Source organism: Streptomyces sp. NPDC044921 (assembly GCF_056432865.1).
On record NZ_JBWKIF010000007.1, the window covers coordinates 172499 to 228815 of the forward strand.

Genomic DNA, 56317 nt, shown 5'->3' on the forward strand with positions numbered 1-56317 from the left:
CCGGGACGGGGCCTGGTCGACCACCGCCCCCTGCGCGGGGTCGCTGCCGGTCACCGCGGCGTGCGCGGAGACCGGGCCGGCCCCGGCGAGCAGGGCGCAGACCGCGGCCAGGAGCAGCAGCACCAGGGTCCGGACGCGGGGGGCGATGGTCGGGGTCACAGGGGTCCCTCCGTCAGTGTCCGGTCGTCGGGGTGTAGGTCGCGGCCTTCACCGGCATCTTCACCTCGACGGGGTCGGAGTGGGCGAAGCGCAGCTCGACGGAGACGGTCTGGCCTTCCCTCGGCTTGCGCTTGAGCTGCTCGAACATCAGGTGGTCGCCGCCGGTCCTGAGCACCAGGCGCCCGTGGGCGGGGATCTTCAGGCCCTCGACCTCCCGCATGGCTCCGCCGGTGGTCTCGTGCACGGAGACCCGGCCGGCGATGTCGCTGCTGACCGAGGTCAGCTCGTCGGCGGCACCGCCCTTGTTGGTGATGGTGAGGAAGCCGGCCGCCATCTCCTCGGAGACCGGCTGCGGCATGTACGCGGAGCCGACCGAGAGATCCGCCCCCTCGTCCGGGCCGCCGTCGCTGTCCGAGCAGCCCGCGAGGGCCAGCGCCCCCGCTATGACGAGGGCCGCCGGGCCGAGCCGCCGCCTCACGGGTTCTCCCCCTTGACGATCTTGGGCAGGTCCTTGGTGTAGTCCTGGACGGTGGCGTCCTCGCCGTAGAGCACGTAACCGCCGTCGGTCTTCGGTGAGAAGGCGATGACCTGGGTGCCGTGCTCGGAGACGACCTTGCCGTTCTTGTCCTTGCGCGGCGGGTCGATGGAGATGCCGAGGGTGCGGGCGCCGGCCTGGACGGTGGCGAAGTCGCCGGTGAGGCCCACGAACCGGGAGTCGATGCCCTTGAGCCACTTGCCGAGCTCGGCCGGGGTGTCGCGTTCGGGGTCGGTGGTGACGAACACCACGCGCAGGTCGTCCTGTGCGGCCTTGGGCAGCTGCTTGGCGGCGACGGCGATGTTGTTCATCGTCAGCGGGCAGACGTCGGGGCAGTGCGTGTAGCCGAAGTAGATCAGCGTCGGCTTGCCCGCGGTCTGCTCGCGGAGGTCGTACGTCTTGCCCTGCGTGTCGGTGAGGACCAGGTCGGGCTTCTCGAAGGGCTTGTCGAGGACCGTGGCGGCCTGGTCGGAGCCGGACTCCTCCGACACCACGGCGACGGGCTTGTCGCTGTCGTCGCCGCTGCCGCAGGCGGTCAGGGTCAGGGAGGCGGCGGCGAGCAGTGCGGCCGCGGCGAAGGTCTTGGTGCGCATAGAAAAATGTCCCAGATGTCGGTGGCGCGGCGCGCGCCGGGGTGCCCCGTGGGCCGGGGCGTGCCCACGGCGCGCGCCGTGCGGGGAAGCGGCGTCAGGCGTTGCTGCGCCGACGCCCGGCGAGCACGCCGTAGGCGACGCCCGCCGCGCCGACGACGATGCCGACGATGCCCAGCACGCGGGCGGTGGTGTCCGTGCCGCCGGAGGAGTCGGAGTCGTCCGCGGCGGTCTCGGCGGAGGCCTTCTCGGCCGACTCGGCGTCGTCGTCCTCACCGGCCGCCGCGTCGTGGTGCCCGTCCTCGGAGGCCGCGGACAGCTCCAGCACGGGGGCCGGGTTGTCGGGCTCCTCCTGGCCCTCCTGCGGCACCTCGATCCAGCGGACGACCTCCTTGTTGGAGTACGTCTGCAGGGCCTTGAAGACCAGCTGGTCGGTGTCCTCGGGCAGCTGGCCGACGGAGAGCGGGAACTTCTCGAAGTAGCCGGGCTCGATGCCCTTGCCGTCGGCGGTCCAGGTGACCTTGGAGACCGCCTCGGTGATCTTCTCGCCGTGCATCTCCAGCGGCTTGTCCAGCTTGGACTTGGTGACCTCGATCTTCCAGCCGGGCATCGGCTCCGGCATGACGGAGGCCAGGGGGTGGTCGGTCGGGAAGGTGACCTCGAGCTTGGTGGTGGAGGCGTCGTCGCGCTCGTTGGGCACCTTGAAGTCGACGACCGCGTAGCCGCCCTTGGCGGCCGTGCCCTCGGGCTGCACGGTGACGTGCGCGAAGGCGGGGGCGGACAGGGCGAGGACGGTGAGACCGGCGGCGGCACCGGCCGCGGCGATACGGGAAGCCTTCATGGAAGGAAGCACTCCGCTGTGAGTCGGGATGAGGAAGGGGGATCGCGCACACGCGCGTGCCGCACGACGGCGGCCCCCCTCCGGGGCGTCCGGGAGCCTGCGGCTCGAAGAGCCGGTGGTCCGGGACGGCGGAGCGTGGTGGTCGCGTCGCGTCAGGCGGCGAGGGCGAGTGCGGCTGCGGAAGCGGACGCCGCGGGCGGGCCGCGGCGGATCACCGTGTGCTGGAGTGCGGTGGTGCGGGGCATCGGGGGCTCGGGCCGCGCGGCGTGCCCCGGGCGCGGACCCGCCTCGGGTGCTCCGGGGAGCCCGGCGCGCAGGGCGCGGACCAGCGCGAGCGCGGCCCGCAGCGAGCGCATGAGCGCCCCTTCGGCGACGCCCTGCGCCGACAGTTCGGTCAGGCGCAGCACCGCCAGGTCACCGCGGCGCAGCAGCCAGCCGGCGGCGAGCGCCGCGAGGACGTGTCCCAGCAGCATCGGCAGGGACGGCCACAGGGAGACCGCCGCCCCGGACACGGTGTCCGAGGCCAGGTGTGCGTGCGTCCCCGCGGGCGGCTGGACCCGGGCGTCGGTGAGGATCCTGTGGGCCTGCGCCGGGCTGATGGCCGCCGCCGTCGTGCCGCACACGAACCGCGCGGCCTGCTCGACCAGAGCGGCGTCGCTCGGGCCGGTCGGCCCCGGTGCGGTGGTGGCGGCCGTGCCGTGCTGGCCCAGACCGAACAGCGTGTGCAGTACGGTCTGGCCGACCGCGAGGAGGGCGGCGATGCCCGGCAGCGTGCGGGAGCGCCCGGCGAGCGGGACGGCGACCGCGGCCACGCCGAGGAATCCGGCGCCCAGCGTCCACAGCGGGACGCCGTCGCAGGAGGCCAGTGTGTGACCTGCCCCGGCCAGCACGACGCAGACCGCGGCGAACACCGCGGCCCGCAGGATCCGGAGCGTGGCTCCGGAGCGCGTCGTGGGCATGTGGGGGGCAAGCATGGCGGGCTCATCATCGCACTGGCCCCGCGGGTCCCGTGCGGCAGGTCCACAAGATGCCGTACGACCGGAACGTCACGCTGGTCCGGCGCGCCCCGGATGCGCCGGTCCCCGCTCCCCGCTACGCCGACGTACGCCCCCACATACACCGATCAGGACCAGCGCGCATCCACCGTATGGGCGGTATCACGTCAACTCCACGCTTACACGCGGGGGCTGAGGGCAATACGTAACGGTATGTCGAGCCGCGGCCAGGAGGCTGGAGCATGAGCATCTGGTGGTCACTCCATCTGCGGCGCGAGGCCGCGAGCGTGCCGCTCGCCCGCCGCCTGCTGATCGGCACGATGGAGACCGCGGGCGTGGACCCCGACATCTCCTACGACCTCTCCGTCGCCCTCAGCGAAGCCTGTGCGAACGCCGTGGAGCACGGTGGGGACACGGGGCACGGCGGCCCCGGTTCGGAGGCCTACCGGGTCACCGCCTACCTCGACGGCGAGAAGTGCCGTATCGAGGTCGCCGACGCCGGCCCGGGGTTCCCCGCGGCCCCCGCCGGCCGACCCCGTCCCGCGATCCGTCCGGCGCACACCGACGCCGAGAACGGCAGGGGCCTGTGCCTCATCGAGGAGCTCGCCGACCACGTCCACATCGGCAACAAGCCGGGCCGGGGCGGAGCCGTGGTGAGCTTCGACAAGGTCCTCAAGTGGCGCGAGGACGCTCCGCTGATGGCGGTCTGACATGAGGGAGGGCCTGAGAGGGCCTGAGAGGGGTAGGACACTGCCTGCCCCGGAGGCGGTGTTTCACGTGAAACACCGCCCGTGAAGCAGAGGCCTCACCGCCCGGGTTCGCCCTACAGCGCCCCCCAGTCCAGCGTCGTCCGCGCCAGCCGGGCCACCTCCGTCAGCAGCGCCAGCCGGGCCGCGCGCAGTGCCGGATCCGGGTCCATCACCAGCACCTCGTCGAAGAACGCGCCGATCGCCTCGACCAGGGGCGCGGAGACTTCGATCAGAGCGCCGAGATCGTCCTCGCGGCCCTCCAGGGCCTGACGCACGGTGCGCACGCTCTCGGCGAGGCGCAGCTCGGCCGGCGCGGTCAGCAGGGACGGATCCGCCGCGTCGACGCCGCCCTCGGGCAGGATCCGCACCACTCGCTGGAACGCGGCGGCGAGCGCCTCGAACGCCTCGCTGCCCACGTGCCGCTCCAGCGTGGCGAGCGTCCGGTCGCCGTGCGCGGGCCGGTCGGCCCACACCAGCACGGCCTGCACCAGCCGGTGCTCGTGCCCGGCGTCCGTGAGCTGCTGCTCGTACCGCCGGGTGATCAGTTCGGCGGCCTCGGCGACCCGGTCGGCGGGCACCGCCACCCCCTGCGCGGCGTACCGCACGGCCGCGGCGCGCAGTCCGTCACCCACCCGGATCCCGGCCACGGCCGGCACACTGCGCAACACGTTGAGCAGCCCGATCGCGGCCCGGCGCACCCCGTAGGGATCGGAGCTCCCGGTCGGCGCCGCCCCGATCACGAACATGCCCGTCACCAGGTCGAACCGGTCGGCGAGCGAAAGCACGGCACCCGCGTCCCCGGCGGGCAGGGCTCCCCCGGCGGAGCGCGGCATCTCCATCTCGGCCAGGGCCCGGGCGACCTCGGGGGACTCTCCGGCCCGGCGGGCGTACTCCTCGGCCATCACCCCGGCGAGACCCGAGAACTCGATCACCATCTGCGAGGCCAGGTCGAACTTGGCCAGCGCGCCGGCCCGCCGCACGACCTCCACCGTCTCCTCCGGAAGCCCGGCGCGTCCGGCCAGGTCCAGGGCGAGGGAGCCGAGCCGCCCGGCGCGGTCGGCGACCGTGCCGAGCCGGTCCTCGAAGGTCAGCTTGTCCAGCCGGCGGCGGAACTCCTCCGGCGCCACCTTCAGATCCGCCCGCCAGAAGAACGCGGCGTCCTCGTACCGGGCCCGCAGCACCGCCTCGTTGCCCGCGCGCACCACGTCGTCGTCGCACAGGGCGTTGGCGAAGGTGACGAAGTACGGCATGAGGCGGTCGCCGTCCAGCACGGGCAGGTAGCGCTGGTGCTTGCGCATCACGGTGGTCAGGACGCTGGCGGGCAGTTCGAGATAGCGCTCGTCGAACGACCCCCGCACGGCGTAGGGGAACTCCAGGATGTCGGTGATCTCGTCGATCAGCCCGGCCTGGCCCTCCACGTCGATCCGCCCGCCCACCTCGGCCGCCGCCTCCACGGCCCCGCGCACGACCGCCCCGCGCCGCGCCTCCCGGTCCAGCAGGATGCCGTGCATGTGCAGGAAGTGCGGATAGCCCTCGGCGGAGGTCACCCGTACCTCCGGGTAGGGCGCCTGCCGCTGCACCCGCGTCGTGTCGCCCGAGGAGAGCGAGGAGACCACCACGGGCAGGGGGGTACGCCCCAGCAGCGCCAGCAGCCAGCGCACCGGGCGCGAGAACGACAGACCCGGGTCGCTCCACCGCATGTTTCGCCCGGCGCGCAGCCCGGACACCACCTCGGCCAGCAGGTCGCTGAGCACCTCGACGGCCGGCCGCCCGGACTCGTGCCGGGTGAGCGCCACGTACTCGGTCCCGTTGGCCTCCACGACGCGTACGTCGGACGGCTCGGCGCCCTGACTGCGGGCGAAGCCCAGCAGCGCGGGCGTGGGGGCGCCGTCCTTGTAGGCGGCGGCGACCTTGGGGCCGCGCACGGTCCGCACGGTGTCCCGCTCGCGCGGCTGCACGCCGTCGACGGTGATCACGATCCGGCGCGGCGTGGCCATCACGGTGATCGCCCCGTGTCCCAGCCGTGTCTCGGCGAGCTTGGCGGTGACGGACGCGCGCACCGCCTCGGTGGTGGCGACGACCTCGGCGTAGGGCAGTTCCTCCACGCCGATCTCGAACAGCAGCGTCTCGACGCCGGGCACCTTCGGCAGCGGGGCCCGTACGGCCGGGGCGGGCGCGGGCGCCACCCCGAGCGGGTGCTCCAGCGCCGCCCGCCGCCGCTCCCACAGCTTGGCCGACTCGTGGGTCAGGCCGCGCATCAGCGCGAACGCCTTGGCCCGCTCGGTGGTGCTGATCGCGCCGCGCGCGTCGAGCACGTTGAAGGTGTGGCTGCACTTGAGCACGTACAGGTACGCCGGTACGGGCAGCTCCAGGTCCAGCAGCCGCCGCGCCTCGGCCGCGTACGCGTCGAACAGCCGCTGGTTGGTGCCGAGGTCGGCGTCGTCGAGGTAGTACCGGCTCATCTCGTACTCGTTCTGGCCGAACACCTCGCCGTAGGTGATGCCCGGCGCGTACGCGATGTCCTTGAAGTGGGACACGCCCTGGAGGTTCATCAGGATGCGTTCCAGGCCGTACGTGATCTCCACCGACACCGGGTCCAGCGCGACACCGCCGACCTGCTGGAAGTAGGTGAACTGGGTGATCTCCATGCCGTCCAGCCAGACCTCCCAGCCCAGCCCCCAGGCGCCGAGCGCGGGGGAGGCCCAGTTGTCCTCGACGAACCGCACGTCGTGCGCGTTCAGGTCGACGCCCAGCGCCCGGAGGCTGCCGAGGTACAGCTCCTGCGGGTTGCCCGGGTCGGGCTTGAGGATCACCTGGAACTGGGTGTGGGTCTGCAGCCGGTTGGGGTTCTCGCCGTAGCGGGAGTCGTCCGGCCGCACGCTGGGCTCCACGTAGGCGACGCTCCACGGCTCCGGACCGAGCACCCGCAGGGCCGTGGCCGGGTTGGCCGTACCGGCTCCGACCTCGGTGTTCAGCGGCTGCGTGATCATGCAGCCGTTGTCGCTCCAGTACTTCTGCAGGGTGAGGATGGCGTCCTGCATGGTCAGCGCCGTCTGAACGTTCTTCATGGTGATCGCGCCCGTTCCCCGAGTCGGCCCGGCAAGGTCGGCCATGATCTCACACGTCAACGTGCGCTGACCTGCTGGTTTTTGAGCGGCCGGGGGCGCGGGCGCCCTGTTGCCGGACGCCCGCGCACCCACGGGACTCAGCCCTTGAGCGCGGCCATCCACGCCTCGACCTCGTCGGAGCGCCGCGGCAGCGCGGCGCTGAGGTTCCGGTTGCCGTCCTCCGTCACGAGGATGTCGTCCTCGATCCGCACGCCGATCCCCCGGTACTCCTCGGGCACCGTCAGATCGTCGGCCTGGAAGTACAGCCCCGGCTCCACCGTCAGGCACATGCCCGGCTCCAGGACACCGTCGACGTACGTCTCGGTCCGCGCGGCGGCGCAGTCGTGCACGTCCATGCCCAGCATGTGACCCGTGCCGTGCAGCGTCCACCGCCGCTGCAGCCCCAGCTCCAGCACCCGCTCGACCGGGCCCTCGACGAGCCCCCACTCCACGAGCTTCTCGGCCAGCACCCGCTGTGCCGCGTCGTGGAAGTCCCGGTACTTCGCGCCGGGCTTCACCGCCGCGATCCCGGCTTCCTGGGCCTCGTACACCGCGTCGTAGATCTTGCGCTGGATCTCGCTGAACCGGCCGTTGACCGGCAGGGTGCGCGTGACGTCGGCCGTGTAGTACGTGTGCGTCTCCACGCCCGCGTCGAGCAGCAGCAGATCGCCCGGGCGGACGGGGCCGTCGTTGCGCACCCAGTGCAGCGTGCACGCGTGCGGGCCGGCGGCGGCGATCGTGCCGTAGCCGACGTCGTTGCCCTCGACGCGGGCGCGCAGGAAGAACGTGCCCTCGATGTAGCGCTCGGAGGTCGCCTGGGCCTTGTCGAGGACCTTCACGACGTCCTCGAAGCCGCGCACGGTCGAGTCGACCGCCTTCTGCAGCTCGCCGATCTCGAAGGAGTCCTTGACCAGGCGTGCCTCGGAGAGGAAGACCCGCAGCTCCTCGTCGCGCTCGGCGGTGACCTTGTCGGTCAGGGCGGCCTCGATGCCGGCGTCGTGGCCGCGCACGACCCGGACCGGGCCGGTGGCCTCGCGCAGCTTCCCGGGCAGCTCGCGCACGTCGGAGGCGGGGATGCCGTAGAGCTTCTCGGCCTCGGTGAGGGAGTGCCGGCGCCCGACCCACAGCTCGCCCTGGCCGTCGAGCCAGAACTCGCCGTTGTCGCGGTCGGAGCGCGGCAGGAGGTAGATCGTCGCCTCGTGGCCCTCGCCCTTGGGCTCCAGGACCAGGACGCCGTCCTCGGTCTGGTTGCCCGTGAGCCAGGCGTACTCGACGGACGCGCGGAAGGGGTACTCGGTGTCGTTCGAGCGGGTCTTGAGGTTGCCCGCGGGGATCACCAGGCGCTCGCCCGGGAAGCGCGCGGACAGCGCGGCCCGGCGGGCGGCGGTCTCCGCGGCCTGGGGGATGGGCTCGAGGTCGCGCAGCTCGGTGTCGGCCCAGCCGCTCTTCATGTTCTCGGCCAGCTCGTCGGACACGCCGGGGTACAGTCCGTTCTTCCGCTGCTTGATCGGCTCTTCGCTCTCGTCCGGGGTCGCCGGTGTGAGCTCCTCGGCCACGGTCATCCTCCTCGATACGCCACTGGACCACCGTCCACTGTACGGCGGAGGGGAAGGGCGCCCGGGCCGGTGACGAGGAGCGTTACTCGAAGCGGGCCGCCAGCAGCACCACGTCCTCGGCGCCGTCCGCCGCGTCCAGCCCGTCCGGCAGCACGCTGCGCAGGACGTGGTCGGCGAGGGCGCCCGGGTCGCTCCGCAGTGCCCGCGGCACCCCGGCCGCGGCCGCGTGCAGCCGGGCGAAGGCCCGGTCCGTGGCCTCGCCGGTGCGGTGCAGCAGCCCGTCCGTGTAGAGCAGAACCGTCTCTCCGGGCTCGGCGAGGATCTCCACGCTGGGCGCCTCCCAGCAGGCGAGCATGCCGAGCGGGGCGGAGACGGAGGTCTCCACGAACTCCGTGCGGCGCTGCCCGATCAGCAGGGGCGGGCTGTGCCCGGCGCCGGCCAGCGTGATCTTGCGGGCGGCCGGTTCGCAGTAGCCGAACAGGGCGGTCGCCGAGCGGGCCGGCTCGGTCAGCCGCAGCAGCAGCTCCAGGTCGGACAGGACCGCGACCGGGTCCTCGCCCTCCATCACGGCGTAGGCGCGCAGGGACGCCCGCAGCCGGCCCATCGCGGCCACCGCGCTGGGGCCCGCCCCGGTGACGGAGCCGACGGCGAGGCCGAGGGCGGCGTCGGGCAGCGGCAGCGCGTCGTACCAGTCGCCGCCGCCGCGCGGGCCGGTGCGGTGCCGGGCGGCGAGCTGGACACCGGCCACCCGCGGCAGCCGGGAGGGCAGCAGCTCGTCGGCGATGGTCGCCATGGACGCGCGCGTGCGCTCCAGTTCGAGGAGCCGGGCGAGGTGCTCGGCGGCGTACCGGGCGTACAGGCCGGCGAGGTGCCCCTGGCGTTCGCTGGGCTCGGCGGGTTCGTCGTAGAGCCAGACGGCGGCGCCGAGGCGGCCGGTGGCCTCGGGGGTCAGGGGGAGGGCGTAGCTGGCGGCGTAGCCGAGGCGAGCCGCGACCTCGCGGTGCCGGGGGTCGAGCTTCTCCTCGGCGAAGAGGTCGGGTTCGGCGATCGCGTCCTCGCCGCCCGGCAGTCCGTCGAGGATCCGTCCGTGGGACAGGGCGCTGCGCGGCACGGTCTCGATGTGGCCGAGGTCGGCGCGGGCCAGGCCCAGGCCGACGGTGGTGTCCGGGCCGAGGCCGTCGCCCGGTTCCAGGACGACCAGGCCGCGGCGCGCGCCGACGAGGGCGGCACCGGCGCGCAGCATCTCGTTCAGCGCCTCCTCCAGTGCGGTCGTGCGGGCGAGGCGTTCGGTCAGCTCGTGCAGTGTGGTGAGGTCGGACACCCAGCCGGCGAGACGGTCCTGGAGCACGGCGCCGGGTGGGGCGGGAGGGTTTGCCGGGGCGGCCGGGGAGGTACCCGCGACGGGCGGGACAGTGTGTGCGGGGGCCGGAACCGTTGGATCGATTCCAGCCACTTTCGCTGGGTGCGGGGCGTTCATGGCGTCCGGCCTTCCGACCGGCGCGTACTGCTCAAAAGCATCGCAAACCCCCATGTCATTCTGCGCCGCCAGCAGTGTCTCCACATGTACACGCACTCGTGAGGAGATGTCCAGCATTGTCCTGCCGGGATTCCTGGTGTCCGTGAGGTTCGAGAGAACAACTTGCCTTCCTCTTGCGTAAATGCAAAGTTGGCTTAAAACTGCCGCAGGGGACGGCTTATTGCGGTCGACTGGGCTTGCTCGACGGAGCGTCACAACGGTCGTGATGGGTACGTACTCGGTGAAGGCCAGGGGTGGTTGGGAACCACCCGGAACCTGGTGACGGAACCGGGCGTCCTAACCACCGACGACCGTGCCCCATCCTCCCGTGGCGGAGGCGGAGAGAAATACGCGCGACGGCAAACGCCATACTTCGCCACCCCTACGCCACGCCCGTGCTTTTGATAGACGCAGTATGGGCGGGACGGCCGCGGAGGCAGCCCCTGCTCGACCCATAGGGGTTCCCCTTGCTTCAAGCAGGGGTGTGATGCGCCAACAGGTACGCACAGTGAAGTGATCGACACATGTTGTGATGTGGACCACGGTGTTGCCAGGCGTGCAACGGAAAGGAACGAGCGCTCATGCGCGAGATCCTCGGAAGGCGACGCAGGCTCCTGTCCCAGCGCAGTGACGGGAGGCCTGAGCTGATCGGCGCGGCCCTGACCTACGCGACGGAATGGCAGTGGCCCGTACTCCCGGGCGTGGCGGCGGACCCGCGGGGGCGCTCCCGCTGCAGCTGCCCCGACCCCGACTGCACGGTGCCCGGCGCCCACCCCTTCGACCCCGGCCTCCTCGCGGCCACCACCGACGGGCGCATGATCCGCTGGTGGTGGAGCAACCGGCCGACGGCGCCGATCGTCCTGGCCACCGGGGGCAAGGCCCCCTGCGCGGTCTCCCTGCCGGCCCTGCCGGCCGCCCGCGCCCTCGAAGCGCTCGACCGCACGGGCATGCGCCTCGGCCCGGTCGTCGCCTCGCCCACCCGCTGGGCGATCCTCGTCAAGCCGTACTCCATGGCGCAGCTCGGCGAACTGCTCTACGCCAAGGACTTCGTGCCCGGCTCCCTCCGCTTCCACGGCGAGGGCGGCTACCTGGCCCTGCCGCCCTCCGGGACGGGCCAGGGCGAGGTCCGCTGGGAGCGGGCGCCCCTGCCCGGCTCCGCCTCCCCGTGGGTGCCCGATGTCGAGGCCGTGGTCGACGCCGTGGTCGAGGCCCTCACTCGTACGGGTGTGAGCGCGCCCGAGTTCTAGGGCCGCCGGGCGCGCCGGGCGCCGCACACGCCCCGGCGCGTTAAGTTCCGGGGCCATGCCGTGTCATTCCCGGGGCCGCCGCCGGGACCCCCGTAAGACCCGATGGTTCGTCCTCGCGGGTGCCGGGCTGGCGTGCGCGGTCGCCCTGCCGCTGGCGGTGGTGGCGGCGGGGGCCGTGCGGTCCGAGCGCGCCGCGGATGCGGCGAGCGGTACGTCCGCCTCCGGCGCGGAACGCGTCGGGCAGCGCTCCTCGCCGCCCCACGGCACCTCGCCCGGGACGTCGTCCGCCGCTCCGCGCCCGTCCACGCCGGACCGGGGCCTGCCGATCGCCGTGCGCTGCGGTCCCGAACTCTCCTCACCGGACGGAGTCGAGGCGCAGACCTGCGTGATGGCGCAGGGCACGCGGACCTGGGCGCGGACCTACTACCGCAACGCCACCGGCGACGCGCTCCACGCCGCACTCACCCTGATGGGACCCGGGGACCGGACCGTGCGGATCACCTGTGCCGTCGGCGCCGGGGACGAACCGGGTAGCTGCGAGACGCCCCGGGAGCCCGCGGGAGGCGAACCGGCGGCGCACACGGCGGTCGCGGAGTTCGCCCGGCGGGCCGGACACGGGCCGCTGCTGCTGCGGGCTGGGAGCAACCAGCCCACGCAGACGGGCAGTTGACGCGCCACCGCGTACGGTGAAGGGCCGGGCCCACGAAAAGACCCGGTTGCTGGCGACGGGGGATGCACCAGCAACCGGGCTACAGGAACGGTAACAAGAGATCGGCGGTTCGCAAATTCGATCTCGCCCTTTCCAGTCACCGACTGGCCTGTCCCCGACGGGAGTTGCCCAGCCCCCCGGGCACGGGGGAGCGGCCGGCCGGGTGCCCCGGCCGGCCCCTGACGCCGCCGCACCTCAGCTCAGCGTGACCTGCCGGTTGGTGAGTCCGCCCCGTGCCCGCCGCTCGTCCGCCGTGAGCGGCGCGTCCGTCGCCAGCGCGGTCGCGAGGCGCTCGGCGAACTCGGCCGCCGGCTTCTCCACGTCCTCGGCCGAGACGCCGCTCGGCAGGTCCCAGACCGGCACCGTCAGCCCGTGGGCCCGGAAGGAGCCGACCAGCCGGGTGCCCTCGCCGAGGCTGGAACGCCCCGCGGCGTGCAGCCGCGCGAGAGCGTCCAGAAGCTGCTCCTCGGGGTGCGGCATGACCCAGCGCAGGTGGTTCTTCTCCGGCGTCTCGCACCAGTAGGCGGCGTCCACGCCCTGGAGCTTGACGGTCGGGATGGCCGCGGCGTTGGCCCGCTCCAGGGAGGCGGTCACCTCGGGCGTGGCGTTCTCCGGGTCCGGGACCCAGAACTCGAAGCCGCTGTGCACTTCTGGCTCGAAGCCGCCCTCCGGGTCGAGCAGGTCCTGCAGACGCGGGCCGTCGGCCGGGGCGCGGCGGCCCTGCACCGGTGTGCCCGGCTTCGCCTCCAGGGCGCGCAGCAGGGTGTCGGCGAGGTCGCGGCTGATGTCGCCCGACGAGGTGTCGTTCTGCAGGCCGAGCAGGACCGAGCCGTCGTCGCGGCGCAGAGCGGGCCAGGCCATCGGCAGGACCGTGGCCAGCGTGACGGCGGGGACGCCCTCGGGGAGGCCGTCCTTCAGGGGCAGTCGGGCCGTGGCCGCCGGGACCAGCTCACGCAGGGCCACCCAGTCGCACTCGCCGGGCAGGCCCTCGAAGGGGCGGCGGACCAGCTCGGTCACGGCGTGGGCGGCGGCCCGGCCGTGACAGGCCTTGTAGCGGCGGCCGCTGCCGCAGGGGCAGGGCTCGCGTGCGCCGACGACCGGAACGTCTCCCTCGGTGCCGACGGCGCCGGCTCCGCCCGTGGTCTGCGGGCGCTTGGCCTTCGTCTGGGGTCGCTTCTTGGCCATCGATGGGTCTCCCGGTTACGGCTCGTCTCGTACGGTCGCGAGCCTAGCCGTTCGTGCCCCGGGGGACGGGGCCCTGTGGACAACACCGGGTCCTGCGGCGAGGTGCCGCCGACGATCCGCCCGGTCCTCGACGATCACGTCCCCGCGGCGGCGTACCGGGGGTGGTCACGGCGGTCCCGGGGGCGGTCAGTCAGTCCCGTGGACGGTCACGGCGGTCCCGTGGACGGTCACGGCGGTCCCGTGGACGGTCACGCCGGCCCCGTGGACGGTCACGGCGGTCCCGTGGACGGTCACGCCGGTCCTGCTCGGTGTGCCGTGCTCAGTCGATGTCCTCGAAGGCGTCCGCGAAGTCCAGGCATGCCGTCCGGGACACGGGCGGGGCGGTGACGCGGGTCGCGAAGTCGTCGCGGCGGTGGCCCGCGTCCGGGTCGTGGACGTCGTCGTGGACGACGACCCAGACCGTGACCTCGCCGCGGACGTCGTCCCGGACGCCCCAGTCGTCGGCGAGCGCGGTGATGATGTTCAGCCCGCGGCCGCCGTGTGCCGTGACCGAGGGGGTCGCGGGGGCGGGGCGGGTCGGGCCGCCGCCGTCCGTGACCTCGACGATGAGCCGGCCGGAGGGGTCCACGCGCCACGCGGCACGGACATCGCCGTCACCGGAGAGGGCGTCGCCCAGGGGCCTGCCGTGCTTGCACGCGTTGCTCAGAAGTTCGGAAAGGATGAGAACGGCGTCGTCGATGACCGCTTCCGCTACCCCACCGCTGCGCAGCTGCGCCCGCATGCGGTGTCTCGCCTCCCCCACGCCTGCAGGGCCATGGGGTACGGCCATGCTCGACGACGTGGGCACCTCCTGTGCCACCACCAACGCCACCCCCGAGACCTCCTTCGCCCCACGCCACGGTGTGGATGCCCCATTGGCCTGTACCGGAAACCGGCCACTCCACGTCCGGTGACGCACTCACCGCGATCGAATACGGTCCGAACGCGCCGGAGCACTCCTCGTAATCGCGTGGCTGGAAATCATCGGTGTGGCCGGGAAGGGAGCATCCCGTCCGTCAAGGGGTGGGGTCAAGAGGTGTGCGTGGGGCTGGTGGGACTTGTGGGGTCCCGCTGCCGGGTGCCGGGCTCAGCGGCCCAGCTGGTCGAGCACCGCGCGCGGGCGGTTGGTGATGATGGCGTCGACCCCCAGGCCGACGCACAGGTCGACGTCCTCGGGCTCGTTCACGGTCCAGACGTGCACCTGGTGGCCGGCCTGCTTCAGCCGCTCGATGTGGGCGGGGTGGTTGCGCACGATGCGGACCGAGGGGCCCGCGATCCGCACGCCCGCGGGCAGCCGCCCGTCCCGCAGCCGGGGTGTGACGAACTGCGTCAGGTGGACCGTCGGCAGGGTCGGGGAGGCGGCCCGCACGCGGTGCAGTGAGCGGGCCGAGAAGCTCATGACCCGGATCTTCGACTCCTCGGCGCGGGCCGGGGCGTCGAGGCCGAACCGCTTCAGCAGCACCAGCAGCCGCTCCTCGACCTGTCCGGCCCAGCGGGTGGGGTGCTTGGTCTCGATGGCCAGTTCCACCCGGCGCCCGGCGTCGGCGACGAGTTCCAGCAGCCGCTCCAGGGTGAGTACGGAGGTCGCCTCGCGGTCCTCCGGGCGGTGCTCCCAGTCGGGTTCCTCGTCGCGTCCCTTCCAGGCGTCGCGCGTCTTCCAGGAGCCGAAGTCCAGGGCGGCGAGGTCGGCCAGCTCCAGGGCCGAGACCGCGCCGCGGCCGTTGGACGTACGGTTGACGCGGCGGTCGTGCACGCACACCAGGTGGCCGTCGGCGGTCAGGCGCACATCGCATTCGAGCGCGTCCGCGCCGTCCTCGATCGCCTTGGTGTACGCGGCCAGGGTGTGTTCCGGGGCGTCCTCGGAGGCCCCGCGGTGGGCGACGACTTGAATCGGATGCTGGCGTGCGTGGGTCACCGCGTCATGGTGCCACCGCACGCGGGTACGCGTCCGGTCGGACGGACTCGACGGATGGGCAGGTCCGGACGGAAGCACTGGGATTGCGTCCCTTTCGTCAGTGATGCCCTATATAAAGAATGGCTCCGGACCCACAGCCACCGCTTATGGTGCTCTGACGGCCGGTGGGAAAAGCTGACGGCATACAAAGGGACAAGCACAGCTGCATCGCGCCGGACCGTCGACCGGCGCGACCGAGCGAGACCGAGTGCGACCCAGGACAACAGCCGTGGATCGAGGAGAGAAGCTGTGAGCACCGAGAACGAGGGCACCGCGGTACCCCCCGCCCCGTCCGCACCTCCCGTGCCGGTGGACGCTCCCGCTGCTCCGGCGCCCCAGGGGTCGTACGGACAGGACGCCAACCGCCCCCCGCACGGGCAGGGCGCGCCAGGTGACGCGGGCCGGGCCGGCGTCTCCTCCTCCGCCCCGGACCCCTCCTGGCCCCCGCCCCCGCCGCCGGCCGGTCCGCACGGCGGCGGCGGCTCGGGCCCGGGCGGCTGGGGCGCCTCCTACCAGCAGCCGGCGCCGAAGTCCGGCCGCGGGCGCGGTGGGCTGGTCGCCGGCGTCCTGATCGCCGCGCTGGTCGCGGGCGGTCTGGGCGGCGGCCTCGGTTACACGCTGGCGAAGAACAACGACGACAGCACCGGCTCGACGACGGTCTCGTCCTCCACCAGCGGCGGTGACGTCAAGCGCGACCCGGGCACGGTCGCGGGCGTGGCCGCCAGGGCGCTGCCGAGCACGGTCACGATCGAGGCCGAGGGCACCGGCGGCGAGGGCGGCACGGGCACGGGCTTCGTCTTCGACAAGCAGGGCCACATCGTCACCAACAACCACGTGGTGGCGGACGCCGTGGACGGCGGCAAGGTCACGGCGACGTTCCCGAGCGGCAAGAAGTACGACGCCGAGGTGGTCGGGAACGCGCAGGGCTACGACGTGGCGGTCATCAAGCTCAAGGACGCCCCCGGCGACCTCAAGCCGCTCACCCTCGGTGACTCCGACAAGGTGGCCGTCGGCGACGCGACCATCGCGATCGGCGCCCCCTTCGGCCTGTCCGACACGGTGACGACGGGCGTCATCAGCGCCAAGAACCGCCCGGTGGCCTCCAGCGACGGCAGCGGCAGCCAGGCGTCGTACATGAGCGCCCTGCAGACCGACGCGTCGATCAACCCGGGCAACTCCGGCGGGCCGCTGCTGGACGCGCAGGGCAACGTCATCGGCATCAACTCCGCGATCCAGTCCACCGGCAACGGCGGCTTCGGCACCGGCCAGTCCGGCTCGATCGGCCTGGGCTTCGCGATCCCGATCAACCAGGCCAAGTACGTCGCCCAGGAACTGATCCGGACCGGCAAGCCGGTGTACGCGAAGATCGGCGCGTCCGTCTCGCTGGACGACAGCTCCGGCGGCGCGCAGATCTCCGAGGAGGGCGCGGGCGGCACCGGCACACCGGTCGAGCCGGGCGGCCCGGCGGCCAAGGCGGGCCTCAAGCCCGGCGACGTCATCACCAAGCTCGACGGCCGGGTGATCGACTCCGGCCCGACCCTGATCGGCGAGATCTGGACCCACAAGCCGGGCGACAAGGTCACGATCACCTACGAGCGCGACGGCAAGCAGCGTACGACCGAGGTCACCCTGGGCTCCCGCGTCGGCGACAACTGACCCCCACCCGCCCGCACCGACCCGTTACCCTTGTCCCCGCGCCGCCGATCACGGCAGGCGCGGGGAGGTGTGCCCGAGCGGCCGAAGGGAACGGTCTTGAAAACCGTCGTGGCAGCGATGTCACCGTGGGTTCAAATCCCACCGCCTCCGCGCGATGAGCAGTGAGAACGGCCCCCGACTCTCCGGTCGGGGGCCGTTCGCCGTGCGCGCGGCGGTTGTGTGCGGCGTCGGTGCGCCATGGCGCGGCCGAAGGCCTGGGCCGGCGCTTCGAGGTAACGGTGGGTCAGCGCGCTGAGGGGAAGCAGCACGGCGTAGAACGCCAGCTCCAGGTCGAGTCGGTCCTGTCGCCGGCGGCCGATCGTGGCGTCCGTCACCGCCAGCAGTACCGGATGCACCAGGTAGAGCGAGTAGCTGATCGTCCCGAGCCAGGTCAGCACGCGTGGTGTCCGGAGGTGGCGTAATGCCAGGCCGGCGCCGAAGGTGAGGACGGCCAGCAGGAACGAGGCGATCCACGCACGCCGGGTGAAGTGGGAGCCGTCCCCGTACCGGTGGGCGGCGGCCACGGCGCAGGTCACCACCGTCACGGCGGTGCCGGCGGCACGGCCCCACGACGTCCGGCCGCTCTCGGCACGGTGGACGGCCGTGCCCAGGAACATCACCGCGAGGATGACCAGCCCTTCCCACATGGGCACGGTGCCGTTGCAGGCGACCAGTGCCAGCGCCAGTACGCCGCCGAGCACGGCACCGACGGTCCGCAGCACCGCGGAGGGCGAGGTCGTGGCCCAGACGGCGCCCAGCACGACGATCGCGGAGACGGCCACCAGCAGGTCGGTGCCGACCGCGCCGGAGAGGGCGGACGCGGGCAGCGCACCGGCCACGGTCACGCTCACGGCGGCGAGCACCGCCAGGGTGACGGCGATCGCCGCGGACCGCTGGTGGAGACGGACCGTGAAGAGGGCGACCACCAGCAGGTAGAAGGCCATCTCGTACGCGAGCGTCCACAGGACGAGCAGGAGGCTGGGGGTGCCGAGCAGCTCCGGGAGGAGGGTGGCGTGGGCGACGGCCACCGAGACGACGCTCTGGCCTTCGAAGTCGGGGATCCGGGCGAAGCCCAGCAGGCCGGCGGCCAGGAGCGCGGCGATCACGGCCCCGCACAGGGGGTAGATGCGGAAGACGCGTCCGATCCAGAAGGTCCGGACGCAGCCCCGCCGTTCGAGCGAGGCGGGAATGATGTAGCCGCTGACGAGGAAAAACACCATGATGCCGTACCGGCTGGTGTTGAACTCCGGTGCCACCTCGTGCCGGAGCTCCGCCATGAAGGCGTAGGACGAATGGTCGAACACCACGACCAGTGCCGCGATACCGCGCAACGCGTCCAGCCAGCCCAGCCTCGATGGAGGCGTGGACGCGGCGCGGTCCGGTAATCGCTCCGATGCGGAGGGTGAAGGCGTGCGCGCAGGCTGGGTGCGGGGGATGGCTTCCATACCCGTCTTGACGTCCGCCGGGGCGCCGTTGTTCAGGCCTGGGCAGGTCGTCGTACGCGTGCCGGGGGCCGCGGGTGCGGCGGCGTAGCATGCTGGCCGTGACGTCGGGAGAAGCGCGTGCCGCGGTGAGCCGGCGCATCGTCGTCGTCACCGCTGTGCACGGACCCCATGCCCGCTTCCTGCCGGAGGCCTACGCGTCGTTGTGCGCGCAGCGGCTGCCCGGTGGGTGGGAGTGGCACTGGGTGATCCAGGAGGACGGGCAGGGGGACGGCGTACGGCCCTACGTGCCCGACGACCCGCGGGTGACGTTCCGGCAGGGACGCGGCGGTGGGCCCGGGGTGGCCCGGACCATGGCGCTGGCGCACGCCGAGGGCGCTTACGTGAAGGTGCTGGACGCCGACGACCGGCTCACGCCCGGGGTGCTCGCGCGGGACCTGGCCGTGCTGGAGGGGGACCGCGGCCTCGCCTGGGTGACGTCCCGGGTGCTGGACCTGCTGCCCGACGGGTCGACGGCCGGGTTCCCGGGCGATCCCGAGGAGGGGGTGATCGAGCGCGGAGCGGTGCTGGAGCACTGGAAGGCCAACGGCTTCCTCGCCCAGGTCCACCCGGCCTCGCTGTTCGTGCGGCGCGAGCTGCTGCTCGCGCTCGGCGGCTGGATGGCGCTGCCCGCCTCGGAGGACACGGGACTGCTGCTCGCGCTGAACGCGGTGAGCCGGGGGTGGTTCTCGCGGGAGGTCGGGCTGCTGTACCGGAAGTGGGAGGGGCAGGTCACCGGGAAGCCCGCCCACATGGAGCGGGGTGAGCGGGAGGCCCGGATGGCCGTGGTGGAGACCAGGGCCCGAGCGCTGTCCCGTCTGCGGTGGAGCTTCGGCGCCCCTCTATGACGACAGGGCCGTGTCCGCGTCCGGGCCCGCCGCGGGCACGGGGCCCGGGTCGAGGCGCGTGTACCACTCCGTGCCGAGCAGCAGCGCCCGTTCCGGGACCGGCAGCGCGGCGATCAGGCCCGGGGCGGCTCCCCGTGCGACCTCCGTGCGGTGGGCCAGGATCGCGGCGACCTTGCGGTCCAGCCAGGGTCTGACGTCGAGCGCGGTCGTGACGTGCGAGTCCGGGACCGTGTACATCGGCTTGCCCGTGGGGACCAGGAGCCCGGCCCAGGCGCGCACGGCCGAGTGGGGGTGCGTGGCCAGGTACAGCGCGCCCGGTCGCCAGGGATCACCGGCGTCCGGCCAGAGGCGTTCGAGACCGGCGGCGTGGACCGCGAGCAGGGTCACCCGGTGGGTGTGCACATGGTCCTCGTGGCCGGTCAGCCCGCCGTACGCGTCATGGGTGAGCACGACGCGCGGGCGGAACGCGCGGATGTGCGCGACCACGTCCCGCACCGTCTCGTCGAGCGGTGCGTCGAGGAGGCGAGGGCGGCCCGGGGCCGAGTGCGGCACGCGCGAGTCGGCGTACCCGGGCATCCGGGGCGGGCCGGAGCCGAGGACGCGGAGGGCCTCGGCCAGTTCCGCGGCGCGCGGGCTGTCCGGCGCCCAGGTCGCGGTGACGACCGCGGTGCGCGCGCCCGCCGCCGCGTGCCGGGCGAGCACACCGCCCGCGACCAGGGACTCGTCGTCGGGGTGCGCGAAGACCGCGAGCAGGTCGGGGAGCGGCATCCGCAGGGGCTACGACTGGTCCGGCGACGGCGACGGCGACGGCGCTAGTGACGGAGAAGGCGACGGTGACGGTGACGGAGGCGGGGGCGGCGCCGGTGTCGCCGTGATGGCGATCGCCTGGCTCGGGCACTTCTCCGCCGCCTCCAGGACGTCCGGGTCACCCTCCTCCGTCCTGTCCCGGCCCGGCCGGACGACGCCGTATCCGTCGACGAAGTCGAAGACCGCCGGGGCCCGGTGGGCGCACTCGGCGGATCCGTAGCAGAGATCGCGGTCGACGGAGACCTGCATGACGACCTTCATGAGCCTGTGTCCCCCTCCGGACGGCGTCACGAGCCGTGGGCATCAGGCAGTCACTGCCCGGCGGAGCTCCGGTCGAACCGGCCGGATCCCGTGGACCGGCCGGGCGCCGAGCGGGTCGGCCGGATTCCGATCGGACTGGCCGGATTCCGTGCGGACGGCCGGATCCCGTGTGGACCGGCCGGATGCCGTGCGGACCGGCCCGGCCAGCGTTAACAACGCTCGTAATCAATACAGCTAGCGCGTGCCCGCGGCCCTCGCGAGCCAGTCGGCGACCCGGCGAACGGCGGCCTCGTCCAGGCCGTCGACGAGCGCCCGGACGGTCGTGTCGTCCTCGGGCGTGAGGTCGTACAGGCCCGCCTGGTTCAGCCCGGCGACGAGGATCTGATGGCGGCGGCCGGTCATCCGCTGCGCGAGCCCGGTGGGTTCGGGCGGGGCCGCCGTCGAACCGGTGGGTTCGCCCGGGGCCGTCGCCGAGCTCGCGCGAGAGGAGGCCGCCTGTCGCACCGGGGCGTCGAAGCGGTGCCACGCGCCGTCCTCGGGCCCCCACACGGCGACGGTCACCTCCTCGCCCCGTGCGCGCAGGGTCCGGGTCATCTCGCCGACGGCGTGCAGGACGGGAGCGCGGTGGGGCGACTCGGCGGCCGTCCGCCAGGAGTCCGTGGCCGGCCGGTGGAACATCGCCACCCAGCGGGGAGCACCCTGCGGTCGTGGGCTCTCGGGACGTGACTCCACTGCGCTCACCCCTGTACGTCGCTGCGAAGGCGGTGCGGCAGACCGACGATAACTGACGGTCCGTCAGTTATCCAGGGGTGTCCGGGTGCGGGAGGACCGGCCGGCGGAATCGGGGAGCGCGGTCGGCGGGTTGGTGGGCGCCGTCCGCAGGGGAGGATCACCACATCGTCCGACACCGGTCCCTCCCCTCGTGGGGACCGGTGCCGAACGGTGGAGTCACCGTCGTCCGACTCGGATGGAAGCTGACCGGATGGGTGCGTTGCTGCGTCCGGATCCTGCCATTTCCGGCCCTGGACGGGGAGGTTCCGGGGTCAAGTGGAGGGTATTACCGCAGGTCAACTGTATAGAGTGAGTTTTCCGGACCGGACGTCGGACGTCCCGGCGTGACCAGGGAGGAGGGGAGACCTTGAGTTCCGACCCGGGGGCACGCACCGCCTTCGCGGAACGCCTCGCACTGCTGTACAAGGAAGCGGGCAACCCTCCACTCAAACGCGTGTCCGAGTCGGTCGGGCGGCTGCAGCGGATCGACGAACGGGGGCGGCCCGTGCGGGTCTCCGCCCAGCGGATCAGCGACTGGCGCCGGGCCCGGAACGTACCCGCGCAGTTCACCGCCCTCGCGGCGGTGCTGCACGTGCTGATCCCCGAGGCACGCCGGGCGCGGCCGACGCCGGTCTCCCCCGGGTTGTACGACCTCGCGCAGTGGCAGCGGCTGTGGGAGCGCGCGGTGGCCGACCCGGTCGGCGAGCGGCCCGCGGCGCCGGCGGCGGAGGAAGGGCCCGCCGCCGGGACACCGCCCGCGCCGGGCGGGGTCTGCCCGTACCGCGGGCTGGCCTCCTACCGCCGGGAGGACGCCCGGTGGTTCTTCGGCCGGGAGCGGAGCACCCGGGCACTCGTCGCGCAGCTGCGGGCGGTGGCCGGCACGGGCGGTCTGGTCATGCTGGTGGGCGCGTCGGGGGCGGGGAAGTCCTCGCTGCTGAACGCCGGCCTGGTGCCCGCCCTGCGGGACGGCGCCCTGAGCGGCGACGACGGCAGGGGCGGGAAGGGCGTGAGGGGCGGAAGGATCCGGGCCGGCCGGGGTGACGCCGACGAGGGCCACGGCCCGGGCGCCGGCCACCACCACGGCCCGGGCGCCGGCCCGGGCGCCGGCCACCACCACGGCCCGGGCGCCGGCCACGGCCCGGGCGCCGGCCACGGCCCGGGCGCCGGCCACGGCCCGGGCGCCGGCCACGGCCCGGGCGGCGACCACGGTCCGGGCGGCGACCACCCCCACGTCGGCAAGGGCCTCGACCAGGCCCAGGACGCCCGGGCCGCCCAGCTCGACGACCCGGGCGACGGCGACCCGGACCGCCTCTCCCCCGGCGGCGACCACCCCCACGTCGGCAAGGGCCGCGACCAGGCCCAGGCCGCCCGGTCCGACAAGGCCGCCCAGGCCGCCCAGGCCGCCCGGTCCGCCCAGGCCGCCCGGTCCGCCCAGGCCGCCCAGCTCGACGACCCGGGCGACGGCGACCCGGACCGCCTCTCCCCCGGCGGCGACCGCCCCGGCGACCCCGCACGGACCGAGCAGGTCGTGCAGCTCGTACCGGGTGGTGATCCGCTCGCGGAGCTGACCCGGCGGATACCGGACCTGGAGCCCGTCCTCTCGGCGCTGTCGGAGCGGGCCGCGGCGGAGGGGGAGGAAGCCGGCACTCCGCCATTCCGGGACGCCGTCCGCGACGCCGTGACGGCCTGGGCCCGGCGCGAGGCCCCCTCCGGTGGCCGTGCGGTCGTCATCGTCGACCAGTTCGAGGAGACGTTCACCCTCTGCGCGGACGAGGCCGAGCGGCGCGCCTTCATCGAGGTCATGCACGCCGCCTGCACACCGGCGGGTCCCGGGAGACCGGCCCCCGCGGTGGTCGTCCTCGGCATACGGGCCGACTTCTACGAGCGCTGCCTGCGCTATCCGGAACTGGCCGACGCGCTCCAGCACCGCCACATGGTGCTCGGCCCGCTCACCGCCGCCGAACTGCGCGAGGCGGTGACCGGCCCGGCCAAGGCCGTCGGCCTTGAGCTGGAGCCGGGCCTGGCGGAGCTCATCGTCCGGGAGGTCAGCGCCGACGGGCCGCGCGGGGCGCACGACGCCGGTGTGCTGCCGCTGCTGTCGCACGCCCTGCTCGCCACCTGGCAGCGCAGGAAGGCGGGCCGGCTGACCCTGGCCGGCTACCGCGCGGCCGGCGGCATCCAGGGCGCGGTCGCGGCGACCGCCGAGCGGGCCTGGTCGCGGCTCGACCCGGCGGCCCGCACGGCGGCGCGCCTGCTGCTGCTCCGGCTGGTCAGGCTGGGCGAGGACACCCAGGCCACCCGGCGGCGCGGCACCCGGCGGCAGCTCGCGGACGAGTCGAACGACCCCGGCAAGACCGAGGAGTCCCTGGAAGCGCTGGTCCGCGCCCGGCTGGTGACGCTCGACGCGGAGACCGTGGAGATCACCCACGAGGCGCTGCTGCACGCCTGGCCGCGCCTGCGCGACTGGATCGACGAGGACCGGCAGGGCAATTTGCTGCGCCAGCGCCTGGAGGAGGACGGCCGGGCCTGGGAGGAGTCGGGCCGCGACACCTCCCTGCTCTACCGGGGCTCCCGGCTGGAGCAGGCCCACACCTGGGCCCAGTCGGCCGGGGACACGTTCCTGACCCGCAGCGCGGTGGAGTTCCTGGCCGCCTCGGTCCGGCTGCGCCGGCGCTTCCTGTGGATCACCCGGGGTGCGGTGGCGGCACTGGTCGTGCTCGCGGTGCTGGCCGTCGGGTCGGCGTTCATCGCCTTCCAGCAGCGCGACGACGCCGTGTTCGAGCAGGTGCTGGCCCAGGCCGACCGCGTCCGGGACACCGATCCCTCGCTGTCCGCGCAGCTCGACCTGGTCGCCCACCGGCTCCGGCCGGACGACGAGGGCGCGAACAGCCGCGTGATGTCCATCGTGAACGCGCCGCTGGCCACCCCCCTCATCGGCCACACCGGTGCCGTCTACCTCACGACGTTCAGCCCGGACGGCAAGACCCTGGCCACCGCCAGCTACGACCGGACCGTCCGGCTGTGGGACGTGACCGACCCCCGGCGGCCGAGGCCCCTGGGCGCGCCGCTGACCGGCCACACGAGCTGGGTGAGCAGCGCGGTCTTCAGCCCGGACGGCCGGACGCTGGCCAGCGCCGCGGACGACGGCACGATCCGGTTGTGGGACGTGACGGACCCGGGTCGTCCGCAGCGGCTCGGCGCGCCGGTGACCGGCCACGACGGCACGATCTACCTGATCGCCTTCAGCCCGGACGGCCGGACGCTGGCCTCCGCGAGCGACGACCACACCGTCCGGCTGTGGGACGTGGCCGACCCGCGCCGGCCGCGAGCGCGCGGTGAACCCCTGACCGGGCACACGGCCGCCGCGCGCTCGGTGGCGTTCACTCCGGACGGCCGCACGCTGGCGGCGGGCGGCGACGACGGCACGATCCGGTTGTGGGACGTGACGGACCCGGACCGTCCGAGGCCGCTCGGCAGGCCGCTGACCGGCCACGGCGCCCTCGTGCACTCCGTGGCCTTCAGCCCCGACGGCAGGACGCTCGCCAGCGGCGGCGAGGACAACGCCGTCCGCCTGTGGAACATGGCCGATTCGCAGCGCCCGGAACAGATCGGAGCGCCGCTCACCGGCCATACCGGCCCGATCTGGTCCGTGGCGTTCAGCCCCGACGGCGGCATGCTCGCCGCCGCGAGCGCGGACAGCACCGCCAGCCTGTGGAAGGTCGGCGATCCGGCGTACCCGTCGCAGGTCGGCGGGCCCCTGGCGGGCAGCAGCGGTGAGATGTACGCGCTCGGCTTCAGCCCCGACGGGCGCACCCTCGCCACCGGCACGGGCGACAACAAGGTCCGCCTGTGGGCCGTGCCGCGGTCGGACATGACCGGCCGGACGGGTTCGTTCCGCCCCGACGGGCGGGTGCTGGCGACGGCCGGGCGGGACGGCCGGGTGCGGCTGTGGGACGTGCGCAGGCCCGGCAGGCCGGTGCGGATCGGGGAGCCGTTCCGGCCCGGGAAGGACGGCGTGCGCACCCTGGAGTTCTCCCCGGACGGCCGTACGGTCGCGGCGGTGATGGGCGACCGGACCGTGCGGCTGTGGAACCTCAGCGATCCGCAGCACCCCGTCGCGTACCGCTCCTCCATCCCCCTGCGCATCCGGTACGCCGACCCGCTCGCCTTCAGCCCGGACGGGCGCGTGCTGGCCACCGCCCACGACGACCGGACCATCCGGCTGTGGGACATCGCGGACCCGTCCCGTCCCCGGCCGCTGGGCGCGCCCCTGACCGGCCACAAGGGCTATGTGAACTTCCTCGTCTTCAGCCCGGACGGCCGCACGCTCGCCAGCGGCAGCGCGGACGGCACCATCCGGTTGTGGAACGCGGGCGATCCCGCCCGGATCACGCTGATCGGCACGCCGCTGCGGGGGCACCGCGGCGCCGTCAACGCTCTCGCCTACAGCCGCGACGGCCGCACGCTGGCCAGCGCCGGCGACGACAGCTCCGTCCGGCTCTGGGACGTCGCGGACCCCGCCGGCGCCGCCGAGGAGAGGCGCCTGACCGGCCACACGGAGGCGGTCGTGTCCCTCACGTTCAGCCGGGACGGCCGCACCCTGGCCAGCGGCGGCAACGACAGCACCGTCCGGCTGTGGGACGTCGCCGACCCCTCCGGGGCCACCGCGATCGGCCAGTCGATGAGCCCGGGCGCCGAGACCGGCAACTTCCTGGCGTTCAGCCCGAACAGCCACATGCTCGGGGTGTCCAGCGGCGCCGACACCGTCCGGATCTGGGATCTGGACGTCGCCCGGGCGGTGGACCGCATTTGCTCGATGACCCGGGGCGTGCTGACGCCGGACACCTGGCGCGCCTACCTGTCCCGCCTCTCCTACGACCCGCCGTGCGCCGACTGAGACGGCCGGTGTGCCCAACGGCCGCGACGGTCAAGGAAGTTGAGTGATACCAGTCACAACCCCGACTTCCTGACGGCCAGTCGGCTCGGACTGGGCAAGCGCTTGTTACCCTTGGCCATGGCTCGACCGCTGGTGCATCCCCCGTCGCCAGCGGTCGGGCCTTTTCTCAGCGCAGGTCCCGCCGCATCAGAACCCGGGGATGACCGGCCAGGACCGAGGTGGTGTCCGCCGCCCACGTGAAGCCGGCGCGTTCGAAGTTCTTCCGCAGTCCGGCGTAGGCCATCGTCAGGTCGACCTTGGCGTCGCCGTTGTCGAGCGGGTACGCCTCGATCACCGGTGCCCCGTGTGCCCGGGCGAAGTCGACGGCTCCGGCGATCAGGGCGTGCGAGATGCCCTGCCTGCGGTGGCCGGGGCGGACCCGGACGCACCACAGGGACCACACGGGCAGGTCGTCCACGTGCGGGATCTTGCGGTTGCGGGCGAAGGAGGTGCCGGCGCGCGGGGCGACGGCGGCCCAGCCGACCGGCTCGTCGCCGTCGTAGGCGAGCACGCCCGGGGGCGGGTCCGCGCGGCACAGCTCGGCGACGTAGGCGCCGCGGGCCGGGCCGCGCAGTTCGTTGTTGAGCTTGGAGGGGATCCGGTAGCTCAGGCACCAGCAGACGTTCGCGGTCGGCGACTTCGGGCCGAGCACGGCGCGGACGTCCTCGAAGTCCGTCGCGGGGCGCACGTCGATGCTCATGCCCTCACGATGTCACGGGCCGCGCGGCGGCGCCGCCGGATCAGGACCTCGGCGGCGAGACGGCCCGGCTGAAGGCGGTGTAGAACGGCTGGGCCATGCCCGCGAGGGCGGAGGCGCCCTGCGCGAACGGGGTGAGCGGGTCGATCGACCCCGACCGGCTGCCCCCGCCCCCGCCCTCACCGGCCAGGGCGGGGGAGCCGCCCTGGAGGACGACGAGGGCGATCAGCAGCACGGCGGCACGGGAGAGCGGGCGAGTTCGCATGCCCGCTTCAACGAACCGTCTTCTCGCAGGTCACATGCGTGCGGTTAGTGATTTTGACCTACTGCCGACGCCGCCCGCAGCAGCCGCAGCTGGCCGATCTCGCTCACGTTCTTGGTCAGTTCCGTGTTCACCCACGCCACCATGTGCGCCACGGTGTAGCGGGGGTCCTCGGGCCACGGGAACGGGGCCGTGGCGTCCAGGTCCGTCCCGTCCAGGCCGTCCAGGACCGACAGCCACTCCGTGCGCAGGTCCCGCAACCAGGTGACGGTCGCGCCGCCCGCGCCGGGCCAGGCGATGTCCGTCCGGTCGCGGGGCGGACGGCCCTGCGCGTGGTCCAGGGCGACGCTCCACCACCAGCCGATGTGCCAGCTCACCCAGGCGATGGTGGGCACCGGGACGGGGTCGGGTTCGGTGTCCGCCCAGTCCGGGACCCAGGTGCCGTCGGCGGCCCGGCGCAGCGTCCAGCAGTGCGGCACGGGCTCCCAGAGGAAGTCCTGCGGCACCAGCCGTTCCAGGTGGTACTCGAACAACGACCAGGTCAACTCGAACTGCGCGCGCAGCAGTTCCGTACGGGAGTCGCTCATCGGACGACCCTACGCAACGGTCCGGGCGTCCCGGGCCAGGGCCGTCCAGTCGAGGTCCCGCAGTGCCGGGTCCGCGTCGCAGCCGGACGGCAGGCGGGTCGTGGCCTGGAACCAGACCACGACCAGGCGGGAGTGGTAGGTGACCGGGTCGCGGCCGGGGTCCAGGGCCGTGGACCGGAACGTGCCCAGGCAGGCCACGTCCGGCAGCACCTCCACGGGCCCGAGGCCGCCCGCGTACTGGTCGGGGTACTCGCGCGCGGGCGGCACCAGGTGGACCGGCGTGCCGGGATGGGCGCGCTCGGCGGCGCGCACCAGGCGGGCGATGCGCAGGTCGTTCACCGGCTTGCAGGGGTAGCCCGCCGGGAGGTCGCCGTAGGTCGACGACAAGCGCAGCTCGGCGAGGTCCACCGAGCGGCCCGAGGCCAGGACGAGGCGGGCGAGCGCCATGGCCGGTGGTGTGCCGTACGGGTGCATGGGGGTCTTTCGGTGCTCAGGGACGGGGCTCGGGTCACGGCCGGTGTCCCGTCATCCGGGCCGCCGACGCGATCGTCGCGCGGGCCTCACGCTCGGACAGGCCGGTGTTCAGGGCCGCCTCCACCAGGGGCGCCACGAGCGCCGGGCCGATGCCGTCCTCGTAGGCCCGGCAGGCCGCCCAGAACAGGCGGGTGTTGCGCTGGCCCTCGTGGGCGGCCAGGACGAACTGGACCAGGCCCTGGCCGTGGCCGCCGGCCGCCGCCGGTGTGGGGTGGTGGGAGCGGGGCGGCGGGAGCAGCAGCCGCAGCAGGGAGCGCGGGCAGCGGGCGGGGGGCAGGTGGGCGGTTCCGGGGGCGGCGGCGTACACGCCCCGGTCCGTGCGGGAGCCGGGGCCGACGAGGTAGCCGCCGGCGCCCCGGATGTCGATGCCGGGGGCGAGACGTCCCGCCGAGTTGGGCACGACCACGTCGGCCGGGCCGCTCAGCCACAGGTGGCGCCCGCCGGACGGGGTCAGCACCACCACCGTCGGGGGGATGGTGAACAGGTGCCGCAGGGCCAGCTCGCGCAGGGCGGCCGAGGAGTCCGTGCCGGTCTTCACGTCCAGGTCGACGCCGATCAGGTGGTGCGGGGGCAGGCCGCAGGCGATGCCGTAGCCGGTCGCCCAGGGCGCGGCGGCGAACAGTTCGCGGATGCGGGCCGGGTCGCTGGAGGCGTCGTACACCCCGTGGCCGGGGCGGCCGCACTCGCCGTGGCAGGGGGACGGGGCGGGGTCGTCGCGGTGGGGGGAGCGCAGCGCGGGCAGCTTGGTGCGCGACAGGGGGATGACGGCCAGCCCGCGCTCGGCGGCGGACAGGGCGAATGCGAGGGCCAGCGTCGTGGCCTGCCGGTCGGTGGTGGCCATGACACTAGTTTCGTACGTGTGTTCGAAAAAGGAAAGGGGGAGCGGGCGCGGCGCGCCGGGACGGGGTGCGGTGACCGAAAAGTGCGGGAACGCTTCGTCCCTTGCGGCACCCGGGTTCGAACGTCCTCTTGCGCCCTGTCCGGGACGGAAGTGACGCAAAGGGGTTTATCGACATGTCCTCACGCTTGCGTGCGAATGGTGGCTTCCGGGGTGGTTCGCCGGGGATTCGGTGGGCAACTCTGGACTCGCGACGTCGCACGGAAAGCCAGGGCGGCCGGCCAACTTCCCTGGTGGCAGCAGTACTTCAGCAGCACTTCAGCAGCACTTCGCGCACTCACGGCCATGAGCCGGCCGTGCGCACGGTTCCGAGGTCCTGGAGGGACAACACCATGGCAAGCATCCGTACCGCCCGCGTCATCGCAGCCGTCTCCGCCCTGCCGCTCGCCGCCGCCGTCTTCACCGGCGTCGCGACGGCGGACAACGGCGCCTTCGCGGCCAACGGATCCATCGCGGCCGTCACCGAGGCCGAGCAGGGCATCCTCGGCAGCGGCGTCGGCGGGGACAACTTCGGCAACGCGGCGACCACCCAGCAGCAGGCCGTGGGCGAGGGCGCCTCGAACCAGAGCAACACCGCGCAGGTCAACGGCTCGGCGTTCACGGCCGTCAACCAGGGCAACGCCAACACCGCCGTCAGCTTCGCCCCGCTGTGGTGGTGAGCCCGGCGGGCCGGTGCGCCGGTGCCGGCCCGTCGCCGGGGTGGGTGTGCTTCGTGGGGTGACAAGCGTCTGAGCGGCGGTGCTCCGGTACCGCCGCACAGGCGTTCGTCCGCGTCCTCGGCCTCTTCGAGGGCTTGACGGACCCCGCGATCTGACGGACAGTCAGAAACCGTGAGCGGTGAGCCGGAGGTCCACGAGGAGTTCGAGGCGCGCCTGCAGGCCTACGCGGGCCGGCCGGCGGCCGCGACCGGGGTCGGCCGCGACCCGGTCAACGAGCCCATGATCAGGCACTGGTGCGAGGCCATGGGTGACCAGAGCCCGGCCTACACGGGCCCGGACGCCATCGCGCCCCCCACCATGCTCCAGGCCTGGACCATGGCCGGTCTCTCCCGCCGCCCGGAACGCACGGCGGCCTACGACGAACTCCTCACCCTCCTCGACAGCTCGGGCCACGCTGCCGTCGTCGCCACCGACTGCGAGCAGGAGTACCTGCGCCCCCTGCGCCCGGGCGACCGCGTCACCTACGACTCGGTGATCGAGTCCGTCTCGGAGCGCAAGGCCACCCGGCTCGGCCCGGGCTACTTCGTCACCACGCGCACGGACGTCCGGGCGGACGGCGAACTGGCCGGCACCCACCGCTTCCGCATCCTCAAGTACGCCCCCGCGCACCGGCGCGACACACCACCGCGGGACAAGCGCCCCCGCCCCGTCGTCAACCGCGACAACGCCGGCTTCTGGGCGGGCGTGGCCCGCCACGAACTGCTCATCCAGCGCTGCGCCGACTGCGCCCGCCTGCGTTTCCCCTGGCTGCCGGGGTGCAACGACTGCGGCTGTCCCGACTGGGACACCGTCGCGGCACGCGGCAGGGGCACCGTCCACTCGTACGTCGTCATGCACCACCCGCCCTCGCCCGGCTTCGACCCGCCGTACGCGGTCGGCCTGATCGAGCTCGCCGAGGGGGTGCGGATCGTGGCCGACGTGGTCGGGGTGGAGCACGACGAGGTGCGCATCGGCATGCCGGTGCGGCTGGGGTTCCGGCGCTTCGACGAGGAGCTGGTGCTGCCGGTCTTCCACGGGGTGGCGCGGTGAAGGCCGGCGACCGCCTGACGCCCCTGGAGATCCCCCTGACCCGCACCCTGATCGTCGCCGGGGCGATCGCCTCCCGCGACTTCCAGGACGTCCACCACGACCCGGACGCGGCCCGGCGCGCGGGCTCCCCCGACATCCTCATGAACATCCTGACGACCAACGGCCTGGTCGGCCGCTACGTCACGGACCACTTCGGCCCGCGGGCCGAGCTGCGCCGGGTGGCCATCCGGCTCGGCGCGCCCAACCACCCCGGCGACACGCTGGTGCTGACCGGCACGGTCGAGGAGGTCGTCGGCGACACCGCGACCGTCCGGGTCGTCGGCGCCAACGGCATCGGCACCCACGTCACCGGCACCGTGACGGTGAGGGTCCCCGCGTGAGTGCGCGCCGAGGCGGGGACGGACTCGGCGGACGCGCGGCGATCGCCGGTGTCGGAGCCACCGAGTTCTCCAAGGACTCCGGCCGCAGCGAACTGCGCCTGGCCGTCGAGGCGGTGCGCACGGCCCTGGCGGACGCGGGGCTGACCCCGGCCGACGTCGACGGCATGGTCACGTTCACCATGGACACCAGTCCCGAGATCACCGTCGCCCAGGCGGCCGGCATCGGCGAGCTCTCCTTCCTCTCGCGCGTCCACTACGGCGGCGGAGCGGCCTGCGCCACCGTCCAGCAGGCCGCTCTCGCCGTCGCCGCGGGCGTCGCGGAGGTGGTGGTCTGCTACCGGGCCTTCAACGAGCGCTCCGGCCGCCGCTTCGGCTCCGGCGTACGGCACCGGGAACCCTCGGCGGAGGGCGCGGCGCTCGGCTGGACCCTGCCGTCCGGCCTGCTCACCCCGGCCTCCTGGGTGGCGATGGCGGCCCGGCGCTACCTGCACGTCCACGGCCTGGCCCCGGAGGCCTTCGGGCACGTGGCCGTCGCCGCACGCGCGTACGCGGCGACCAACCCGGCGGCGTACTTCCACGGCCGCCCCCTCACCCTCGCCGACCACGCCGCCTCCCGCTGGATCGCCGAGCCGCTGCGCCTGCTGGACTGCTGTCAGGAGACGGACGGCGGGCAGGCCCTCGTCGTCACCTCCGTCGAGCGGGCCCGCGACCTGCCCCACCCGCCCGCGGTGATCGCCGCGGCCGCCCAGGGCGCGGGACGCGGACAGGAGCAGATGACCGGCTTCTACCGCGGCGACCTCACCGGCCTGCCCGAGGCGGCGGTGGTGGCGCGGCAGCTGTGGCGCACCTCGGGGCTCGCGCCGGCCGACATCGACGTGGGGATCCTCTACGACCACTTCACGCCGTTCGTGCTGATGCAGCTGGAGGAGTTCGGCTTCTGCGGCCCCGGCGAGGCGGCGGACTTCGTGGCCGAGGCGCGGCTGCCGCTCAACACCCACGGCGGCCAGCTGGGGGAGGCGTACCTGCACGGCATGAACGGCATCGCGGAGGCCGTCCGGCAGCTCAGGGGCGCTGCGGTGAACCAGGTGCCGGGGGCGCGGCGGGTCCTGGTGACGGCGGGCACCGGCGTCCCCACGTCGGGGCTCGTGCTGACCGCCGACCCCCAGGGGTGAACCCGCAGTACGCCGGGCCCGCCGCTCCACCTACAGGAGGTGCAGTCACCCCCGCCCCTACAACCTGAGGGGGACCCCGCTTCGGGACCTGCGGCCGATCCGCCCGGCACCGCCCGCTCATAGCGTGGAGCCATGACCACACTCGTCTGCACCAGCGCTTCGAAGGCGGCCGCGCCACCGGCGGCGCAGACCCTTCCGTACCCGTCGTTCTCGTCGTACGTCAGGGCCCGCCAGCCGGTGCTGCTGCGTACCGCCCGCTCGCTCACCGGCAACCCGAGCGACGCGGAGGACCTGCTGCAGACCGCGCTCGCCAAGACGTACGTCGCCTGGGAGCGCATCGAGGACCACCGCGCCCTGGACGGCTATGTGCGCCGGGCGCTGCTGAACACGCGGACCTCGCAGTGGCGCAAGCGCAAGGTCGACGAGTTCGCCTGCGACGAACTGCCCGAGCCGGACCCGGTGCCCGGCGCCGACGACCCGGCCGAGCAGCAGGCGCTGCGCGACGCGATGTGGCGGGCGATCACGCGGCTGCCCGCCCGGCAGCGGGCGATGGTCGTTCTCAGGTACTACGAGGACCTCAGCGAGGCCCAGACGGCCGAGGTGCTCGGCGTGTCGGTGGGCACGGTGAAGTCGGCCGTGTCCCGCGCCCTGGGCAAGCTCCGCGAGGACGCCGAGCTGGGACTCGTCCGCTCCTGAGCCCGGGGCGCCGGCCGACGTCTTTTGATCGATCACCGCCCCCTAGTGACATACCGCGTGGTATGTGCGCAGAATCAGCGCAACCCTTACCACCGCGCAGGCAATGTCGCCCGGGAGGACGCCGTGCTGAGCACCATGCAGGACGTACCGCTGCTGATCTCGAGGATCCTGACCCACGGGTCGACGATCCACGGGACATCGCAGGTGACCACGTGGACCGGTGAGGACGAACCGCACCGCCGCTCCTTCGCGGAGATCGGCGCCCGCGCGGCCCGGCTCGCCCACGCGCTGCGCGAGGACCTCGGCGTCACCGGCGACGAGCGCGTGGCGACCCTCGCCTGGAACAACGCGGAGCACGTCGAGGCCTACTTCGCGATCCCGTCCATGGGCGCGGTCCTGCACACCCTGAACCTCCGCCTCCCGCCCGAGCAGCTGGCCTGGATCGTCAACCACGCCGCCGACCGCGTGATCATCGCCAACGGTTCGCTGCTGCCGCTGCTCGCCCCGCTGCTGCCGCACCTGAAGACCGTCGAGCACGTGGTCGTCACCGGCCCCGGGGACCGCGCCCCGCTCGCGGAGGCGGCCGTCCAGGTCCACGAGTACGAGGACCTGATCGCCGGGAAACCGGCCACCTACGACTGGCCCGAGCTGGACGAACGCCAGGCCGCCGCCATGTGCTACACCTCCGGCACCACCGGCGACCCCAAGGGCGTGGTCTACAGCCACCGCTCCATCTACCTGCACTCGATGCAGGTCAACATGGCCCAGTCGATGGGCCTGACCGACCAGGACACCTCCCTGGTCGTGGTCCCGCAGTTCCACGTGAACGCCTGGGGCCTGCCGCACGCCACGTTCATGACCGGCGTGAACATGCTGATGCCGGACCGCTTCCTGCAGCCGGCCCCGCTCGCCGCGATGATCGAGGCCGAGAAGCCGACCCACGCCGCCGCCGTCCCGACCATCTGGCAGGGCCTGCTCGCGGAGCTGACCGCGCACCCCCGGGACGTCTCCTCCCTCACCCAGGTCACCATCGGCGGCTCGGCCTGTCCGCCGTCGCTGATGGAGGCCTTCGACAAGCTGGGCATGCGGGTCTGCCACGCCTGGGGCATGACGGAGACGTCCCCGCTGGGCACGGTCGCCCGTCCCCCGGCCGCCGCGGTCGGCACCGACGAGGAGTTCGCCTACCGCCTCACCCAGGGCCGCTTCCCGGCCGGCGTCGAGGCCCGGCTGACCGGCCCGGGCGGCGAACGCCTGCCGTGGGACGGCGAGTCCGCGGGTGAGCTGGAGGTGCGCGGCCCCTGGATCGCGGGCGCCTACTACAACGGCCCCGACGCCGAGCCGCTGCGCCCCGCCGACAAGTTCAGCGCGGACGGCTGGCTCAAGACCGGCGACGTCGGCACCATCTCCCCCGACGGCTACCTCACCCTCACCGACCGGGCCAAGGACGTCATCAAGTCCGGCGGCGAGTGGATCTCCTCCGTGGAGCTGGAGAACGCCCTGATGTCCCACCCGGACGTCGCCGAGGCGGCGGTCGTCGCCGTCCCCGACGACAAGTGGGGCGAGCGCCCCCTGGCCACGGTCGTCCTCAAGGAGGGCGCCACCGCCACCTTCGAGACCCTGCGCGCCTTCCTCGCCGACGAGGGCAGGATCGCCAAGTGGCAGCTGCCGGAGCGCTGGACGGTCATCGAGGCGGTCCCGAAGACCAGCGTCGGCAAGTTCGACAAGAAGGTGCTGCGCAGGCGGTACGCGCAGGGCGAGCTGGACGTCACGTCCCTCGGCTGACCGGACGGACGGAGCGGAGCCCCCGGCGACGGCCGGGGGCTCCGCCCGTTGCGGCGACTCCTCGCCGCCCGCGTGCCCTCCGGTCTCCCGCCGCGGCCCGCCGCCTCACCGCCGCGACCGGCTGAGCCCCCAGCCCAGCACCAGCCACACCCCCGCGACCACGCTCACACCGCCCCAGCCGAAGTGGCTGTCCGCGGCGCCCGCGAGGGCCGACGCGGCGGCGCCGCCCGCGAAACCGGCGACGACGTAGGCCGTGTTGGCGGTGGCGGGCGTGGCGGTCGCGGTCAGGGCGAGCGTCTGGTTGGCGACGTGCGAGGCGACCAGCGCCGCGTGGATGAGGACCGCGGCGGCGAACAGCGCCACCAGGACGTGCCCGCCCAGCCAGAACAGCGGCACCGACACGGCGGCCAGCAGATACGCGGACCGCACGACCCGGGCCGCGCCGAACCGGTCCACGAGCCCGCCGGCCAGCGGTGCCACCGCGGTCGCCGTCAGTCCGAAGAGCCCGAAGAGCCCGGCCGCCGCGGTGGACAGCCCGTACGCCGGACCGGTCAGCAGCAGCGCGAGCGACGTCCACAACGCGCTCCACGCCCCGAACATCCCGGCCTGCCGCAGGCACGCCCGCCACAGGTCCGGCGAGCTCCGCAGCACCGCCGGCAGGGCGGCCAGGCCGGACAACAGCGAGCCGGTTCCGCGCCGTCGCGAGGGCAGGACCGAGGCGGTGGCGAGCCCCAGGCCCAGCGTGAGCACGGCCGCGCCCGTGAACACCCAGCGCCAGCCGAACGCCTGCCCGGCCAGACCGCCCAGCACCCGGGCCGCGACGATCCCGGTGAACAGGCCCGCGATGACGGCCGCGACATGACGGGCCCGCCGGTTGGCCGGGGCGCGCTCGGCGACCAGCGGCACGAGCAACTGCGGGATCACGGTGGCGGCCGAGGCGACGAACACGGCCACCGCGAGCGCGCCGACGCCCGGCGCGAGGGCACTGGCACCCAGCGCGACGGCGGTCACGAGCGTCAGCCCGGCCACCAGCCTGCGCCGGTTCGCGCTGTCGCCGAGCGGGGCGAAGAACAACAGGCCGACGGCGTAGCCCAGCTGCGCGACCGAGGCGATCCAGGCGACGGCCGACGGGGCCGAGCCGAAGTCGCGGGCCATCAGCGGGAGCAGCGGCGCGGCGAGATAGATGTTGGCGGCCGTCACCGCGCTGCACACGGCGATCAGGGTGAGGAAGAGGCCGGAGGCGGGCGTACGGTCCTGCCGCGCGCGGGCCGGGCGACGGGGTGTGGTGGTGGTCGCTGACGACATGAGGGGAGGACTCCTTGGAGCCGGCTCTAACAACTAACTGGTTGGTTGGGTATCTGCCCAACAGCATGGGCGGCCCGTTCCTTCCTGTCAACCAAACAGTTGGTTACCTGGCGCGCTACCCTCTCCCCATGGCAGCAAGGGACCCCGAGGCCACCAAGGCCCGGATCTTCGAGGCGGCGGTCGCCGAGTTCGCCCGGCACGGCATCGCCGGCGCCCGCATCGACCGCATCGCCGCCGAGGCGAAGGCCAACAAACAGCTCATCTACGCCTACTTCGGCAACAAGGCGGAGCTGTTCGCGATCGTCCTGGAGCGCAAGATGCTCCACCTCGCCGAGGCCGTCCCCGTCGACCCGGACGACCTCGAGAGCTGGATCGACCGGCTGATGGACTACCACGCCGACCACCCGGAGCTGCTGCGCCTGCTCTTCTGGGAGGGCCTGGAGTACGGCAGCACCGAACTGCCCCACGAGTCCGACCGCCAGGAGCACTACCGCCGCAAGGTCGCCGCCCTCCGGGACGGCCAGGACCGGGGCGTCGTCACCGACGCGATCCCGGCCGCCGACCTGCTCTTCCTGCTGACCGCCCTGGCCAACTGGACCGCGGTCGTCCCGCAGATGCGGCGCATCCTGGTCGGCGACGAGGAGACCGACCGCGACCGCCTGCGCGCCTCGGTGAAGGAGGCGGCACGCCGCATCTCGGCCCGCTGACCACCCGGGCGTACCGCTAGTTCGTGCCGATCCGGCTGAGCAGTTCGACGATCCGGGACTGCACCTCGCCGCTGGTGGACCGCTCGGCGAGGAACAGCACCGTCTCCCCCGACGCCAGCCGCGGCAGGTCGGCCTGGTCGACGGCGGCCGTGTAGACGACGAGCGGGGTGCGGTTCAGCTGGCCGTTCGCCCGCAGCCAGTCGATGATCCCGGCGTACCCGGCCTGCCTGTGGTGCACCTGCATCAGGTCCATCACGACCAGGTTCGGCCGGAACTGTCCCGCCAGCGTCACCGCGTCCGCGTCGCTCGCGGCCCGCGCGACCTGCATCCCGCGCCGCTCCAGCGTCGCCGTCAGCGCCAGCGCGATCTCCGCGTGCTCCTCGACGAGCAGGACCCGCGGCGGGTGCTGCTCGCTGTCCCGCGGCGCCAGCGCCTTCAGCAGCACCGCCGGGTCGGCACCGTAGGCCGCGTCCCGCGAGGCCTGCCCGAGCCCGGCCGTGACCAGCACCGGCACCTCGGCGGCCACGGCGGCCTGCCGCAGCGACTGCAGCGCCGTCCGGGTGATCGGACCGGTCAGCGGGTCGACGAACAGCGCGGCGGGGAAGGCCGCGATCTGCGCGTCGACCTCCTCGCGCGAGTGCACGATCACCGGCCGGTAGCCGCGGTCGCTCAGCGCCTGCTGCGTGCTGACGTCCGGCGCCGGCCACACCAGCAGCCGCCGCGGGTTGTCCAGCGGTTCCGGCGGCAGTTCGTCGTCCATCGGCTGCGGCCGTGGCGGATCGGCCACCTCGACGGCACCGCCCGGCCCGTCCAGCGGCTCGGGCCCCTCGGCGGCGTTCTCGTCCGGGGCGCCTATGGCGTAGGAGCGGCCGCCGCCTTCGGTCATCTGGGCCGGCCGTCCCTGCCCGGCGAGCGACGGCTGCGCGGGAACGGGCGCGGCGACCTGGGCGGGCACCTGCGCCGGGACCGGCGTGGGCGTCGGCTCGGCCGCCGCATGCGACCGGGCGGCCTGCTCGGGGCGGGCCGTCTGCTCGGGACGCGCCGCCTGTTCCGTGCGCGTGGCCGGGTCGGGCGGCGTGCCCAGCTTGCGGCGCCGGCCCGATCCGCCCGGCTGGTGCGGGGGAGGCGTCGCCGACGGCTGCTGGACCTGGGCCGCCTGCCGGTTGAAGGGCACGCCCTGGCCCAGCGTCCGCACGCTGATCGCCCGCCCCTGCGTCGCGTGGGGATCGGCGGGCCCCGCGGCCTCGGCGGGCAACGGCTGCGCCGCCCGCGGTCCGCCCTCCGGCGGCAACGGGGTGCCCGGGGCCTGGGCGGACCGGGGTGCCCCGCCCATCGGGGGCAGGGCCTGCCCGGCACTGTTCGGCGGCACGGCGACACCGGCTCCCGAGGTGTCGTCGGCGGCGGGCCAGGGCTGCGGCGCGGGGGTGCCCTGCGCCGGGGCCGAAGGGGCCTGGGCGGCGGTGTCCGGCCCGGGGGCGGCTTCGGCGGGCAGCGGCCGCCCCAGGCCGGCCTGCTGCTCCGGTGCGACGCCGCCCTGCTGCGGCAACGGCTGCGCGCCGTGCGGCCCCTGCGGCACCTGCCCGGGAAGGGCGGCCTGCACACTCTGCCCGAGCCCGCCCTGAGCGGGCACGGACACGGCCTGCGGATGCACACCGACCCCCTGCGGAGGCACGGCGACACCTTGCGGCTGCGCACCGACGCCCTGGGGCGGCACGGCGACGCCTTGCGGGGGTACGGCAACGTCCTGTCCGGGGAGGGCGGCTCCCTGCGCGGGGACGGCGGCTCCCTGGCTGGGTAGGGCGACGCCTTGCGGGTGCGCAGCGACGCCCTGGGGCGGCACGGCGACGCCTTGCGGGGGTACGGCAACGTCCTGTCCGGGGAGGGCGGCTCCCTGCCCGGGTACGGCAACACCCGGCCCAGCAGCGGTCATGCCCTGCTGAGGCGCGGGGACGCCCTGGGGCGGGACCGCGCCGTGAGCCGGGACAGGCGTGTGCTGCGGCGGCACCGCGGCGCCCTGCGGCTGAGGGGCCAGGGGAGCGCCCTGGGGGACGTTCGCGTGCGGGGCGTCGCCGGGCCGGGGAACGGCGTCGCCCTGCGCGGCGGCCGCCATGCCCTGCGGCGGCACGGCCGCGCCCGGCGCGGGCACCCCGGCCTGCCCCGGCGCGCCCTGCCCCGGGCCCACCTGACCAGGAAGGGCGTGCCCAGCGGCGTTCTGCTGCGCGGCCCTCGCCCCGGCACCGCCCTGCCCGGCGGCCTGCTGCCCCGGACCCGCCGGTACGGCACCCGGCCCGGCGCCCACCGCCGCCGGTCCCCCCGGCGGAACACTCCCCGGCGCGCCGGGCACTCCGGCACCCGGCACTGCCGGGTCCGGCATTCCCGGGCCCGGCGCCTGCGTCCCGGCCCCCTCGGGCGGCTGCGGGGCGACGGCACGCCGCCGGCGTCCCGTGGGCGCGCTCGTGGGATGCGGCTGCGGAGGTGTGTGGTCGGCGGACTGGTCGTGCGGCACGGCGTCATGCCGCCCCTCGTCGTCCCGTGCGTCGCCGGAGACCCCGGATCCGCCCGCACCGGGAGCCCCGGCGGCCTGGGCGGCCCCGGCCTGGGCTGCTCGTGCCCCCTGAGCCGCCTGCGCTGCTTGTGCCGCCTCGGGGGATCCCGCCCCGCCGGGCGGCACCGGGACGCCGGGCGGCACCGTCGCGGTCCCCTGCCCGGCCGGGGCCGTCTGGTCGGACTCGGCGGGCGGCAGTGCGAACACCGGTCGCGGCCCCGCCGTCTGCTGCGCGGCCGCCGCCCTCTCGTTCGCCGCGGCCAGGGCCCGCCGCCGGCGCCCGGTCGGCTGCTGAGCCTGTCCCTGCGCGTCGGCCGGGCCGCCGGAGGCCTCGCCGGACGACGGCGCGGGCAGGGCCGGCGGCAGCGCGTGCTGCTCACCCGGTTCCCGCCGGGCCCGCCGCCCGGACGGCGGCGCGGGCACGCCCTGCGGCGGTACGGTCCCGCCCAGCCCCGTCCCCGAGGCGGCGGTACCGGCCGCGTGCTCGGCGGCCGTGACGACGGCCCCCTCGGCGACCCCCTGGACGGCACTGCCCAGCGCACCGGCGGCGGCAGGAGCGCCCGCGGCGGCACCGGCACCGGCGTCCTCGGCCGCCCGGCCACGCCGCCGCCCGGTACCGCCCGACACGGCGCCCTCACCGGACGCCTGCGCGGGAAGGGCTGCCGGTTCCCCGGCGGCCCGCCGCCGGCGGCGTCCGGTCGGCGCGGCTCCTTCGGCCCCGCCGGCGCCCTCCGCACCGGCACCACCGGGCGCCCCGGCCCCGGCGGCTTCGTCTTCGGCCGCCGGACCGTCGGCTTCGAGGAACGCGTCGGTCGAACCCCGCCGGGCCCGGCGGCGCCCTCCGCCCGAGGTCTGCTCCTCCGCGTCGGCGGCGCCGCCCTCGTCCGCGGCCTGCGCGGTGACGGCCCCGGCCCCGCCCCCGAGCGGCACCTCCAGGACGTACGCGCTCCCGCTCATCCCCGGCACCTCGTGCGTCTGCAGCACGCCGCCGTGGGCCCGGACGATCCCGCGCACGATGGGCTCGTGGACGGTGTCGCCCCCGGCGTACGGCCCGCGCACCTCGATGCGGACGACCTCGCCGCGCTGCGCCGCCGCCACCACGACGGTGTTGTCCAGGTAACCGCCCGCCGACACGGGCGTGTTGCCGGTCGCGTCGACACCGGCCACGTCGGCGACCAGGTGCGCGAGGGCCGTCGCGAGCAGCCGCGGGTCCACCTCGGCCTCGATGGGCGGGGCGTGCACGGCGAACTGCACCCGTCCCGGCCCGATGAGCTCGACGGCCCCGTCGACGCCGGCGGCGACGACCGCGTCCAGCATCACCTTCGTCCGGGCCACGCTCTCGCTGCCGGCGTCGAGCCGCTGGTAGCCGAGGACGTTGTCGATCAGCGTCGTGATGCGCGAGTAGCCGGCCGAGAGGTGGTGCAGCACCTGGTTGGCCTCGGGCCACAGCTGCCCGGCGTCGTCGGCGGCGAGCGCGGCCAGTTCCCGGCGCAGCTCCTCCAGGGGCCCGCGCAGGGAGCGCCCGAGCAGGGTCAGCAGCTGCTCGTGCCGGGCGGCGAGTGCCTCGAAGCGGTCCTTCTCCCGCTCACCGAGGGCGGCGTAGCGCTCCTCGTTCGCGGCGAGTTCCTCCGCGTGCCGCTCGCGCAGTTCCTCCACCTCGGTGACGTGCCGCTGGCGCAGGGCGGTGAGCTCGGAGGCGTGCTCCTCGGCGATCCGCTCCAGCTCCTCGGCGTGCGCCTGCTCCGCGGCCTCCTTCTCCTCGACGACGGCGTCGTAGGGCCGCCGGTCGGTGAAGGTCATGACGGCGCCGACGAGCTGGTCGCCGTCGCGCACGGGCGCGGTCGTCAGGTCGACCGGCACCTTCGAGCCGTCCTTGGCGTACAGCACCTGCCCGCGTACCCGGTGCTTGCGCCCGGAGCGCAGGGTGTCGGCCAGCGGCGACTCGTCGTAGGGGAAGGGGGAGCCGTCGGCGCGCGAGTGCAGGACGAGCGTGTGCAGCTCGCGCCCGCCGAGGTCGCTGGCCCGGTAGCCCAGTATCTGCGCGGCGGCCGGGTTGACGAGCACGATCCGTCCGTCGGTGTCGGTCCCGACGACACCCTCGGCGGCGGCCCGCAGGATCATCTCGGTCTGCCGCTGCGACCGCGCGAGCTCGGCCTCGGTGTCGACGGTCCCGGACAGGTCGCGTACGACGAGCATGAGCAGCTCGTCGCCGGTGTAGCCGTAACTGTCGTAGGCCTGCTGCCCGTTCTCCAGATTCGCACTGGTGACCTCGACGGGGAACTCCGTCCCGTCGGTCCTGCGCGCGATCATCCGGGTGGGCTTGGTCCGGGCCCGCGGGTCGAGGTGTTCGGGCCGCCGCATGGAGCCCGGGATGAGCTTGGAGTCGAACTGCGGCAGCAGGTCCAGCAGCCCCCGCCCCACCAGGGCGGTCCCCGGGGTCTCGAAGGCCTCCAGGGCGATGGTGTTGGCGTTGACGACCGTCCCGTTGGCATTGACCAGCACCAACGCGTCCGGCAGGGCGTCCAGTATGGCTGCGAGGCGAGCAGCGCCTCGGGATGGCCTGCTGCTCACGAGACGCTTCCTCCCTGTTACCGCACCTTGCCGACCGCTCGGGCCATCTTGCCAACCGTCCCGCGGCGTGTCACGCGAGGGAGTCTAAGGGCTGCGGTTGCGCTCGCGACGCCGGATGAGAGGGAGGTCGCACGAGGAAGTGACGCCGAACTGACGACCGAGTAAGCGTCAAACGGCCGCCCTCCTGCGACGACGTCGCGGGACCTTCGCGGGACCTTTACGAGGGCGGCGTTTCTGTATTTATCGGCCGAGCCGCCCCGAGTCGGCGGAATGAGGGCGGAGCGTGGCGCGAACGGGCCCCGGCCGGCCGCCCTCCTCCTGGCCGGGGTCAGCCCTTCCCTGCGGCCTTCATGTCCGGCAGCAGCGGCACGAGCCGGTCCCAGCGGGCGATCCCGCAGCCGTCGCGGCGGTCGTAGGTCGCGTCGACGGGGCGTCCGGCCCAGGTGCCGGTGACGTGCGCCGTGGCCGGTCCGCCGTACTGCATGGTGCAGAAGGCGCCTTCCGGGGCGGGCGCGAAGAGGTCCTGCCCCCAGCGCGTGTCCCGCTCCAGCGCGGCGCAGGCCCCGCGCGGGTCGGGGTGGCTGCCGCCGTCGGGGCCGCAGTACAGCTCGTAGGTCCCGTCGGCCCCGCCGGCGTTCCGCACGGTGACGGTGAGGTGGTCGCGGTCCGGTCCGTCGCCGACGCCGGCGGGCCAGGGCAGGGCGGCGGCGCCGGTCTGCGCGTGGGCGGTGGAGGGCGCGGCAGCCAGCGACCCGGCGGCGGCGACGGAGGCGGCGGCGCCGACGAGGAGGCGCCGCAGGGCGGGGCGGGCGATGGCCCGGGGAGTGGCACGCAACATGCCCTGACTAACGCGGCACGCTCCCGGACGTTGCGCGCGGACCTCGCGCGCGCCCCGCGCACGCCCTCCACCCGGCCCTGTCGTGGCGGCCCGGCCGCGCGCCCGACAAGGCCTTTGCCCTGCGCCCTTCCCGCCTAGTACCGTGGGGGTCGATTGGTGACACCGCGCTCGACTGTGTCATCATCGGCACGCACCGACCCGCGCTCGCGCGGGTGGATGTGTGGAGGCGTCGCCTAGTCCGGTCTATGGCGCCGCACTGCTAATGCGGTTTGGGCCTTAAAGCCCATCGAGGGTTCAAATCCCTCCGCCTCCGCCGCGATCACGAAGCCCCGGTCAGCCGACCGGGGCTTCGCTGTTGCCGGGGGTGCCGCTCACCCCGTCCGGACGGGGTTTCCGCAGGTCACAAGGGGTATGGCTAACGGATTTCACATGGCGGCGGCAGTCATGTAATGTTCTTCCTGTCGCCGCGAGCGAGCCGGAAGGCCCGGGAGCGGCGATAAAAACAGAACAAGCACTCGTAGCTTAACGGATAGAGCATCTGACTACGGATCAGAAGGTTGCAGGTTCGAATCCTGCCGAGTGCACAGCACGTCAGAGGCCCTGTGGAGTGATCCACAGGGCCTCTGGCTTTTGTCTTGACGGCAGTGTTTGACGGCAACCGTCTTTGAGAGCCGATCAGAGGGCTACCGGGACACCGGCCGGGCCGTCGTCATCGTCTGGTTCGTTGCCGTCACCCTTCAGTGCGTCCCCGACGCGGTCGAAGGCGGACCGCTGGGAGTCGAGCCGTACGAAGGTGTAGATGTCCATGGTCACGCGGATCGAGCTGTGGCCCAGGACTTCCATGATCATGCGGGCGTCGGCGCCCTGTTCGTGGAGCAGCGAGGCGCACGTGTGGCGGAGGTCGTGGAAGCGGACCTTGCGGACGCCGGCACGAACGCACAGCGCCTCGAAGGAGCGGTTCAGGTTGCGCGGCTCGATGGGGGTGCCGTTCTTGGTGGTGAAGACCAGGCCGTGAGCTGTCCCCTTCCAGTTCGAGCCAGCGGCTTTCCGGTCGGCGAGCTGCTGGGCACGCTGAGCGCGAAGCGCGGTCACGCACTCGGACGGCAGGGCCAAGCGGCGGGCCGAGCGCTGAGTCTTCGGCGCGACGATCAGCAGCTCGCCGCCGACCCGCTGTAGGGCCTGCCGGACAGTGAGGACGCCTTCGTGGAGATCCACGTCCGACCAGCGCAGCCCCAGCAGCTCACCGCGCCGCAGGCCGATGCGGACCGCCAGCTCGTACGCGGCCCACAGCCGGTTGTCTCGGGCCGCCGCTAGGAGCTGACGCCCTTCCTTGACCGTGAGCGGTTCTATCTCACGCTTCGTTCCCATGCTCAGCTCTACGTTCCGGGCCACATTGCGGGGCAGCTCGTCCTCACGCACGGCGTGCTGGAGGGCGGCCCGCAGGATCACCAGCAGAAAGCGCACGGTTCGGTCCGAGGGGAGATTCGTGCAGCACCTTCCGAGGGCGCAGCAGCGCCGCTTGTGCTCGGGCCGGTTCTTGTCCTTGCCCTGCGCGCAGCACTGGCAGGTGGCCGCCGTCTTGGTCAGGAAGGCCCGGATGTCGCGGGCGGTAAGCCGGGCTAGTTTCTTCCTGCCGAACTCGGGCGTGACGTAGTTGCGGACGAGCGATTCGTAGTTGACGTACGTGGTCCTGCGGACCTTGCCCTGGGCGACGTTCGTGAGCCAGTACGTCAGGTACTCGGCGATGGTCATCTTGCTGGTGGAGACCGGCAGGCCGTTCAGGGAGTCGGCCTTGAGCCTGGTCAGCTTCTCGTGAGCCTCGTCCCACGTCTTGCCGTAGACGCTGCGCCGCTTGTACGTGCCTTCGGTCGTCAAGACGTAGGCACTACCCTCCCAGCGGCCGTCCCTGCGCTGGTAAATGGTGCCCTCGTTGTTGGCGTTCTTCTTCGGCTTGGCCATCAGGCGGCTTCCTGCTCGGTTCGGAGGGATACATAGGCGTCCACGGCGGCTTCACTGATGCGGCGGCAGCGGCCGATCTTGAAGGAGGCGAGTTCGCGGGAGCGGATCAGGTCGTGGACCTTCCAGCGGCTGATGCCGAGACGTTCGGCGACCTGGTCCACGGTGAGTACGGCCGTCGTCATACGGGCAGCAGTCCTTCCTGCTTGAGGCGTTGGATGTGGGCTATGTCTTGGCGGACCTGAGCGGCTAGAAGATCCTCGCCGGGGCGGTAGCCGCTGCTGAGGTACGTCCACGAGGAGGCGGTGACGAGGGTGGTGTTCTCGCCGTTGGCGGGAAGGCCGGCGCGGGCACGGGCGGCTTCGGTTTGGGCGAGACGCCAGGCCCGGCGGACGTCGCGGAGGGCGCCCAGGGTGGTGGAGTAGGCGCGGGACTTGCTGGAGAAGTGGCCGCGGAAGCCGAGCATGTGGGCCCACTTCCAGAGCTTGAGGCCAGCGAACTCCGGCAGGTTCCCGAGGTCCCAGGCGGTGCGGATCATCTGGCGGACGTGCCGTTGCACGGGCAGGGCCTTGATGGGTTCGGCCTGCCCGGTGCCTTCGCAGTCGTCGCACAGGTCGCGGAAGCCGTCGGGACCTCGTACATAGCCGCGTCCATGGTAGGGGCGGCACATAAGGGTGCGGTCTACGGTGCCCGCGCCCTCGGCGTTCTTGGTGGCGTATTTGGCGACGTATCCGGCGACCTTGGCGTCGGTGAGTTCGCCGTCGCCCAGGGCGGAAATCCGGTCGACCTTGAACCGGTCGCCCCACTTGATCACGCGCTCGCCGATGGCGTCGGACTCGACCGTGAGCCGGGCCCGCTCGACCGCCAAGCCCACGGCGACCTGGAGGGCATCGAAGGTGGCCCAGGGCGGGGGCGGGGTGGTGTGGCCGTCGGGGCCGTCGAAGCGGATCACGGCGTGGAAGTGGACCAGGCCGCGCTTCTGATACTCGGCGACCTTGGCGAAGGAGACGCGGAGGGCGGAGTTCAGCGCCTTCTGCGTCATGCCGAGGTGTTCGGCCAGGGCACGGCGCAGGTAGGTGGTGAAGCGTGCCCACAGCTGCCCGGCGTGGGCGTTCCAGAGCACGGAGCCGGAGTAGTCGTAGGTGGCTGGGTCGAGCGGTGTGCCCAATGCCGGGTCACCCTCGGCATGGTGGGCGCCGCAGCCGCAGGGGCGGGTCTTCCCCGTGCTGTCGGTCTTGCGGTTGTGGACGGGGCCGAAGGACGGGGCAGTGAGGGTGACGAAGGCGCGGGGGTGGTCGCGGACAGTTTCGGCAACGTTCTTGCCGCCGGACAGTCCGGCCTTGATCAGGTGGTAGGTGTCGGCGGCGTAGACGCGGGAGCAGGCGGGGCAGCGGGAGGCGCGGCGGTTACCACAAGTGGTCAGGAGGCGCCCGGAGGGCTCGTCTTCGGAGCGGTAGGAGCGGACTACTTCCTTGGTCGTCGAGTCGGTGGTGACCGTCCAGCCGTGGAGGTTGACGGGGCTGGTGCAGCCGCGCAGGTTGCGAACCTGTTCGGTGACGCGGTCGAAGTTGTGGGTGTTGGCCAGCTCGATCAGGTCCCGCAGGCCAGGGCTGACGACGTGCCGCAGGTCGAGGGGGCGGTGCATGAGAGGGCGGGGATCCTTTTTGGTGTGAGGGTGGAGCCTGCGGGCAGCAGCGATGAGCACTCGGGCGGCTGCCCGCAGGCATGACGGGTCGGGCCCAGGGGCGGGCGAGGGTGGGAGGTGCCGGAAGGCCGGCGGGGGGTGCGGCCCTACAGGGCGGCGTGGAGGGCGGTGGCCATGGGCAGGCCGATGCCGAGTCGCGTCTTCAGCTGGGCCGGAGTAATCGCTGTTCCGTGTTCGGCGTGGTGGGACGCGGCGATGGAGCGCGCTTCGGTCAGCAGCGGCTCGGGAACCTTGAGCGCGGGCGGTGCGGGAGCCGGGGTGACGCGCGGAGCTACCGGGGCCGAGGTCGGGACTGGGTCCGGCGCGACGGGCGGGGCCGGATCGGTGAGCTGTGCGGCAGCGGGGGCATGGGGCAGGGTCGTTTCGGGCGCCGGTTCGGTCTCTTCTGCTTCGGGGGCCGGGTCGGCGGGGCGGATGACGGTGTGGAAGGCGCGCAGGAGTTGCGGACCGACCGCGCCCCAGCCGAGCAGGAGCAGGGGAGCCACGGCGTCCACGGCTGCCCGGCCGTAGTGTCCGGCGGCGATGGGTTCGGCGACGTTGAGGGCCAGCGTCAGCAGCCCGGAGAAGTGCATCAGCCGGGTGGCGGCCGTCATCTGTTCGGCGGGCAGGCCGCGCAAGGAGAGGTAGCGCAGGGCGACCAGCAGGCCGACCACGGAGAGATCCACCATCGGGGCGATGAGCGGCGCGATCGGTGAGGGAACGCCCAGGCGGAGGGCCAGAGACCAGACGTTGCCAAAGGAGAAGACGAACGCCAGCACGGCGATGACGATCATCACGGCGGTGATGGTGCGCTGAGTGATCCTGTCCTCTGTCAAGGAATTCACCTCCCTTCGGTGCTGCGTCACGGGGCGGAGATCAGGGGTCAAGCGGCGTCGACGGCGGGTTTCTCCAGGTCGACGTCCTTGTCCCACATGCGCGGGCCCAAGAAGGCTTCGAGGAGCGCGGAGGGGTCGGCGGTCAGGTGAGCGGTGCTCTCGGCGATTCGGGCTGCGTCGGCGTCGGAGACGTACGGGGTGCGGATGCGGGTGAAGCCGGGCTGCGACTGGTGATTCATCGCGGCGACGCCGACGTAGGTCGGGTCCTGGAGGTTGATCGGGTTGGCATCGGGCCACTCCCGGATCTCCTCGCCCAGCGCGGCGACAGCGGCCTCAGCCGTCTTCTGCGCGAAGCTCAGGCCCACGGGGCACACGTCACGGATGAAGGTCGGGATCGCATCGCCGGTGGACTTCTGAGTGGCGAGGATGACGAGCATCCCCACCGAACGGCCCTTCTTCACCAGGTCCTCGACGAGCCGGGCGTTCTCCGCAGCGAGAGCGGCGAGCTTCTTGGTCTTCGGGTCGCTGCCCTTGTGGTCGCGGAAGTACGTGTGTGCTTCGTCGATGACCAGCACGACCAGCGGCCAGTTCTCCGACGGGCCCTCATCCCACATGGACTTCACGCCGAGCGCCTTGCGTACCCAGGCCGACCGGAGGCGCCGCAGTTCCACCAGGTCCCGGAACAGCTTGTTGGCCTCTTCCAGGTCGTCCCCGACGAAGGCGAACATGCGCTGTACCCAGTCGGCATAGTCTCCTTCGTGTGCTGCGGACACCTTGCCGTCCGCGCAGGCGAATTGCACGCAGGGGGAAGGCGCCCAGTCCGAGAGAAGCCGGTTGATCAGGCTCGTCTTGCCGAAGCCTGGGAGGCCGGCCACGGTCACTCCGGGCACCTGTGTGAGGTCTACCGAGACCGGCTGTGCGTACTCGTCCAAGCCCAAGTCCCACTGGGCCGTCTCGTACGGCACGTCCCCCGTGGGCCGGTGCTCAGTGGGGAGCTTGAGCGGATCGAGCCGCACGCCCCGGATGACGACCTGTCCGGGCTTGTCCTGCGTGATCGCGACCCGCGTGCACTTCCAGGCGTCGGCCAGATGCGGGGCCGCCTTCTGGAACTGCTCCAGGCCCACGCCAGGCAGGCAACTCGCCCGCGCGATCACGCCGTATGCGTCATGCGTGACCTTGAGGGCCGGGATGAGGAGGCGAGGCTTGATCGGCTTCCCGTTGGTGTTCGCCAGCGACGCGAGCGCGGTCGGAGTCTTGTCCGTGGCCGCCAGCTTGAGCATCGGCGCGAGCCGCTTCCAGCCCCACCGCACGCGGACGGCTTGCCGGATGGACTGCCGGGTCATGGCGTCGGCGCGCAGGTAGCGGACTACCCACCACACCGCCCATCCGACGAGCACCACCAGCGTCAGGTCGACCATCAGGGAGCCGTAGTGGAAGGCCCCTTCTGACGGGTCGTTCGGACCGTTCATATGTCCCGCTCCAGAGGGTTGTAGAGGAAGGCCACTAGGGCCGATTCGAGGGCCGTCCGGTCGGCCGAGGCGTCGAGACGGGGATAGCCGTAGCCGACGAGCACGCCCGCTACTGAGGTCACGAGGGATTCGGTGAACCGGGCATCCGGCCCGGCGTGAGGCAACGGGTAGTTGCGCTCAGCGCCGGACCGGGGAGCCGTGCCGCTCACGCCGCTTCAGCAGCCGGGGCCATCAGGTCCAGCCGGTCCGCGCGGTAGGCGATGCCGTCCGAGAGCGAGCCGTTGAAGATTCGCGCCCACGGGGTGGCGAACAGTTCCACCGGCATGACCGGGACACCGGGCTTGAGGCCGTCAGGAAGACCGGTCTCCGGGACAGTGATCTTCAGTGCCTCGGCGCGGCCCTCCTCCATGAAGAAGAGGGTGATCGTGTAGAGCTTCGCGCCGGTCTCACGGTCGGTGGCGAACTGCGTCTTCTCCTGGTCCGCGTACTTCGGCACCGGCAGGGTTCCGACCATGAACGACGAGGTGGGAAGCAGGCCAACACGGATGCGTGCCATGGGAGTTAGTTCCTTTCGGTTGCGCTCCGCCAGGCGGCGGGGCGTGATCACCATTGAACATAGCTGACCTAGCACTGTCAAGTGTGTGGGGTGAGCTAGGTGTCAGCTGACATAGGCCACCTACGTCAGTGGGGTGTGCTAGGGGTGCTAAGGATCGCTACCCTTGGGCCATGAGCCCCGCGCCAGAGAGCAAGCAGGACCGTCGGCCGCCGTATCAGCACGCTGCCGATGAGCTTCGGCGCGACATCTTGCAGGGGCGGATCAAGCCGGGCGAGCAGATGCCGTCCATTCGCGAGCTACAGGAACGCTTTGGCGTGGCCAACATGACCGCGCGGGGCGCGCTCAACGTGCTGCGCGACGAGGGTTTGATCTACACGATCCACGGGCGGGGCAGCTTCGTGGCTGACCATGACGCCGCCGGCGAGTTCTCGGTGGGCTACACCCCGCCAGCCTGGTACCTCGCCAACAGGGACAAGACGCCCCCGCAGGCAGAACAGACGGAGGGAAGCCCCGACGGCTCCGAAGCCACCGGGGACACCCTCATTGAAATGCTCACTTCTCTACGTGACGAGCTTCGTGCCCTCAGTGCTGAGCATCAGGCATTGCGGCGTGAGGTCGAGGAGCTGAAGTCTCAGCAATCGAAGTCGCAGTCCTGAGCTGAGCCACTTCCTCACGCAGTGCCCTGGTCTCCTTGCTGAGGCGACCGACCGTTGCCCGCATCTCTTGGATCAGCGCGGCCACTTGATCCGCGTCTTCGACGTGAATGCTGGTCGACCTCATCTCATCGTCCGCTATGTGCTCGGCCATGTCTCCCGCTTGCCACCCGTGCCGTCGATGCGTTTCGCGCTTCCGCGCTTCCTCCCAACCGCTGAGCGTCCCCACGGCGTTGAGCGGCTCCTTCGCTGATCTACCATCGCCCTGCCCCGCGGAGCTGTTCAGAGTTTCTTTACTGGATCAAGGCGGCCCGCCTACGGCGGGCCGCGCGCGCGGGCGGCCCGTGGCCGCCGCCGCTCCTTGTCTCCGCCGCCGCTCCGGCGGCCCCCCGCCGCTCAGCGCGCACAACCGCCAGGGCGGACAACCAGACCAGGAAGCAACGCGCCCACTCCGAGCACCAGGACCAGGCCGGGACGCGTCAAGCTCGACCGCGCCACCAGACCGCACCCAGCTCACATCCGCGCGGCCGGTGGAGTCGCAGGGCATGTCGGCAACGCTCATGCAAGATCGAGGGCCAGGCCGTGACGTTTGGAAGAAGCGTGGTTGAGGTCGGCGAGTGGTTGCTGGAAGCACACGTGGCGGGTGCTCGTTCGGCTCGCCCGCCGTCATGGCTGACTTTCGGTGGCTCAGGTCAAGGCCCTTCCTCGTTGGACAACATGAAGCCGAGGGCCCGCACCCGCGTCCGAGCACGCCAACTGCCCCGGCTACCATCGGCACCGGGGTCCTGATCAGGGCTTCCGCGACCGGACCACCCGGAATGCTGTCCAGGCTGAGGGGTGGTCCGGTCTCTTGTTGTTGGTCTTGGTTATGCGAGCGTCGCCGGGCGAATCAGGCTCTAGAGGCAGCTCAGGGCCTTACCCACCTCGTAGATGGTTGGCCGGTCTTCGGGAGCATGGCTGAGCATGGCTTCGATCAACTCGCCCAGCTCACCGGGCGCCTTGACGGGACGGCGTCTGCCGTTGGCCACGGCCTCTCTCTGGATGGGGCGGGGAGCGTCGTCCGGGTACTCGACAGCCCGCCAGCCGGTGGCCGAGATCAGCAGGGAGGCGCCGAGGGCGTAGACGTCGGCTTCCGGCGTGGGCTCGGCCTCACCCGTGGCGAGCACGCTGCGCGCGATCTCCGGTGCTTCGTAGTGAACGAGGCAGCCGCGGAACGGGAAGTCGTACCCCTCGGGGACGTGCCCACCTCGGGCTAGAGCCAGATCGATCAGATGCGTCCGTTCCGGCCCGACGATGAAGTGGGCGGGCTGCACGTCGCCGTGGGCCCAACCCGTGGCGTGCAGTTCGGCCAGGGCCTCGACACACCCCAGCGCCACGCCGGCGTGCGGTGCGACGGACGAGCCTTTGCCACGGCAGGGCTCCCACAGCCGGTACAGGTCCGGCCCTTCATGCCACGGCTGGAAGTTCCACGTCCCGCGCTCCCATTCTCCGTACGCGAAGTCGTCGAAGCCGAGGCGATGCAGTACGGCACCCTCGCGTGCGGGCGCGAGGGCGGTCCAGGGCTGGGCGGGCCAGTCGGCCGTAGCCTCGATCGGGTAGCCGACCTTGACGGCGTAGTGGCCTCGATGGCTCTGCACCTCCCAGACCATGGAGCCCCGGCGGTTCAGGACCAGGCGCTGAGACGTGGGCATGAGGGCGTCGAGCACAACGATCGGCAGTTCAGAGGGTGAGCCGGACAACGTCTGTTCTCCTTCCGGGCGAACGCGGCCGACCACGGGTCGAGGCCGGCCGCGCCGCTGCTGTCTTGCTACGCCTGGCCGTACGGGCGGCCGCAGTCGGAGTCGCACTGGGCAAGGTTCGTGCCGTTCACGGTCCACAGGTCATCGAAGACCATGAACCCGGCCGTCTTCATGGCGCGTGCCGAAGCGGCGACCTGCTTCGGGTCGCGGGCCCCGCCACCGGGCTTGGGGTTGTGGTGCAGGAAGCGGCCCGCGTACCGCTCGCACAGCTCGGCGTACTCCTTCGTGTGCAGGATGAGCGCGTGCAGACCCAGGTCCACGTCGTCCGACGGGACCATGGGGACGATCGCGGTGGCTGCGGTGACCACGAAGGCCACCGCCTGGTCCGCGATCCGCTCGGCACGCTCGGGTGACTGCCCGTTGTGGACGACCACGAAGTGGGCGAGGCTCTGGAACAGCCCCTCGCCAGCCACCGCGCGGCCGGTCCTCTGGTCGTTCGCCGTTGCCGTCATGCGAGTACTCCCTTTTTGGGTAGTGGAGCGTGGCACTTACGGAGTTGGGAGGCCGCCCCGAACGGGGGTGGGGGAACCGGGGAATGAGCACCCGTCCGGGGCGGCCGGTCTACTGGCCGACAGCGAGAGCCATGCCGATCATCAGGCCGCACGAACCGCTGATCACGATGATGAAGAGGACTCCCGCGTATCGGCCGATGGCGCGCATCACAGGCCGTCCCTGCTGTTGCCGTTCCTGATGGCCAGGCGGGCGCTCAATTCCTCCCGAGCAGTCGGCTGCACCACCTTGTCCGGCATGGCATCCCACTCCCGGCCGCCGCCGATGGGCCGTATCTGCACTCGGCCGCCGAGCTCACCCATGACGATGCCGATACGTCCCTTGACGGTGTCCTTCGCCAGTTCACCGATGCCTGGTCTGGTCTGCTGGTTGCTCGCCATGCAAGGGAGCATCGCGATCGGAGGGCCGCGGCTAAAAGGTCAGGCTGATTACCCAACTTGGGTAACATCGCGGGAAGTAGAGAACCAGCGACGTTGCGTAGCCCTCGCAGTGTGGGAGCTTGCCGATGCCCGACCCGGACCGGCCGCAGGAACTGCCGGCCAGGCTGCTCACCGATCCCGAGATGATTGATGCGTGTCGGGTCCGGGACTTCGCGAGAGTCTTCCGGCTGGTGAAGGTCAGGGCGGGAATCTACCCGTCGATGATCGCCCGGCGTTGTGACCTGACGCCGAGCCGTGTGGGCGAAGTCATCGCGGGGCGGCGCCACTTGCAGCACATGGATGTCATCGAGCGAATCTCAGACGGTTTGCGCATCCCAGGAGACATGCTCGGGCTTGCCCGCCGAGCGTGGGAGACGCCGCAGGCCCTCGTGGTCGACGAGCGCGAGGCGCCCCAGACACGGGAGCCGGAGCAGCAGGCCCCCGCGGCTCTGCCAGGTCCCGATGTGGACAGCATCTTGGCGCTGGCCACGCGAACCAGTCTGAACAAGGCCACGCTTGAAGCCTTTCGCTCTTCGATCGAGGACTACTGGCGACGGGACGACCAGCACGGTGGCGAAGCACTGCGGCCCGCCATCGTTGGCCAGCTCCGTTATGTCGTCGGACTCTTGAAGGAGAGTCGACCGCCGTCCATCCAGAACGGTCTGTACAGCATCGCGGCCGAGCTGGCACGTCTGACCGGCTGGACCTACTTCGACGCCCGCCAGTACAACCAGGCCCGCGCGTACTTCACCGAGGCCCTGCAACTGGCGAAAGAGATCGACGACCGCCAGTTCATGGCCAACGTCCTCGCCTGTATGAGCTTGCAGGCGACCTACCAGGACAAGCCCGCGGACTCGTTGGCACTCGTGACCGCCGCTCAGGACCAGGCTCGGTCAGCACTCGGCAGCACGCCGCGCGTGATGTCGATGCTGGCCATGCGGGAAGCATTCGCCCATGCCACCCTCGGCAACCGTGATGACACGCACCGGGCGATCGGGGAAGCACACAGTCAGTTCGAGCAGATCGGGGCGAGCGATCCGGACCCCTCATGGGTGACCTACTTCGATGAGCCGAAGCTCATCGTGGACACGGGCATCGCCCATGGCCGACTGGGCGAAGCGGCGACTGCCGAACCCTTGATCGCTGATGCCCTGCGGCGGGAGCACCACACGAACCAGCGAGGCCGCGCGTTTCACTCGTTCTGGCTGGCTCGTACGCAGCTGGACCAGGGCAAGCTTGACCAGGCGTGCCACACCGCCACGCAGGCCCTGGAGCCCGCGTCAGCGGTGGCCTCGGAGCGAGTGTCAGGGCATCTCAGGGAGTTCTATGATCAGTTGGCCCCCCACAGGCAGGAGCCCGTAGCCCTTGCCTTCGAGGCGCGGCTACGGGAACTCCTCCCACCGGTCAGCGGGTCGCTTCATCCATGAGCAGGTAGAGCAGACCCACGAGTGAGCCGCTGCTCACGATCTCGCGGCGGTCTATCATCCCGCGCACCTCTGAGAGGGGGATCCACTCGATGCGGTCGGACTCGTTCTTCTCCGTGGGCGGACCGGCGTAGGTGGCGCCGTCGATGCGGAAGACGTGGTGCTGCGAGTCGGTGATGCCGTTCGCCGGCTCGGCATAGATCAGAGGCTTGATGGGGCCGGGACGCCAGCCGGTCTCTTCCAAGACTTCACGGGCAGCAGCTTCTTCCGGCGTCTCGCCTTCCTCGACCAGGCCCATGGGCAGTTCCCAGGCCCAGGAGTCCGTGATGAAGCGGTGCCGCCACATCATCAGGACCTCTTGGCGGTCATTGACTACGGCGGCAACGGCCAGGTGTCGGAGGCGGACGACGTGGTACTCCCACCTACGTCCGTCTGGCTGCTGGACGTCGACCAAACACAGATTCACCCAAGGGTTGGTGTAGACCTGTCGCTCACCGTGGGTCTTCCACTCCATACCTGCGGCCCCTCTCGATCGGTCTCCAGGATCTCAGACCGATCCGGAGCCGGGTGCAAGTTCCCCTCTTTTCGCGTCACCTTGACGAGATGTGCCGTCCAGGGCCCGATCCTGGTCAGGACTGAGCGGCAGGCGTACGCATCCACGAGCGACGGCTGGGGTGTCTATTTGCAGCACCTGCGCTTCGCGCCGTTCGATACGGAATGAACCGGTGCGGTAAATGTGTGCTCTCCTGTATGGCAGAACCACTCGCACTTCAAATTGCTCTTGATGCGGAGGTTGTCCGGGGAGCGGCTTGAATCGTTCAAGCAACGGATGAACCTAGCCGCAATTTCCGGAAACAGCTCTGCAAGTGACTCGCCAGGCGGTGCCATTGAGCGGGCGACATTGTTTTCGTTGACGCCTTGCCGATGGCACGCGTGACAGCCGGAACCACTGATTGCCCTGTTGCGGATCATCGTTGCCCAAATGTTTCCGCATTTAGCACACTGCCATTGTGCTACATCGAACGAGGAAGGTGAGCACAGGCTCAGGTCGTACGCTGGACGGGTGAGATTTTCCACAAATTCGATTAGGAGCTCGGGGCTTCGTTCAGCGACGGACTCGAATCTGACTCGTCCCTTAACTGCTGCCCAGGCTTCTGCGGCCTGCCCGAGGGCTATCCTTCGTTGCTCCCTAGTAAGAGGTTCGAATGGCAATCCGCGAGCAATCAATACGGGGCGCAGGGAAGACGTCCAAGTCCACGGATTAATGCCATCCTTAGTGCTATCGCTGACCTCTATGTGATCCCCTGGAATAAGAGGGAGGCCTCGGGCACGAACTCGTACGTAGTCTAGACCGCTGAGAAGCGCGCTCTTCCTGGCATCTTTTTCTCTGTGTTTAATCGCACTGTGCGTGTGGAACGGGTCTAGGTCCACGTGGAGCTGAATTGCAGGGATATATAGATCCACTCGGGGGCGGCGCCCTGACAGGCCGCGTAAGTGCTCTACGGCGTAGTCGCATACTACGTCGGTTCCTGTGGCCGCTATGAGTAGAGACTGCACCTCAAGCTCGAAACGCGACCTGCCGGCTGAGAGGCACTTTGGGCACCCGGAGCCGTAGGTGCGGGACAGGACAACAGCTTCCCATTCATGACCGTAATTACATCTCCAGAGACATCGGTCATTGCTGCGGATGCGCAGCTGGTCGGGTCCCGCTTCCGGGGTCGTTAGATTCTCGACGAATGACTGACTGATCTGTGGGAAGCGTTCCCCCAGTGACTCTCCTTCTTTTGGTATTCTGCGTCTTACGGAAATTCGACGGTCATAACATTTACGGCACCCCGAGCCGCTTCGGTTTCTGTGAGAGGTTACCCGGGAGGCGACAGAGGCTATCCAGGTGTGACCGCAACCCGAGCATAGCCATTTGCACTTATCGGCAGAGCCTGGTCTCAGCATAGTTAGATCGTGATCGGGAGTTGTCTCATTGCTGACGAACTCCGAGGCGACCTCGCCGAGTGCATCGCGTGCGGTCAGGGAAGTGCCCTTCGGGCTACGTCTCCAACTTCCGCGCCTTGCTGCAAAGCAGGCAGGGCATCCCGTTTTTCCGGACACGCGATTCTGTGGAACCGCTACCCATTCGTTGTTACAGGATCGGCAGCGCCAGCGACATTTGTAGTTGCTATGGGGCTTAAGCTGGGAAACGGTGAGTTCGTTCTCTAGATTGGCGACGAATTCTAGCGCCAATTCAGGGTGTAGATCGGCTAGTGACGCGCCTGGACGCGCTATCCTGCGCGCATTGATTGTCCGCAGGCGT

50 protein-coding genes and 3 tRNA genes (2 of these 53 cut by a window edge) are annotated in these 56317 nt (G+C 72.3%); 18 read left to right on the forward strand and 35 right to left on the reverse strand.

The window, feature by feature from the left end; genetic code table 11:
- From AC07DA_RS13505 to AC07DA_RS13525, 5 genes are all read right to left on the reverse strand, one after another.
- Window positions 1–159 carry the beginning of a copper resistance CopC/CopD family protein gene (locus tag AC07DA_RS13505; RefSeq protein ID WP_479127569.1) on the reverse strand. Its footprint begins 1887 nt before the window's first position, so only the first 159 of its 2046 coding nucleotides appear in the window; its start codon is at window positions 157–159; its stop codon lies off the left edge, out of view.
- 13 nt (window positions 160–172) lie between these two features.
- Window positions 173–637 carry a copper chaperone PCu(A)C gene (locus AC07DA_RS13510; RefSeq protein WP_479127571.1) on the reverse strand — a complete coding sequence of 155 codons (465 nt, stop codon included), beginning with the start codon at window positions 635–637 and terminating at the stop codon, window positions 173–175.
- Window positions 634–1287: an SCO family protein gene (locus AC07DA_RS13515; protein ID WP_479127573.1), complete on the reverse strand. Its 654-nt coding sequence runs from the start codon at window positions 1285–1287 to the stop codon at window positions 634–636. Before AC07DA_RS13515 ends, AC07DA_RS13510 begins: the two co-directional genes overlap by 4 nt.
- A gap of 94 nt (window positions 1288–1381) precedes the next feature.
- Complete coding sequence (locus AC07DA_RS13520) at window positions 1382–2125, reverse strand: YcnI family copper-binding membrane protein (protein ID WP_479127575.1); 744 nt, start codon at window positions 2123–2125, stop codon at window positions 1382–1384.
- Window positions 2126–2277: 152 nt separating this feature from the next.
- Complete coding sequence (locus tag AC07DA_RS13525; RefSeq protein ID WP_479127577.1) at window positions 2278–3099, reverse strand: hypothetical protein; 822 nt, start codon at window positions 3097–3099, stop codon at window positions 2278–2280.
- A gap of 263 nt (window positions 3100–3362) precedes the next feature.
- Between AC07DA_RS13525 and AC07DA_RS13530 the strand changes: the two genes are divergently transcribed.
- Window positions 3363–3830: an ATP-binding protein gene (locus tag AC07DA_RS13530; protein ID WP_479127579.1), complete on the forward strand. Its 468-nt coding sequence runs from the start codon at window positions 3363–3365 to the stop codon at window positions 3828–3830.
- Window positions 3831–3943: 113 nt separating this feature from the next.
- Here AC07DA_RS13530 and AC07DA_RS13535 read toward each other — a convergent pair whose 3' ends face one another.
- From AC07DA_RS13535 to AC07DA_RS13545, 3 genes are all read right to left on the reverse strand, one after another.
- Window positions 3944–6937 carry a glycine--tRNA ligase gene (locus tag AC07DA_RS13535; protein ID WP_479127581.1) on the reverse strand — a complete coding sequence of 998 codons (2994 nt, stop codon included), beginning with the start codon at window positions 6935–6937 and terminating at the stop codon, window positions 3944–3946.
- A 137-nt stretch (window positions 6938–7074) separates the two neighbouring features.
- A complete protein-coding gene (locus AC07DA_RS13540) occupies window positions 7075–8538 on the reverse strand; it encodes an aminopeptidase P family protein (protein ID WP_479127583.1) in 1464 nt (487 codons plus the stop codon).
- A 76-nt stretch (window positions 8539–8614) separates the two neighbouring features.
- The gene (locus AC07DA_RS13545) at window positions 8615–10126 is read right to left on the reverse strand and encodes a PP2C family protein-serine/threonine phosphatase (protein WP_479127585.1); all 1512 of its coding nucleotides are present in this window, start codon (window positions 10124–10126) and stop codon (window positions 8615–8617) included.
- Window positions 10127–10629: 503 nt separating this feature from the next.
- On the opposite strand from AC07DA_RS13545, the gene AC07DA_RS13550 reads away from it, so the two are divergent.
- The gene (locus tag AC07DA_RS13550; RefSeq protein WP_479127587.1) at window positions 10630–11295 is read left to right on the forward strand and encodes a bifunctional DNA primase/polymerase; all 666 of its coding nucleotides are present in this window, start codon (window positions 10630–10632) and stop codon (window positions 11293–11295) included.
- Between the two features lie 55 nt (window positions 11296–11350).
- Complete coding sequence (locus tag AC07DA_RS13555) at window positions 11351–11965, forward strand: hypothetical protein (RefSeq protein WP_479127589.1); 615 nt, start codon at window positions 11351–11353, stop codon at window positions 11963–11965.
- 234 nt (window positions 11966–12199) lie between these two features.
- Here AC07DA_RS13555 and AC07DA_RS13560 read toward each other — a convergent pair whose 3' ends face one another.
- The 3 genes from AC07DA_RS13560 to AC07DA_RS13570 all read right to left on the reverse strand — a co-directional run bounded on the left by AC07DA_RS13560 (window position 12200) and on the right by AC07DA_RS13570 (window position 15143).
- Complete coding sequence (locus AC07DA_RS13560; protein WP_479127591.1) at window positions 12200–13189, reverse strand: DUF5926 family protein; 990 nt, start codon at window positions 13187–13189, stop codon at window positions 12200–12202.
- Between the two features lie 319 nt (window positions 13190–13508).
- Window positions 13509–14147 carry an ATP-binding protein gene (locus AC07DA_RS13565; RefSeq protein WP_479127593.1) on the reverse strand — a complete coding sequence of 213 codons (639 nt, stop codon included), beginning with the start codon at window positions 14145–14147 and terminating at the stop codon, window positions 13509–13511.
- A gap of 168 nt (window positions 14148–14315) precedes the next feature.
- Window positions 14316–15143 carry a glycerophosphodiester phosphodiesterase gene (locus AC07DA_RS13570; RefSeq protein ID WP_479127595.1) on the reverse strand — a complete coding sequence of 276 codons (828 nt, stop codon included), beginning with the start codon at window positions 15141–15143 and terminating at the stop codon, window positions 14316–14318.
- A 288-nt stretch (window positions 15144–15431) separates the two neighbouring features.
- Between AC07DA_RS13570 and AC07DA_RS13575 the strand changes: the two genes are divergently transcribed.
- Both AC07DA_RS13575 and AC07DA_RS13580 read left to right on the forward strand, forming a co-directional pair.
- Window positions 15432–16838 carry a S1C family serine protease gene (locus AC07DA_RS13575; RefSeq protein ID WP_479127596.1) on the forward strand — a complete coding sequence of 469 codons (1407 nt, stop codon included), beginning with the start codon at window positions 15432–15434 and terminating at the stop codon, window positions 16836–16838.
- Between the two features lie 63 nt (window positions 16839–16901).
- Window positions 16902–16988 (forward strand) — tRNA-Ser (locus AC07DA_RS13580).
- On the opposite strand, the gene AC07DA_RS13585 is transcribed toward AC07DA_RS13580, so the two are convergent.
- Window positions 16970–18208: an acyltransferase family protein gene (locus tag AC07DA_RS13585; protein ID WP_479127598.1), complete on the reverse strand. Its 1239-nt coding sequence runs from the start codon at window positions 18206–18208 to the stop codon at window positions 16970–16972. The genes AC07DA_RS13580 and AC07DA_RS13585 overlap by 19 nt on opposite strands.
- A gap of 212 nt (window positions 18209–18420) precedes the next feature.
- On the opposite strand from AC07DA_RS13585, the gene AC07DA_RS13590 reads away from it, so the two are divergent.
- Window positions 18421–19206, forward strand: a complete 786-nt coding sequence (locus AC07DA_RS13590; RefSeq protein ID WP_479127601.1) for a glycosyltransferase family 2 protein — start codon at window positions 18421–18423, stop codon at window positions 19204–19206.
- On the opposite strand, the gene AC07DA_RS13595 is transcribed toward AC07DA_RS13590, so the two are convergent.
- From AC07DA_RS13595 to AC07DA_RS13605, 3 genes are all read right to left on the reverse strand, one after another.
- The gene (locus tag AC07DA_RS13595) at window positions 19201–19974 is read right to left on the reverse strand and encodes a PIG-L deacetylase family protein (RefSeq protein WP_479127603.1); all 774 of its coding nucleotides are present in this window, start codon (window positions 19972–19974) and stop codon (window positions 19201–19203) included. The genes AC07DA_RS13590 and AC07DA_RS13595 overlap by 6 nt on opposite strands.
- 9 nt (window positions 19975–19983) lie before the next feature.
- A complete protein-coding gene (locus AC07DA_RS13600; RefSeq protein WP_479127605.1) occupies window positions 19984–20274 on the reverse strand; it encodes a ferredoxin in 291 nt (96 codons plus the stop codon).
- Between the two features lie 234 nt (window positions 20275–20508).
- On the reverse strand, window positions 20509–20952 hold the full coding sequence (locus AC07DA_RS13605) for a hypothetical protein (RefSeq protein ID WP_479127837.1): 444 nt from the start codon (window positions 20950–20952) through the stop codon (window positions 20509–20511).
- Window positions 20953–21412: 460 nt separating this feature from the next.
- On the opposite strand from AC07DA_RS13605, the gene AC07DA_RS13610 reads away from it, so the two are divergent.
- A complete protein-coding gene (locus AC07DA_RS13610; RefSeq protein ID WP_479127607.1) occupies window positions 21413–25942 on the forward strand; it encodes an nSTAND1 domain-containing NTPase in 4530 nt (1509 codons plus the stop codon).
- 166 nt (window positions 25943–26108) lie between these two features.
- On the opposite strand, the gene AC07DA_RS13615 is transcribed toward AC07DA_RS13610, so the two are convergent.
- The 5 genes from AC07DA_RS13615 to AC07DA_RS13635 all read right to left on the reverse strand — a co-directional run bounded on the left by AC07DA_RS13615 (window position 26109) and on the right by AC07DA_RS13635 (window position 28902).
- Window positions 26109–26681: a GNAT family N-acetyltransferase gene (locus AC07DA_RS13615; RefSeq protein WP_479127609.1), complete on the reverse strand. Its 573-nt coding sequence runs from the start codon at window positions 26679–26681 to the stop codon at window positions 26109–26111.
- 40 nt (window positions 26682–26721) lie between these two features.
- On the reverse strand, window positions 26722–26943 hold the full coding sequence (locus AC07DA_RS13620) for a hypothetical protein (RefSeq protein WP_479127611.1): 222 nt from the start codon (window positions 26941–26943) through the stop codon (window positions 26722–26724).
- 44 nt (window positions 26944–26987) lie between these two features.
- Window positions 26988–27527, reverse strand: coding sequence for a DinB family protein (locus tag AC07DA_RS13625; protein WP_479127613.1), 540 nt, complete (start codon window positions 27525–27527; stop codon window positions 26988–26990).
- Between the two features lie 9 nt (window positions 27528–27536).
- Window positions 27537–27974: a hypothetical protein gene (locus AC07DA_RS13630; protein ID WP_479127615.1), complete on the reverse strand. Its 438-nt coding sequence runs from the start codon at window positions 27972–27974 to the stop codon at window positions 27537–27539.
- Between the two features lie 61 nt (window positions 27975–28035).
- A complete protein-coding gene (locus AC07DA_RS13635) occupies window positions 28036–28902 on the reverse strand; it encodes a bifunctional DNA primase/polymerase (RefSeq protein ID WP_479127617.1) in 867 nt (288 codons plus the stop codon).
- Window positions 28903–29291: 389 nt separating this feature from the next.
- Here AC07DA_RS13635 and AC07DA_RS13640 point away from each other — a divergent pair, with 389 nt between their 5' ends.
- The 6 genes from AC07DA_RS13640 to AC07DA_RS13665 all read left to right on the forward strand — a co-directional run bounded on the left by AC07DA_RS13640 (window position 29292) and on the right by AC07DA_RS13665 (window position 34737).
- Window positions 29292–29618, forward strand: coding sequence for a hypothetical protein (locus AC07DA_RS13640; protein WP_479127618.1), 327 nt, complete (start codon window positions 29292–29294; stop codon window positions 29616–29618).
- Between the two features lie 171 nt (window positions 29619–29789).
- Window positions 29790–30707 carry a bifunctional MaoC family dehydratase N-terminal/OB-fold nucleic acid binding domain-containing protein gene (locus AC07DA_RS13645; protein WP_479127620.1) on the forward strand — a complete coding sequence of 306 codons (918 nt, stop codon included), beginning with the start codon at window positions 29790–29792 and terminating at the stop codon, window positions 30705–30707.
- Complete coding sequence (locus AC07DA_RS13650; protein ID WP_479127622.1) at window positions 30704–31087, forward strand: MaoC family dehydratase; 384 nt, start codon at window positions 30704–30706, stop codon at window positions 31085–31087. The genes AC07DA_RS13645 and AC07DA_RS13650 overlap by 4 nt, the downstream gene beginning before the upstream one ends.
- Entirely contained in the window at window positions 31084–32259 is a 1176-nt protein-coding gene (locus tag AC07DA_RS13655; protein ID WP_479127624.1) for a lipid-transfer protein, read from the forward strand. The genes AC07DA_RS13650 and AC07DA_RS13655 overlap by 4 nt, the downstream gene beginning before the upstream one ends.
- Before the next feature lie 132 nt (window positions 32260–32391).
- On the forward strand, window positions 32392–32955 hold the full coding sequence (locus AC07DA_RS13660; protein WP_479127626.1) for a SigE family RNA polymerase sigma factor: 564 nt from the start codon (window positions 32392–32394) through the stop codon (window positions 32953–32955).
- A 135-nt stretch (window positions 32956–33090) separates the two neighbouring features.
- On the forward strand, window positions 33091–34737 hold the full coding sequence (locus AC07DA_RS13665; RefSeq protein WP_479127838.1) for a long-chain fatty acid--CoA ligase: 1647 nt from the start codon (window positions 33091–33093) through the stop codon (window positions 34735–34737).
- Between the two features lie 105 nt (window positions 34738–34842).
- Here the strand turns inward: AC07DA_RS13665 and AC07DA_RS13670 are convergent, their stop codons facing one another.
- Complete coding sequence (locus AC07DA_RS13670; protein WP_479127628.1) at window positions 34843–36042, reverse strand: MFS transporter; 1200 nt, start codon at window positions 36040–36042, stop codon at window positions 34843–34845.
- Window positions 36043–36170: 128 nt separating this feature from the next.
- Here AC07DA_RS13670 and AC07DA_RS13675 point away from each other — a divergent pair, with 128 nt between their 5' ends.
- Window positions 36171–36749, forward strand: coding sequence for a TetR/AcrR family transcriptional regulator (locus tag AC07DA_RS13675; RefSeq protein ID WP_479127630.1), 579 nt, complete (start codon window positions 36171–36173; stop codon window positions 36747–36749).
- A gap of 16 nt (window positions 36750–36765) precedes the next feature.
- On the opposite strand, the gene AC07DA_RS13680 is transcribed toward AC07DA_RS13675, so the two are convergent.
- Together AC07DA_RS13680 and AC07DA_RS13685 are read right to left on the reverse strand one after the other, a co-directional pair.
- Window positions 36766–41865, reverse strand: a complete 5100-nt coding sequence (locus AC07DA_RS13680; RefSeq protein WP_479127632.1) for a PAS domain-containing protein — start codon at window positions 41863–41865, stop codon at window positions 36766–36768.
- 328 nt (window positions 41866–42193) lie between these two features.
- Window positions 42194–42703 carry an SSI family serine proteinase inhibitor gene (locus AC07DA_RS13685; protein WP_479127634.1) on the reverse strand — a complete coding sequence of 170 codons (510 nt, stop codon included), beginning with the start codon at window positions 42701–42703 and terminating at the stop codon, window positions 42194–42196.
- 222 nt (window positions 42704–42925) lie between these two features.
- On the opposite strand from AC07DA_RS13685, the gene AC07DA_RS13690 reads away from it, so the two are divergent.
- Together AC07DA_RS13690 and AC07DA_RS13695 are read left to right on the forward strand one after the other, a co-directional pair.
- Window positions 42926–43016, forward strand: a tRNA-Ser gene (locus tag AC07DA_RS13690).
- Between the two features lie 198 nt (window positions 43017–43214).
- Window positions 43215–43287: transfer RNA gene (locus tag AC07DA_RS13695), tRNA-Arg, on the forward strand.
- A 91-nt stretch (window positions 43288–43378) separates the two neighbouring features.
- On the opposite strand, the gene AC07DA_RS13700 is transcribed toward AC07DA_RS13695, so the two are convergent.
- From AC07DA_RS13700 to AC07DA_RS13730, 7 genes are all read right to left on the reverse strand, one after another.
- Complete coding sequence (locus AC07DA_RS13700) at window positions 43379–44662, reverse strand: site-specific integrase (protein WP_479127636.1); 1284 nt, start codon at window positions 44660–44662, stop codon at window positions 43379–43381.
- Entirely contained in the window at window positions 44662–44844 is a 183-nt protein-coding gene (locus AC07DA_RS13705) for a helix-turn-helix domain-containing protein (protein ID WP_093781320.1), read from the reverse strand. Before AC07DA_RS13705 ends, AC07DA_RS13700 begins: the two co-directional genes overlap by 1 nt.
- Window positions 44841–46304, reverse strand: coding sequence for a replication initiator (locus AC07DA_RS13710; protein WP_479127638.1), 1464 nt, complete (start codon window positions 46302–46304; stop codon window positions 44841–44843). Before AC07DA_RS13710 ends, AC07DA_RS13705 begins: the two co-directional genes overlap by 4 nt.
- A 146-nt stretch (window positions 46305–46450) precedes the next feature.
- On the reverse strand, window positions 46451–47179 hold the full coding sequence (locus tag AC07DA_RS13715) for a DUF2637 domain-containing protein (RefSeq protein WP_479127640.1): 729 nt from the start codon (window positions 47177–47179) through the stop codon (window positions 46451–46453).
- A gap of 47 nt (window positions 47180–47226) precedes the next feature.
- The gene (locus AC07DA_RS13720; protein ID WP_479127642.1) at window positions 47227–48597 is read right to left on the reverse strand and encodes an FtsK/SpoIIIE domain-containing protein; all 1371 of its coding nucleotides are present in this window, start codon (window positions 48595–48597) and stop codon (window positions 47227–47229) included.
- A 47-nt stretch (window positions 48598–48644) separates the two neighbouring features.
- Window positions 48645–48770 carry a hypothetical protein gene (locus tag AC07DA_RS13725; protein WP_267958772.1) on the reverse strand — a complete coding sequence of 42 codons (126 nt, stop codon included), beginning with the start codon at window positions 48768–48770 and terminating at the stop codon, window positions 48645–48647.
- Between the two features lie 83 nt (window positions 48771–48853).
- Window positions 48854–49204, reverse strand: a complete 351-nt coding sequence (locus AC07DA_RS13730) for an SCO3933 family regulatory protein (RefSeq protein ID WP_031104037.1) — start codon at window positions 49202–49204, stop codon at window positions 48854–48856.
- Between the two features lie 170 nt (window positions 49205–49374).
- Between AC07DA_RS13730 and AC07DA_RS13735 the strand changes: the two genes are divergently transcribed.
- On the forward strand, window positions 49375–49860 hold the full coding sequence (locus tag AC07DA_RS13735; RefSeq protein WP_479127645.1) for a winged helix-turn-helix domain-containing protein: 486 nt from the start codon (window positions 49375–49377) through the stop codon (window positions 49858–49860).
- Between the two features lie 893 nt (window positions 49861–50753).
- Here AC07DA_RS13735 and AC07DA_RS13740 read toward each other — a convergent pair.
- From AC07DA_RS13740 to AC07DA_RS13750, 3 genes are all read right to left on the reverse strand, one after another.
- Window positions 50754–51596, reverse strand: coding sequence for a protein kinase family protein (locus AC07DA_RS13740; protein ID WP_479127647.1), 843 nt, complete (start codon window positions 51594–51596; stop codon window positions 50754–50756).
- Window positions 51597–51664: 68 nt separating this feature from the next.
- Window positions 51665–52108 (reverse strand): glycine-rich domain-containing protein, encoded by a 444-nt coding sequence (locus AC07DA_RS13745; protein WP_473865442.1) that lies wholly within the window; start codon window positions 52106–52108, stop codon window positions 51665–51667.
- 207 nt (window positions 52109–52315) lie between these two features.
- On the reverse strand, window positions 52316–52558 hold the full coding sequence (locus tag AC07DA_RS13750) for a hypothetical protein (protein WP_479127649.1): 243 nt from the start codon (window positions 52556–52558) through the stop codon (window positions 52316–52318).
- Window positions 52559–52671: 113 nt separating this feature from the next.
- On the opposite strand from AC07DA_RS13750, the gene AC07DA_RS13755 reads away from it, so the two are divergent.
- Window positions 52672–54012, forward strand: a complete 1341-nt coding sequence (locus AC07DA_RS13755; RefSeq protein ID WP_479127651.1) for a hypothetical protein — start codon at window positions 52672–52674, stop codon at window positions 54010–54012.
- Here the strand turns inward: AC07DA_RS13755 and AC07DA_RS13760 are convergent.
- Both AC07DA_RS13760 and AC07DA_RS13765 read right to left on the reverse strand, forming a co-directional pair.
- On the reverse strand, window positions 53990–54523 hold the full coding sequence (locus AC07DA_RS13760) for an NUDIX hydrolase (protein ID WP_479127653.1): 534 nt from the start codon (window positions 54521–54523) through the stop codon (window positions 53990–53992). The two genes, AC07DA_RS13755 and AC07DA_RS13760, sit on opposite strands and share 23 nt — an antisense overlap.
- A gap of 164 nt (window positions 54524–54687) precedes the next feature.
- Window positions 54688–56317, reverse strand: partial view of a zinc-ribbon domain-containing protein gene (locus tag AC07DA_RS13765; protein ID WP_479127840.1) — the 3' portion only. It continues 344 nt past the right edge of the window; only the last 1630 of its 1974 coding nucleotides appear in the window; its start codon lies beyond the right edge, outside the window; its stop codon occupies window positions 54688–54690.

What these genes read in the sequence shown, in the direction of transcription:
- AC07DA_RS13515 (WP_479127573.1), bottom strand. Translation starts at nt 1,287, where the DNA reads ATGCGCACCAAGACCTTCGCCGCGGCCGCACTGCTCGCCGCCGCCTCC.
- AC07DA_RS13520 (WP_479127575.1), bottom strand. Translation starts at nt 2,125, where the DNA reads ATGAAGGCTTCCCGTATCGCCGCGGCCGGTGCCGCCGCCGGTCTCACC.
- AC07DA_RS13525 (WP_479127577.1), bottom strand. Translation starts at nt 3,099, where the DNA reads ATGCTTGCCCCCCACATGCCCACGACGCGCTCCGGAGCCACGCTCCGG.
- AC07DA_RS13530 (WP_479127579.1), top strand. Translation starts at nt 3,363, where the DNA reads ATGAGCATCTGGTGGTCACTCCATCTGCGGCGCGAGGCCGCGAGCGTG.
- AC07DA_RS13535 (WP_479127581.1), bottom strand. Translation starts at nt 6,937, where the DNA reads ATGAAGAACGTTCAGACGGCGCTGACCATGCAGGACGCCATCCTCACC.
- AC07DA_RS13540 (WP_479127583.1), bottom strand. Translation starts at nt 8,538, where the DNA reads ATGACCGTGGCCGAGGAGCTCACACCGGCGACCCCGGACGAGAGCGAA.
- AC07DA_RS13545 (WP_479127585.1), bottom strand. Translation starts at nt 10,126, where the DNA reads ATGCTGGACATCTCCTCACGAGTGCGTGTACATGTGGAGACACTGCTG.
- AC07DA_RS13550 (WP_479127587.1), top strand. Translation starts at nt 10,630, where the DNA reads ATGCGCGAGATCCTCGGAAGGCGACGCAGGCTCCTGTCCCAGCGCAGT.
- AC07DA_RS13555 (WP_479127589.1), top strand. Translation starts at nt 11,351, where the DNA reads ATGCCGTGTCATTCCCGGGGCCGCCGCCGGGACCCCCGTAAGACCCGA.
- AC07DA_RS13560 (WP_479127591.1), bottom strand. Translation starts at nt 13,189, where the DNA reads ATGGCCAAGAAGCGACCCCAGACGAAGGCCAAGCGCCCGCAGACCACG.
- AC07DA_RS13595 (WP_479127603.1), bottom strand. Translation starts at nt 19,974, where the DNA reads ATGCCGCTCCCCGACCTGCTCGCGGTCTTCGCGCACCCCGACGACGAG.
- AC07DA_RS13600 (WP_479127605.1), bottom strand. Translation starts at nt 20,274, where the DNA reads ATGAAGGTCGTCATGCAGGTCTCCGTCGACCGCGATCTCTGCTACGGA.
- AC07DA_RS13605 (WP_479127837.1), bottom strand. Translation starts at nt 20,952, where the DNA reads ATGTTCCACCGGCCGGCCACGGACTCCTGGCGGACGGCCGCCGAGTCG.
- AC07DA_RS13615 (WP_479127609.1), bottom strand. Translation starts at nt 26,681, where the DNA reads ATGAGCATCGACGTGCGCCCCGCGACGGACTTCGAGGACGTCCGCGCC.
- AC07DA_RS13620 (WP_479127611.1), bottom strand. Translation starts at nt 26,943, where the DNA reads ATGCGAACTCGCCCGCTCTCCCGTGCCGCCGTGCTGCTGATCGCCCTC.
- AC07DA_RS13625 (WP_479127613.1), bottom strand. Translation starts at nt 27,527, where the DNA reads ATGAGCGACTCCCGTACGGAACTGCTGCGCGCGCAGTTCGAGTTGACC.
- AC07DA_RS13630 (WP_479127615.1), bottom strand. Translation starts at nt 27,974, where the DNA reads ATGGCGCTCGCCCGCCTCGTCCTGGCCTCGGGCCGCTCGGTGGACCTC.
- AC07DA_RS13635 (WP_479127617.1), bottom strand. Translation starts at nt 28,902, where the DNA reads ATGGCCACCACCGACCGGCAGGCCACGACGCTGGCCCTCGCATTCGCC.
- AC07DA_RS13640 (WP_479127618.1), top strand. Translation starts at nt 29,292, where the DNA reads ATGGCAAGCATCCGTACCGCCCGCGTCATCGCAGCCGTCTCCGCCCTG.
- AC07DA_RS13660 (WP_479127626.1), top strand. Translation starts at nt 32,392, where the DNA reads ATGACCACACTCGTCTGCACCAGCGCTTCGAAGGCGGCCGCGCCACCG.
- AC07DA_RS13665 (WP_479127838.1), top strand. Translation starts at nt 33,091, where the DNA reads ATGCAGGACGTACCGCTGCTGATCTCGAGGATCCTGACCCACGGGTCG.
- AC07DA_RS13670 (WP_479127628.1), bottom strand. Translation starts at nt 36,042, where the DNA reads ATGTCGTCAGCGACCACCACCACACCCCGTCGCCCGGCCCGCGCGCGG.
- AC07DA_RS13675 (WP_479127630.1), top strand. Translation starts at nt 36,171, where the DNA reads ATGGCAGCAAGGGACCCCGAGGCCACCAAGGCCCGGATCTTCGAGGCG.
- AC07DA_RS13685 (WP_479127634.1), bottom strand. Translation starts at nt 42,703, where the DNA reads ATGTTGCGTGCCACTCCCCGGGCCATCGCCCGCCCCGCCCTGCGGCGC.
- AC07DA_RS13700 (WP_479127636.1), bottom strand. Translation starts at nt 44,662, where the DNA reads ATGGCCAAGCCGAAGAAGAACGCCAACAACGAGGGCACCATTTACCAG.
- AC07DA_RS13705 (WP_093781320.1), bottom strand. Translation starts at nt 44,844, where the DNA reads ATGACGACGGCCGTACTCACCGTGGACCAGGTCGCCGAACGTCTCGGC.
- AC07DA_RS13710 (WP_479127638.1), bottom strand. Translation starts at nt 46,304, where the DNA reads ATGCACCGCCCCCTCGACCTGCGGCACGTCGTCAGCCCTGGCCTGCGG.
- AC07DA_RS13720 (WP_479127642.1), bottom strand. Translation starts at nt 48,597, where the DNA reads ATGGTCGACCTGACGCTGGTGGTGCTCGTCGGATGGGCGGTGTGGTGG.
- AC07DA_RS13730 (WP_031104037.1), bottom strand. Translation starts at nt 49,204, where the DNA reads ATGGCACGCATCCGTGTTGGCCTGCTTCCCACCTCGTCGTTCATGGTC.
- AC07DA_RS13735 (WP_479127645.1), top strand. Translation starts at nt 49,375, where the DNA reads ATGAGCCCCGCGCCAGAGAGCAAGCAGGACCGTCGGCCGCCGTATCAG.
- AC07DA_RS13745 (WP_473865442.1), bottom strand. Translation starts at nt 52,108, where the DNA reads ATGACGGCAACGGCGAACGACCAGAGGACCGGCCGCGCGGTGGCTGGC.
- AC07DA_RS13750 (WP_479127649.1), bottom strand. Translation starts at nt 52,558, where the DNA reads ATGCTCCCTTGCATGGCGAGCAACCAGCAGACCAGACCAGGCATCGGT.
- AC07DA_RS13755 (WP_479127651.1), top strand. Translation starts at nt 52,672, where the DNA reads ATGCCCGACCCGGACCGGCCGCAGGAACTGCCGGCCAGGCTGCTCACC.
- AC07DA_RS13760 (WP_479127653.1), bottom strand. Translation starts at nt 54,523, where the DNA reads ATGGAGTGGAAGACCCACGGTGAGCGACAGGTCTACACCAACCCTTGG.